The following is a 46449-nucleotide window of genomic DNA, read 5'->3' as shown; positions in this document are numbered from 1 at the left end:
GGGGGAGCCCCGCCTCGGCCGCGCTCCGGGCGGCCGAGGCCATGCGGGCGGCGTAGTCGGCCGCGGTGAAGGGGGCGGGGCCGGCGGCGTCGGTGTCATCGGTCATACGGGGGATCCTGCCGTGAGCCGTGCGGCGAGGGCGGCGGCCGCGCCGGTCGGGGTGCCGGGCGTGAGCAGTTCCGTACGGTGCACCAGGCGCGGGGCGGACAGCGGTACGGCGGCGCCCGCGCCGGCGGCCTCGGCGACGCGGCGCGGCAGGAGTACGAGGCCGTGTCCGGCGGCGGCCAGGGCGCACAGGGCGAGCAGGTCGGTGCCCTCGTAGCGGACGGAGGCCCGGGCGGCGGTGAGCGGCAGGCCGATGCCGGGGGCGTCGATCCAGCGGGCGTCTGCGAGGTCGTCCAGGCGGACGGAGGCCCGGGCGGCGAAGGGGTGTCCCGCGGGCAGCAGCACGGCCAGCTCCTCCTCCCCCGCGCCGGTCACGGTCAGGGGTGCCACGTCGGGCAGCCGCAGCGGGTCGCTCGGTGCGGCCGGGCCGTCGACGAGCCCGAGGTCGCAGCCGCCGGTGGCCACGGCGGCGGGCACCTCGGCCGGGGGCAGCACGCGCAGGGTGAGCCCGGTGGCGGGCAGGGCGGCGAGCAGTCGGGGGCCGACGGCGAGCGGGGACGCGGCGAGGGTGACGCGGCCGGGTGGGGCGGCGGCCAGCCGCAAGACGTCGGCCCGCGCGGCGTCGAGCCGCAGCAGCAGCGGTCCGGCGTGCTCCAGGAGCCGCAGCCCGGCCGGGGTCGGTGCGACGGGCCGGCGGGTGAGGAGCTCCGCCCGCAGGTCCCCTTCCAGCGCGGCGATGTGCTGGGAGACGGCGGACTGGGTGTAGCCCAGCTCGCGGGCGGCGCCGGAGAAGGAGGCGAGGCGGGCCACGGCGACGAAGGTGCGGAGCAGGTGCGGATCCATGGGTCATCAGGATCACTGATCGCAGGTGCACGAACAATCGTTGGTGCTGAAGCAGGAGCCGGTCACAAGATGATCCGCATGACCACCGCACCCGCCACGCCCACCGGCCCCACCACGCCCACCGCACCCGTCACTCCCACCGCACCCGCCGCGCGCCCGGGGGTGGCGCGGATCGCGCTCGTCGGCGACCGCTCCCCGCACGTGAAGTCCCACACCCGGATCCCGCTCCTCCTCGACGCCCTCGCCGCCCGCGACGGGCTCGTCCTCGACGCCTACTGGATCCCCACCGCCGACGCCGCGGCCGAGGCCGCCTCCGGGACCCTGGCCCGCTTCGACGCGGTGTGGGTGCTGCCGGGCAGCCCGTACGCCAGCGAGGCCGGGGCGCTGGCCGCGATCCGGGTGGCCCGCGAGGAGGGCATCCCCTTCCTCGGGACCTGCGGCGGCTTCCAGCACACGCTGCTGGAGTACGCCCGGTCGGTGTGCGGGCTGGCGGGCGTGGCGCACGCCGAGAACGACCCCGGGGCGGCGGACCCGCTGATCGCCCCGCTGGCCTGTTCGCTCGTCGGCCACGAGGGCGTCGTACGGGCCGAGCCGGGGTCGCTCGCCGAGGCCGCGCTCGGAGCGGAGCGGTCGACGGAGCGCTACCACTGCGCCTACGGGCCCGCTCCGCGGCACCTGCCGGCCCTCACCGCGCACGGGCTGCGGCTGTCGGGGCACGACGAGGACGGGCAGGTACGCGTCGCGGAGCTGCCCGGGCACCCCTTCTTCCTGGCCACGCTCTTCCAGCCGGAGCTCCAGGGCGACGGGAGCAGGCCCCACCCGATCATCAGGGCCCTCGCCGCGGCGGCCACCCGGCACGCCGCCCGCCGCGACGGCGGGGTGACGGCCCGGCTCGCCGCCACCCCGGCCGCGAGCCGGTCGGCCGGATAACGCGTCGCAGGACCACCCCGCAGATCGGCTATGCTGTGCATGCACATCGACGGGCGGTCCTCCGCCCCTCGTGGTGGGTGTAGCTCAGTTGGTAGAGCACCTGGTTGTGGTCCAGNNACCGGACGCCGCGCCCCGGCAAACCTTTCCGGCCACAGCACTAGTCGCGGAGGAAGGCTTCCACTTCGGTGGCGAAGGCCACGGGGGTCTCGTGCGGCGGGTAGTGCCCGGCGCCGGGGAGGGTGTGGATGCGGCAGTTCGGGTACCAGACCTGCCAGGTGGCGCGCATCACGTCGGCGGTGAGCGCGAGGTCGTATTCGCCGACGAGGACGAGCACCGGGACGGTGTTGCCCTTGACGGCGGCGGACAGGTCCAGGGACTGCCAGCTCGCGAGGTAGTCGGCGAAGGCCTCCGGGCGGGAGATCTCCAGGGAGTGGGCGACCATCCGGTCGATCCAGTGGCTGCTCGCCCGGTTGCCGGTGACGAGGTCGAGGATGGCCCGCCGGTTCTCGGGGCTCTCGGCGGCGCCGAAGAAGAGCGCGTGGGCGGTGTCGTCCATCTCGTACGGCGCGGCGGGGACCGGGTTGATCCCGACGAGCTTCTCGATCCGCTCGGGTGCGCGGACGAGGACCTGCTGGGCGGCCTTGCCGCCCATCGAGTGGCCGAGCAGGGAGAAGGTGTCCCAGCCCAGCTGGTCGGCGAGTTCGAGGACGTCGTCGGCGATCTCGGGAAGGGTGTGGCGGCCTGCGACGTCCCGGCGTTCGCCGTAGCCGCGGTAGTCGAGGAAGGCGTAACTGAACCCTTCCGGATCCAGGTGGTCCAGCACGGAGCCCCAGTTGGCGGACGTGCCGAACCAGTCGTGCAGCACGATGACGCGGACGGGTCCGGTGCCGATCCGGCGGTGGGCGATGGCCATGCGTTCTCCCTCGGTGACGGGGGTGGTGACAACCGACGCCGTACGTCATGCCCACCGCGCCTACCATCACACCGTGGACCCGACATCGCGCACGGACCGGCTGGTCATGGGGGACTTCTCGCGGCCGGACGGGGCACGCCACCCCCACCACCCGCGCAGCTACGAGATCACCGCCCCCGGCGAGGCCGGCGAGGTCCGGGCCGTCAGGGAGCTCGGCCGCCGGCTCGCCGCCGCGGCCGGTGACGACCTGTTCGGCTGCTCCTGCGGGGACGACGACGGGACCCGGCACGCCACCCCCGAGTCGAACCGTCTCCTGGACCCGCTGTCCCCCGACGGCATCCCGGCCCGCCACCGCGCCCGCTGGGCGGCCGCGGCTCCGCTCGGGCTGCGCGAGTACGCCGCTGCCCTCGCCGCGGGCGCCGAGGATCCGGCGCCGCCGCGCGGCGTGCCGCTGAGCGTGGCCTTCGGCTGGCTGGGCGCCGTACGGCCGCAGCCGCGCGACGCGGCGTGGCTGCTCGCCGAGCGGGCTCCCCTGCGGCTGCTGGCCGGGGCGGCCACCGCGGAACTGGCCTGGGCGGTGCGGGAGTCGGACCGCGCCGGGCTGGAGGGCGCCGTGCGGTTCTTCGCCGGCGAGGAGTTCACCACCCGCCACCCCAAGCGGCGCCGGGTCCCGGACACCGCCCGGGACCTGCTGCTCCGGCACGCCCGCAGCCACCGCCCCGGGGACCTGGCGGTCCTGGAACGGCGGCTGCTGCGCGCACCGGAGGACCGGATCAGGCGGTCCTGATCGCCGGGTCGGACACGCCGGGGGCGCCGGTCTCCACGTGCCCCGCGAACCGCCGCAGGAAGGTGGTGTCGAGGTCGGAGACGACCTTGACGTCGTACCAGCGGCCCGTGGTGACGAGGCTCACGGTGTGGGTGACCGTGCCTCCGGCCGCGACCCGGAAGGTCTGGGCCGCACCGCCGTAGGAGTTGGTCACGGTGAGGTTGACCGCGGCCGTGCCCGAATTGGTCATCGTCAGGTCCAGGTTGCCGGTGGCACTCGCGTGGCGGGCCGTCACCTCGGGCCCGGCCTTCTTCGCGGGGCCCTTGAAGGTGCGCAGGAAGCCGTTGGGCCCCCACACCGTCAGGTTGATCTGGTTGCCGGTGGAGCTGCTGGTGGACCAGGTGTCCGACAGGGTCTTGCCCGCCTCGACCGTGTAGGGCCACGGGCCGTCCGTGCGGTTGCCCGAGGTGCTGTGGAAGTGGGCGCCCAGGGTCGGACCGGAGGCGAAGGTGAGGGTGAACCTGCCGGTGGAGACGGTGCGGGCGCCGTCCACGTACGGGGCGTAGCCGAGCGCGCGGGTCGGCTTGGACCCGGCCTCCTGCGGCGGCAGGGCGCCCGTGGCGGGCGGCGTCGGGTAGTAGGAGGGGTGGCGGTCCTTGTCCGGCGGGACGTAGCCGGCCGTGGACGGCAGCGCGGCGGGGGCGGCGTCGGCCCGGGTGAAGTCGAACGCCGAGGTGAGGTCGCCGCAGACGGCCCGCCGCCACGGGGAGATGTTCGGCTCGTGCACCCCGAAGCGCTTCTCCATGAAGCGGATCACCGAGGTGTGGTCGAAGGTCTCGGAGCAGACGTAGCCGCCCTTGCTCCACGGGGAGACCACGATCATCGGGACGCGCGGGCCGAGGCCGTACGGTCCGGCCGCATAGCCTCCGCCGCCCGCGTACAGGTCCTTCGACACGTCGGCGGTGGACAGGCCCCACGCGGAGGAGGCCGGCGGGTACGGCGGGACGACGTGGTCGAAGAAGCCGTCGTTCTCGTCGTAGGTGAGGAACAGGGCGGTCTTCGCCCACACCGCCGGGTTCGCCGTCAGCGCGTCCAGGACCTGCGCGATGTACCAGGCGCCGAAGTTCGTCGGCCAGTTGGAGTGCTCGCTGAACGCCTCGGGGGCGGCGATCCAGGACACCTGGGGCAGCGTGCCCGCCGTCACGTCGGCGCGCAGCCGGTCGAAGTAGCCCTCGCCGGCCTTGGCGTTGGTGCCGGTGCGGGCCTTCTCGTACAGGGGGCTTCCGGGCTGGGCATTGCGGTAGGTGTTGAAGTAGAGCAGGGAGTTGTCGCCGTAGTTGCCGCGGAAGGCGTCGTTGATCCAGCCCCAGGAGCCGGCGGCGTTCAGGCCGTCGCCGATGTCCTGGTAGACCTTCCAGGAGATGCCGGCCGCCTCCAGGCGCTCGGGGTAGGTCTTCCAGCCGTAGCCGAGCTCCTGGTTGCCGAGGACCGGTCCGCCGCCCACGCCGTCGTTGCCGGTGTGGCCCGTCCACATGTAGTAGCGGTTCGGGTCCGTGGCGCCGATGAAGGAGCAGTGGTAGGCGTCGCACACCGTGAAGGCGTCGGCGAGGGCGTAGTGGAACGGGATGTCGTTCCGCGTCATGTACGACATGGTCGTGGCCGTCTTGGCCGGGATCCACTTGTCGTACTTGCCGTTGTTGTAGGCCTGGTGGCCGCCGGCCCAGTCGTGGTTCAGGCCGGTCAGGAACTGCATGCCGAGGTCTTCCACCTGCGGGTGGAAGGGCAGGATGTCCTTCGTGCCGTTCGACTGGTGGAAGACCGTCTTGCCGTTGTCCTGGAGCACCGGCCGCGGGTCGCCGAAGCCCCGGACGCCCTTCATCGCGCCGAAGTAGTGGTCGAAGGACCGGTTCTCCTGCATCAGGACGACGATGTGCTCGATGTCCTGAATGGTTCCGGTGGTGCCCTGCGCCGGGATGGCGGCGGCCCGCGCGATGCTGTCGTTCAGCATCGCGAAGGCGGCCGTGCCGCCCGCTATCTGCAGGAACCTGCGGCGGTCGAGTTCTGCCATGGGTTGACGACCTCTGGGGGTGACGGGGGGAGTCGAGGGGCGCCCCAAGGACAGCGGCCCCCGGGTACCGGACGGAGATGCCTTCGTGACAGCGCGCCGTACACCTGGAGAACGGACGGCGTTGCCGTGCGCCGCGACGGCGTCTTCGTACTCATCCGGACCGGGCACCGGACCCCCGCCGCCTGAGCATCCGTACTCAGGCCCCGGGCGCACCCGACTTGCCATCGTGGGCACATGTTCATCGAGCCGTGTGATCCGCCCCGCAGCGCCGGGCCGACCGCCGTCGGCAGCTTCCTGCCCGACGAGGTGCTGTCCTCGGAAGCCCTCCAGGGGGAGGTGGCGCGCCGCAGTGGCCTGACGCTGCCGCCCCGGCTGCTGACGCAGGCCACCGGGATCCGCTCCCGCCGTGTCGCGGGCGAGGGCGTGTACGCCTCCACGCTCGCCGTGGCCGCCGCCCGCCGGGCCCTGGACGCGGCCGCCCTCTCCCCGCTCGACATCGACCTGCTGCTGTTCGCCTCCGCCTCCCGCGACATGGTCGAGCCGGCGACCGCGCACATCGTGCAGGCGGAACTGGGCTCGCGGGCCCACGCCCTGGACGTCACCAACGCCTGCAACAGCTTCGTCAACGGCATCGACCTCGCCCGGTCCATGATCCTCGCCGGGCGGGCCCGGCGGGCCCTGGTGGTCACCGGCGAAACCCCGAGCCGCGCCGTGCGCAAGGACCCGTCCGGGCCGGCGGAGCTGCGCGACGGCTTCGCCGGCTACACCTTCGGCGACGCGGGCGCCGCCGTCGTGGTGGAGGCCGTGGAGCGCGGCGGCATCCTCCACGTGGACTGCGAGACCCACTCGGAGCACTGGGAGGTCGGCGGCATACCGGGCGGTGGTTCGCGGCACCCGCGCGGGGACGCGTACACCTACTTCCGGGGCGACGGGCACGAACTGCGCGGCGTCTTCGAGAAGGTGGGCACCGCCGTCATCGACCGGACGCTGCACCGCACGGGAATGGACTGGGCCGGCTTCGCCAAAGTGCTGGTGCACCAGGTGACGGTCCCCTACCTGGAGCGGTTCGCCGAACTGACCGGGGTGCCTGCCGAGAAGCTGGTGGTGACCGTGCCGGAACTCGGCAACATGGCCAGCGCGAGCATCGGGGTGCAGTTGGACCGGGTGTTCCCGGAACTGGCCGCGGGGGAGCGGGTGCTGTTCGTCGGCCTGGGCGGCGGCATCAGCATCATGACGATGGTCTGGGAGAAGTCGTGAGCCGCATGTGGGTGGTGGTGCCCGCGCACGAGGAGGAGGCCCGGCTCGCGGACACCCTGCGGGCGCTCGCCGCGCAACGCGACCGGGACTTCACCCTGCTGGTCGTCGACAACGCCTCGGCGGACCGCACCGGGGCCGTCGCCCGGGAGTTCGCCGCGCACGCGCCCTTCCCGGTGGAGGTGATCGAAGAGCCCGAGAAGGGCGTCGGCTCCGCCGTGGACACCGGCTTCCGCCACGCGATCGCGCGCGGGGCGCGGCTGCTCGCCCGCACCGACGCCGACTGCCTGCCGCGGCCCGGCTGGACCGCGGCCGCACGGACCGCGCTGACCCGCCGCCCCGGGCTGGTGTGCGGGCGGATCACCGCCCGCCGCGACGAGCACGGCCCGCTGGGCCGGGCCGGTTTCACCGTGCTGGTGGCGCTCGCCGCGCTCTTCGGCCGGCTGCGGCCCCGGCACGCCCGCCGGCACGGCTTCCGGGCGCCGTACCGCATGCACGCCGGGAACAACATGGCGATCACCGCCGATCTGTACCTGGCCGTCGGCGGCATGCCCCGGCGCCCCTCGCCGACCGACCGGCTCTTCCTCAACGCCGTACGCCGCCACACCGATCGCATCGTCCACTGCCGGGAGATGGTCGTGGAGAACTCGACACGGCGCCTGCGGGCCTACGGGCTCGCCGGCACCGCCCGCTGGTACCTGGACCAGGGCAGCGGCACGCACGGAACGGACGACCCCCGCTGATGCTGGACCGACTCGACCACGCGCTGCGCAGCCGCCCCGAGCGGCCCGCCGTACTGACCGCCACCCGTACCGGCGCACCGCGCGTGCGGGCCACCCGCGGTGAACTCGCCGAGCTGGCGGACGCGTTCGCCGCCGCCCTGCACGCCCGCGGGCTGCGCGCCGGGGACACCGTCGGGGTCGCCGTCCGCCCCGGGCCGCGGGCCCTCGCCGTCCTGCTCGCCCTGTGGCGGCTCGGCCTGCGCGGGGCCGTCCTGGACCCGGGCGCCGGGCCCGACGTCCTGCGCGCCCGCCTTACGCTGGCGCGGCCCGCCCTGGTGCTGGCAGACGCGGCCGCGCAGGCGGTGGCGGGCTGGGCCCGGCCGCTGGCCCGCCGGGCCGGGCTCGCGCTGCCCGAGCTGGCCGGGCTGGGGCCGGTGGCGACGGTCGGGCCGCGGCTGCCGGGGTGCGCGCCCGCGCTGGACCTGGGGGCGCCTCGGCTCGGCGTCCCCGCGCACGCCTGCGCGGACGCGGACGCAGACGCGGTGATCGTGTTCACCTCCGGGACCACCTCCCGGCCCCGGGCGGTGGTGCACACCCGGGCGAGCCTGTCGGCGGGCATGGCCACGGTGTCGTCCCTCTTCGACGCCCGCGGGGACGAGCCGGTGCTCGGCGGCACCTTCTTCGTCCTCGTGCCCTCGCTGACGCGCGGCGCCCCCGTGGCCCTTCCGGCCGCGGGCAACCGGCTGCTGGCACGGCAGTTGCACCGGCTCAGGCCCTGCGACACCTATCTGACCCCGCCCCGGCTGCGGGACGCGCTGGGCGCCGGCGCCCGTTTCCACGGCCGGGTGTGGACGGGCTCCGCACCGGCCGGCGCCGGCCTGCTGCACCGGGTACGGGAGGCGGGCGCGGCCGAGGCGTGGGGCGTGTACGCGCTCACCGAGCTGTTCCCCGCCGCCGCGGTCGAGTCCCGGGAGAAGTCCGCCTTCGACGGGGCCGGAGACCTGGTCGGGGCCCCGCTGCCCGGCGTACGGGCCGAACGGGACGGGGACGGGCAGCTGCTGCTGTCCGGGCCGGCGGCCCGCCACCGCTACCTCGGGGAGGAGCCCGACCCGTGGGTGCGTACGGGCGACCGGGCGCGGCTGGACGGCTCGGGCCGGATCGTCCTGGAGGGCCGGTGCAAGGACATGGTCCTGCGCCGGGCCGAGAACATCTACCCGGGCCTGTACGAGCCCGCCCTGCACGTGCCGGGGGTGGAGCTGGCCGTGCTCGTCGGGATCCCGGCGGGCGACGGCGACGAACGTCTCGTCGCCGTCGTGCAGCCGCAGCGCGGCACGGACGAACCGGCCCTGCGCGCGGCCCTGTCGGAGCCGGTCGCCCGGATGGGCACGGCCCGCCCCGACGAGGTGCTCCTGGCGCGGATCCCGCTGTCGGGGCGCTCGCGCAAACCGGACCGTGCGGCGACGGCCGCCCTCGCGGCGCGACGCCTGGGCCCGGCCGTGACGCCCGGTCCCGGCGTGCGCCTGCCGGCGCCGTGACCCCAGCAGCCACCCCCGCCGAGCAACCGCACATCCGGCCCGGTCCCCCACCGCCGGTCCAAACCCGCACCCCGCAGCCGGGCCAGGGCCGCGACGCCGTCTCTCCCCCACCCGTCCCACGGAGGTACCGCACTGATGAGTCCCGTGTCCCACGCCCGGGCCCGGCGCCGCGACCGCCGGGTCTACCTCGGCGGACACCCGGTGCTGTTCGGGTTGCTCGCCGCGACGCGCGGCCGGCCCGTCCGCCGTATCGGCGCCACCCTGCTGGTGCACGGCACGGAGGCCTACCGGCAGGCCCTGACGCGGCTGCCGCTCGACCGGACGGCCGCCGGTACGACGGGCGGTGCGGCGCGCGCCGCACTCGCGGGCGACGGGGGTGTGCTCTTCGACCAGGAGGGCAGCGGCCACCGGTCGGACCGCCGGGAGCTGGCCGCCGGACTCGGCGCCGCCGGTGTGGAGGACCTGCGGGCCCTGTGGCAGCCCCTGCTCGTGCGCCGTCTCGCGCCCCTCGCCGGGGGCGGGGAGGTGGACCTCGTCGAGCTGGCCCGGGAGCTGTCCGGGACGGTGGTGTGCGCACTGCTGGGCTCCGGCGCCGACCCGTACGAGGTCGCGCGGGCCGCCGCCGAGGCCGCGGCCGCCTCCGTACGCAGCCACCTGCCCGGCCCGCGCCGCCCCCGCGCCGAAGCCGCCGCGGCCCGGGCCGCCGGACGGTTGGGCGGCCTGCTGGCCCCGGGGCCGGGCTCGCCGGCGGCCGGTGCGTGCGCCGGCGAGGCGGGAGCAGACGGCCGTGCGACGGACCGGCGGGGACCGGCACGGCACGGGTGCGGGCCGGACCCCGCCGCGCAGGCGGGCATGCGCGGGCACGGCCCGGACCGCGCCGAGGGCGCACTGGCCGCGATGGTGGCGGTGGCCGCCGTGAACACCACGGTCGCGGCGCTGCCGCGGTCCGTGGCCTGGTGCGCCGACGCCGGACTGTGGGACCAGGCCAACGACGGGGCGCTGCGGCCGGCTTTGGCGGCCGAGCTGCTGCGGGTGACGGCGGCCTCGCCGCTGCTGCCGCGCGTGGCCGCCGCGGACGGCACGGTCGGCGGCTGCCCGGTGCGGGCCGGCGACCGGCTGCTGCTGGTCGCCCGGCACGCGGCGGACGCGCACCGGCGCGACCCCGACGCCCGCCGGCCCGCGCAGCCGGCCCTGTCCCGGCTGGTGTTCGGGGCCGGGGCGCACGCGTGCCCCGGGGCCCGGCTGGCGTCCGTCCAACTGGCCGACGTACTGGCGGCGCTGGCCCCGTACCGGCCGGTGGTGACGCGGGCCCGGGTGGACCGGGGCGCGGCGCTGCCGGGCTGGCGGACGCTGCGCGTACGGGCGGCATCGTGATCGCGGTCACGGGCGCGAGCGGCTTCTGCGGCGGGCACGTGGCGCGCGCCGCCGCGGCGGCCGGCGCGCGGGTGGTGGGCCTGGGGCGCAGCCCGGGCCCGGTGGGCGGGCACCGCTTCTGGGACGCGACCGCCGGCGACCCGGACCTCACCGGCGTGGACGCGGTGGTGCACTGCGCGGCGGCGGTCGGCGACCCCTCCCCCGGTTCCGCGGCGGAGGCGCTGATGCACGAGGTCAACGTCGTCGGCACCGAGCGGCTGATGCGGGCCGCGGCGGGCCGGCCGGTGGTGTGGGTGAGCAGCGCCAGCGTCTACGATCCGCGGCTGGACCGCTCCCTGGTCGGCGAGGACCATCCGCGCGCCGGCCAGTTGAACGCCTACGGCCGTACGAAGGCAGCCGGCGAGGCCCTGGCGCTGGCGGCCGGGGCGGTGGTGCTGCGCCCGCGTGCCGTGTACGGCCCGGGCGACACCACGCTGCTGCCGCGGCTGCTGTCACGGGTCCGCGCCGGGATCCTGCTGCTGCCGGGCCCGGACGTGCGGCTGAGCCTGACGGCGGTGGAGAACCTGGCGGAGGCCTGCCTCGCGGCCGCGGCCTGGCCGCCGGGGGCGTACAACGTGGCCGACGGGCAGCCGTACGGGCGGGACGCCGCGGTCCGCGCGGTCCTGGACGCGCACGGCGTCCGGGCCCGGATCCGGCACCTGCCGCTGGGGCTGGCCCGTACGGCGGCCCGGGTCGCGGAGGCCCTGCCGACCGCCGAGCCGGCCCTCAGCCGCTACGCGGTGGACCAGTTGGCCCACCCGGTGGTCCTGGACCTGACCCGGGCCCGCTCCCGGGGCTGGCTTCCACGCCGCACCCTGGCGGACCACCTGATCGGATCGGCGGCACTTGTACCGGACTCAGATGAACCAGCCACTATGCGGGCTTAGCGGGAACATGTGAACGAAGGACCGGCGCAGCCCCCGCCAGCTCACAGTACGTGTGCATGCCAGGCCGGTGTTACCTGCAACTTCGCCGGTCAGCCGCCTTCGAAGATCTGCGGCTGCTGCATCCCGCACCGCTCGGCCCCCTCTGCTCGGGACAGCCCGAGCCCGCCTCAGGCCGCTGGGGCGACGATGGTGACGGTGGGTTCTTCTCCGCCGGCGAGGTGCACGTCAACCGTGAGGTCCAGTGCGCGGGCCAGACGCATGATGACGGCGATGGGCGGCAGCTCGGTGGCCGTCTCGATGCCCTCGATGTCATCGACGTCGACGTGCATGCGCTCGGCGAGGTCGGCCTCGCTCAGGCCCAGTTGCTTACGCCGGTCGTAGACGGCCTTGCCCAACGTCATGGCGAGGCCGGCCTCTTCGTAGACCCGGTCGTACTCGGGGTCAGCGTCCAGGTGTTCGCCCAGCAGCTGGCGGTGGCGACGGGTCCTCCATTCGCTGTGGTTCACCGGTTCTCCTTGAGGTTGCGGCTGTAGAGGTCGTGCTCGGCGGCGGCTTCATGCTCCGCCTCGCACAATCGCTGTGCGGCGTGGGCGCGGTCCACTTCGGCCTGTTCGCGCATCTTGGTCTTGCGGAAGACGGTGAGTAGCACGACACGTCGGCCGGGCGCCAGCCAGTAGGTGATCCGCTGATGGGCATCGCCGAGGCGGAAGCGCAGCTCGCGCAGCTTGCCGCCCAAATGGCGGGAGTGCGGTTCATCGAGCATGGTGGGCTGCTCGGCAAGCAGGTCGGCGACGCGTTCGGCCTGCTTGTAGTGCTGGGCCGGAATGTCCTCCAGCCACAGCCGTACCTCCGGCTCGATCTCGATCGAGTACCGCCCGCTGTCCATAGCGCCGATGGTATAGGGCGCGGGGTGCGAGAACGCTGACGAGTAGCTGAGGTCGTGTGCCGTCGCCGCGACGGGAGCCACTCCGGCGTCGCACACCCCAATGCTCCCTCTCGCCCTGATCCGGCGGCGGCGGTGCCGCAAACCAGCGGCAACCGGCCGGGTCAGCGCAGGGCGCCCTGCCGCGCCTCCGCCCGGGATTCCCGGACGGGCGTACCGATCTCTGCTCTCAGGATGGCGGAGAAGCTCTCCGCGGTGTCGCCCCCCTTGACCAGCCCCCGCAAAACCCCAACCCAGGACGCCACAACCGACTCTCACCACCGCTGGCACCAACCCGAGAGATCGCAGCGCGGCGGTGATCTACCGGGACGGCAGCCGGACGTCAAGCTACGACTTGACGGGGCCTGTCGCGTGTCCGTCAGAGGCACCCGTACCGGCCGCCGGGGGGCGCTGTGCCTTGTCGATGAGTACGTCGAGGAGGGAGAGCAGGGACGCGCGGACGTCGGTGCGCGAGCGGGCGTCGAGCATGAGGACGGGGGTGTCCGGGTCGCGCAGGTGCAGCGCGGCCCCGATCTCCTCGGCGGTGTAGGGCTGTTCGCCGTGGAAGCAGTTCGCGCCGACCACGAAGGGCAGGCCGCGGCTCTCGAAGAAGTCGACGGCCGGGAAGCTGCGGTCGAGGCGCCGGGTGTCGACCAGGACGATCGCGCCGAGGGCGCCGGCCAGGAGGTCGTCCCACATGAACCAGAAGCGTTCCTGGCCGGGTGTGCCGAACAGGTAGAGGACGACTCCGGCGTCGGTGAGGGTGATCCGGCCGAAGTCCATCGCGACGGTGGTGAGGGTCTTGGACTCGATGCCGTCGAGGTCGTCGACGCCGACGCCCGCGGCCGTCAGCCGCTCCTCCGTGCGCAGCGGTTCGATCTCGGAGATCGTCTGCACCAGGGTGGTCTTGCCGACTCCGAATCCCCCGGCGATGAGGATCTTGACCGGGGCCGGTTCCCGGGACGAGGGCGGGGCGGGCGTGTCATATCCGGGCAAGGTTGTCCCTGATTCTCATGAGCAGGTTGACGTCGGTGGTGTCGGAGGCCGCCAGGGGCGGCCGGTGGTCGATCAGCCCGCGGTCGGCGAGTTCACCGAGGAGCAGCGTCATCGGTGTGAGGCGGATGTTCATCCGCGCCGCTATCTCCGCGACCGCGCGGCCGCCCGGCGGCGCGCACATGACGAGGATCTCCTGCCACTCGGTGGGCAGTCCCCCGTGCGCGTCGCCGGCGACCGCCGCCGTGATGGTGGTGTCCATGGTCAGGACGGTGTGCTCAGCGGCTGTACGGCCGTCGGTGAGGGCGTACAGCCGCGTACGGCGGCGGCCTGCGGGCTGCGGATCGTCCTGCGGCATCAGGAGTTCGGCGTCTGGCCGCGCTCGGGGGTGCCCAGCCATTCGCCGAGCGCCTGCGCAGTGCGTACGGCCTCGCCGCCCAGTTCACCGAGGCGGGCCTTGCGGGAGGTCACCACGATGAGCGTGCTGCCTTCACCGCAGCCGACGATGCACAGGTACCTGTCGTCCATCTCGACGAGCTGGCGGATGACGCGGCCGCCGTCGATCTCCCGGGATATCGCCTTCATCGTGGAGGCGATGCCGGAGGCGGCGGCCGCCATGCGCTCGGCCTGGGGCTGGTCCAGCAGGTAGTCGCTGAGCCGGATGCCGTCGTTGGACAGGAGCACGGCTCCCTGGATGCCGGCGATCCTGCTCAGGTTGTTGTCGAGGACGCTGTAGATCGCGTCGTTGGATGCCGCGGTGTTCGATGAGGTGGTCATGGCTGATCCCGTCGGAGCTCTTCTTCCACTGTCTGGGTCCCCTGTTCGTAGTCCGCCCAGGCGTCGGCGACCTCTTCCGGTGTCGCGGTGTCCTGGGGGACCTGTGTTTCCGGCGCGTGGGGCGCGCGCAGTTGGTCGGCTATGTGGGTCTGCGGGACGCGCTCGGGGAGGGCCGGCCGCGCGGAGGCGGCGGCCGGGGCCGGCGGGGCCGCGAGTGCGGTGGCGGGCGCGTGCCGGGGCGTCTTGGTACGGCGGCTGGGCAGTCCGGCGCTGGTGTGCGCCACAGGCTCCGGCTCCGGCTCCGCCACCGGTTCCGGCTCCGGATCGGTCCCCTGGTGGGGCTCGGGCACGAGGTGGGGCTTGGGCCCGTGCTCCTCGGCGGGGGCCGGAGCGGACTCGGCGGCCGGCGCCGCGGCAGAGGCCGGGACGGCGGCCACGGGGGCCCCTTCGCGGCGGGCGGGCCGGTGAGGGGTCTGCGCCCCGCTCGGCCGCAGCAGTTCGGCGGGCAGGACTACCACGGCGCAGGTCCCCCCGTACACCGAGCGGCGCAGGGTGACCGTGGCGCCGAGCTGGTCGGCGAGGTGGCCCACGACGAAGAGGCCGAGCCGGTGGGCGTTCTGCGCGAGGACGGAGTACGGCGGGGCCTGGTGCAGGCGCCCGTTCATCTCCTCGTACCGCTCGGGGCTGACCCGCGGACCGCGGTCCTCGATCTCGACCGACAGGCCGTCCGCGACCAGTTCGGCGCGGATGACCACCTTGGACTTCGGCGGGGAGAACCGGGTGGCGTTGTCCAGCAGCTCGGCCAGCAGGTGGCTGATCTGGCTGATGGCGCTCGGTTCCACGCTGGTCTCGTCCAGGGCCTGCCGCTCGATGCGCCGGAAGTCCTCGACCTCCGCGGCGGCTTCGCGCAGCAGGTCGGCGACGCGCATGGGCTCGGTGTGCGGGTCGGGCACCTCGCCGCCCGCCAGGATCAGGAGGTTCTCGATCTGGCGCCGCATGCCGACCGTCAGCTGGTCGGACCGCATGAGCTGGGCGAGCAGCGCCTCGTCGTTGCCGAAGGTGTCCTGGAGGTTCTCGGTGAGGCTCAGCTGGCGGCTGACGAGGTTCCCGGTGCGGGAGGCGATGCCCGAGGCGAACAGGCCGAAGCCGTGGCGCTCGGCGGCCAACTGGCGGTGTCCGTCCACCGACACGGCGACGGCCCGGGCGAACGCGTCGCTGATGCGCCCGACCTCGTCCCGGTCCCCGCTCACGGCCGGCAGGGCCGCCGGGTCCACGCTCTGGCCGCGCTGGAGGCGGGAGACGACGTCCGGGAGGGTCTCCTCGGCCACGGTCACGGTGCGTTCGTGCAGGTCGTGCAGGCGGCGCAGGACCGAGCGGGTCGTGAAGACGACCACGACGACGACGGCGAGCAGTCCGCCGCCGCTGCCGGCTATCAGCCAGGCCACCTCGGCCTGCAGCTCGGCCGCCTTGGCCTCGCCGCGGGCGAGCACCGAGCGCGCGAGGTCGATGTTGAGCGTGGTCATCTGCACGGAGAAGTTGGCGTGCGCGGACGACCAGCCGCTCACCTCGGCGGGGAGTTTGATGCCCGAGACGGAGTCCTTGTGCCCGGAGAGGACGGCGTTCTCGATGCGCGTCTTCTCCTGCCAGTCCTCGGAGCCGACGACCCGCTCGTAGAACCGCTCGTCCCGCGCCGTCAGATGCGGCACGATCAGCGCTTCGTGCAGGTAGCGCTGGGCTCCCAGGGAGCTGACGAACTGGTCGTAGCCGACGAAGCTCAGTTCCCCGGACGGCCCGGCGAGGGCCAGGACGGTGTCCTCGCGCGCCACCATCTCGGTGGCCTGGAGCATCGAGACGACGGGGCGGCTCGCCTGGGCGAGTTCGGCGTCCTGCGCGTGGCTGAACTCCTGCTGGTAGACCTGGATGACCTTGCCGATGACCTCGGAGTAGTAGGCGAGGGTGCTGTCGGCGGCGCCGCTGCGGGTGTCGGCGCGCTGGCGGTACGCGGCCAGTTTCTCGAGCTGCCGGGTCACTTCCGTGAAGGACCGCGAGGGGTCGTCGGCGAGCGCCCGGAACTCGGCGGCGGCCGAGTCCGTGGCGGCGCGCCGGATGCGCAGTTCGCCCTCGGAGCCGGCGGTACCCGCCCACAGGGAGGCGGTCGCGGTCCGCTCCGCCTGCATGTCGACCATCAGCGTGTAGAGCGGTGCGCCGATCCGCTCGGCGACCTCCACGTCGGCCCGCAGCTGGGCCGACTGCTCCAGCAACCGTTGTGCGGACACCGTGACTTGCGTGCCCATCGCCACGGTGGGGACCACTGCCAGCCAGATGAGGAGGGTGCGCAGGCGCACGTTGCGCCACCGACGCGGCGTCGACCGCCCTCTTACGCCTTCGGGTTCTATGGGAGACATCGGTCCTCGGGAGCGGGGGCGTGGGGACGTCATGGGTGGCCGAACGGCCGGACCGGGCACGGCACTGCGGAGGGGACGGCCACAACCGGTGCGGTCGTGACGGGATGTGAGGGGGCGATCATAACCAGACAGACGGAAGAAACGGAGAGGTGTCTTCACGGGCCGACCGTGCTATCCCCGCCGGATCACCCCAGGCCAGAGACCGGATCGGAATCGAACCGCGACGTCCTCGACACCATGGCCGTCCGGTTCCGGCCGATTGCCGCTCCGGTCGCACCGGGCAGGGGGCGGGGTGACCATGGAGGGACGGTGCCCGCGGCTCGCGCCCTGCGGTCCGCGGCCTGCCTTTTCCCCGCGGTAAGGAAGACCCATGAACCGGCGCACACGGCTCCTCGTACTCGGTCCCCTCGTGGCCGCCTCCTTCGCCGCCGCCCCCGCCGCCCTCGCGGTCCCGGACGCCCCGGCGGCCGCCATCCCGGCCGCGACGTGCTCGACCTCAGGGGTCCTGGAGAACGGCAGGGTGCACCTGTCCGGCGGCGGCTTCACCCCGGGGCCGGCCTACGTGTACGGGTCGGCCGGCTTCGGCGGGACGGTCGAGATCGCCCAGAACGGCGGTTTCCAGGTCATGAACGTGCCGCCCGGCCAGTACACCGTCCGCCAGGGCGGCGAACTGACCCGGTGCAGCGGCTGAGCGGGCACGCGAACGGGCCCTCCCGGCCCGTGTGGGGGCCGGGAGGGCCCGTCGACGTCCTGACCGGCCTACGCGGACCTGCGCGGGCCTGCACGGCCGAGCAGCCCTGACGGGGCGTCCTGAGGGTCAGCCCATCAATGGAGCCGCGACCCCCTGAAGGGCGGCTCCGCCGTGCCCCATGCGAAGACATACGGGTCCGCTCCGCCCGAGTACGAGCATGCGATCCCGACATCAGGCAGGTCGAACTCCTCTCGCAGCCACCCATCCATGGCGACGGCGGCGACCTCCGGCCGGTAGTCGCTCAACGGGTAGTCGAGGGAGACGACCTCGATGCACACACCTCCCGGTTTTTTTGTGCACAACTCCTCAGACCTGATGGAGACTGCGAAGCAGAGCCAAACGAGATCCTCCCAATGCACACCCGACTCAGGGAGCAGGAGGCGCACGCCCCGATGGATCTGCACGAATGGAGCCGAGGCCTTGCCAGGCGGCTCGGCCTGAGCCGACAGGTCGGCCGCCAATCCGCCGAACGGGCTCCTGAGTCGGTATTTGAAAGTTCGAATCATTTACTCAGTCCACAAACTTGAGGAGATGGAAGACACCACGGCTGCATCAGTTCTCGACCCCATACCGGTGGGCAGCGGACACAGTCGAAGTTGTGCGGCTGCGCCCCGGCCTCGCTGTAGATGCGACTGCGCTTCTCGAAGAACTCACCCATCTTGTCCGGGGCCATCTTCGTGATGTCGACCTTTCCTCAGTGCCGTCCGGCTCGGTACGGCGGGCGAGCCTGCCTTCGGGCGTGTACTGAAGCTCCAGGCGGCAGCCGGCGCCATGGATGATGCGTGTGGGGCTCCCCTCGGCGTCGTACGAAGGTGATCCGGTCCCCGTGACGATGAAAGCGGCCGAGTCCAGCCCACCCACCTCGAACTCTCGTTTCAGATGCTGCGGCCTGCAGAGTTCTCGGGAACGCCCCGCCGGACGGCTTCCCCGACCCTGTCAGTCGACAATGAAACGGTCGCCCTCGTGATCATGAGGGACGACCGTTTCCTTGTCACGACGAACGAGCACTGCGCAGACGGCGCGCGCGAGAGCCCCGGAATCCATCGATGTCCGGGGCTCAAGGCGTCTTGGGGGACGCGGCCCTCTAAAGCGACCGCACCTGTCAGCTCTCGGCAGGGGTCAGGCGCAGCGAGATGCTGTTGATGCAGTAGCGCTGGTCAGTGGGCGTCGGGTAGCCCTCGCCCTCGAAGACGTGGCCCAGGTGGGAGCCGCACTTCGCGCAGCGGACCTCGGTGCGGACCATGCCGTGCGAGGTGTCGGCGAGCAGCTCGACGGCGTCGGTGTCCTTGGGGTCGAAGAAGGACGGCCAGCCGCAGTGCGAGTCGAACTTCTCCGAGGAGCGGAACAGCTCGGCCCCGCAGCCGCGACAGGAGTAGACGCCCTCGGTCTTGGTGTCGGTGTACTCACCGCGGAAGGCCGGCTCGGTGCCTGCGAGGCGCAGCACCTGGTACTCGGACGGGGTCAGCTCCGCCTGCCACTGCTCGTCCGTCTTCTCGACCTCGTACGACATGACTCTTGCGCTCCCTCGTTCCGTCAGCTGGAAAGGCGGGCGAGGATCGCCGGACCGAGGTCCGTGACGTCTCCCGCGCCCATGGTGAGAACGAGATCGCCGGGCTTGGCCATTCCCGCGATGACGTCGGCGACGGCCGCCTTGTCGTGCTCGGCGGTGACGTCGGCGCCGGCGGAACGGGCGGCAGCGATGATGATGTCGCTGGTCACGCCGGGGATCGGGTCTTCTCGGGCGGGGTAGATGTCCAGGACGACGGAGGCGTCGGCGAGGGCCAGGGCCTGGCCCATCTCCTTGCCCAGCTCCTGGGTGCGGGAGAAGAGGTGCGGCTGGAAGACGACCAGGATGCGGGAGTCGCCTGCGGCTCCGCGGATGGCCTCCAGGTCGGCGTTCATCTCGGTGGGGTGGTGCGCGTAGGAGTCGATGACCTGTACGCCGGCGGCCTCGCCCTTGAGCTGGAGGCGCCGCTTGACGCCGGTGTACTTGCCGAGCGCGGAGGCGAGGTTGTGCGCGGGGATGCCGAGGGCCACGCCGGCGGCGAGGGCCGCGACGGCGTTGTGGGCGTAGTGGCGGCCGGGCACGGAGACGGTGAAGGTGAGCATCCGGCCGTCCAGGACCACGGTGACCTCGCTGGTCAGGCCACGCGGGGTGATCTTGGTGATCCGGATGTCGGCGCCCTCCTCCTCGCCGTAGGTGACGACGGTCAGGCCGTCCCTGCCCGCGACGCGGCGGGCGATCTCGGCGGCGCCCTCCTGGCCGTGGGCGACGACCAGGGTGCCGCCGGGCACGACCTTGCCGACGAAGGTCTCGAAGGACTCGTAGATCTCCTCGATCGACGCGTAGTTCGCGTGGTGGTCGAGCTCCGCGTTGAGGATGATCGCGACCTGCGGGGTGTACTTGTGGAACGTGCGGTCGCTCTCGTCGGCCTCGGCCACGAAGATGTCGCCCTCGCCGTGGTGGGCGTTGGAGCCGGGGGCGTCGAGGTCGCCGCCGATGGCGTACGAGGGGTCCAGGCCGAGGGCCGAGAGGGACACCGCCAGCATCGAGGTGGTGGTGGTCTTGCCGTGCGTACCGGCGACGGCGATCGGGCGCAGTCCGTCCATCAGCGCGGCGAGGGCGTCGGAGCGGTGCACGACGGGGATGCCGAGCTCGGCGGCGCGGGCCAGCTCGGGGTTGTCGGCGCGGATGGCGCTGGAGACGACCACGCAGGTGGAGTCGGCGGCGAGGTGGTCGGCCGCGTGCCCGCCGTGGACCGTGACGCCGTGGGCGCGCAGCGCCTCGGCGGTCTCGGAGTCACCGCGGGCGTCGCTGCCGGCGACCTTCCCTCCGCGCTGGGCCAGGATCTTCGCGATGCCGGACATTCCGGCGCCGCCGATGCCGATGAAGTGGGGCCGTTCCATGGCGGTCGGCAGGCCGGGCTTCATTCAGGTCGCTCCAGGATCGAGTGCGGTGCTTGTGTGCGTCGGGCTCTGGGGCCCAAGCCTATTCGTTGTGGGCGAAGAGCTTGAGCACGGGAACGCCGACCTTGTGGCGCGCCCGGGAGGCCCAGTCCCGGTGGAAGAACTCCTCCACGAAGTGCGGGGAGGTCAGGACGATCACCTCGTCGGCGCCGGTCTCGTCCACGACGGCCTGCAGCTTGTCGAGCGGGTGCTTCTCGACGATCTGCCCCACGGCCTTGGCGCCCTTCTGGCGCAGGGCGTTCAGGGAGTGCGCGAGGGCGTGCGCGGCGGGGCCGAGCGCGTCCTCACCCTCGGGTTCGTCGCCCTCGCGGATGGCCTCGGGGAGCTCACCGAGCGCTACGTCGTCGATGGCGCGCAGCAGTCGGTCCTGGTCGCCCCGGGGCTGCATGAGGACGACGAAGGAGACCGGGTCGTCTCCGTGCAGGCTGGTGACGAAGTCCACGTCCACCGTGGTCAGCGGCTGCTCGATCATCAATACGCTCGTGAACACGGACGCCCTCTCCTTCATGGGCCGAGGCCGGCCGGCCGGCCCCTGCGGAAACCATCCTGCCCCGCTCTCGCACGGGGCCTGCGCAGGTATATGTGCCCAGCGGAAGCAAAGCGGAACGGGAAATTCCGCCCCTTGTCAGATCCGACGGTAGCTCGTGAACAGGAACCCGGCCTCCTCCAGTACGCAAGCGGGCGCCAGCCGGTGCGGAACCGTGACGGAAGGACCTCCGGCGATGCGCTGGGCGCCGCCCGCCGTGAGCGTCGGGGAGATCGTCAGGCACAGCTCGTCCAGCACGTCGGCGGCCACGAACTGGCCCAGCAGCCGGGGTCCGCCCTCGGTGAGCTGGCGGCGCAGCCCGCGCGCGGCGAGCTCCCGTACGGCCCGGGCCGCGTCCACGGCCGCGCCCTCGCCCGCCACGACGACCTCGGCGCCGGCGGCCTGCGCCTCGGCCACCCGGTCGGAGGGCGCCGCGGCGCCGGTGACCACCAGGGTCGGCACCAGCGGGGAGGTGAACAGGGGCAGCGAGAAGTCCAGGTCCATGCTCGCGGTGACCACGGCGATGGCGGCGGCCGGGCCCTGTCCGGCGGCCTCGCGGCGGGCGGCGAAGGCCTCCCGGGCGCGGGCCGGCCGGTAGCCCTCCTGGCGAACCGTTTCCGCGCCGACGACGACCACATCGGCCAGCGCCCGCAGGGTGCCGAAGATCCGCATGTCGCTCTCGCCGGAGATGGGCTGCGAGCGGCCTTCGTGCTGGGCCGCGCCGTCCAGGGTGGAGACCATGTTGGCGCGCAGCCAGTGGGCGTCCGCGGCCAGGGCTGGGTACGCGTAGGCGTCCGCGAGCTCGTCGAGCGACCACTGCCGGTCCGTCCCGTCCTGGCTGCGGGCTGGTGTCTGATCGGTCACAGGGAACAGGCGTCGCATCGGTGCAGTGTGCCACGCCCCGTAGAGTTAAGGGCTGTGTCGACATCACTCTCCACCTCCGGTTACACCTCCGGCCGGCCCCCGATAGCCGACGCCGGGCCGCAGGCCCTGTGCGCGCGCGAGCCGCGGGTTCCCGCCGAGCGGCTGGTGGCCGAGATGGTGCCGCCGCCGCGGTTCGACTCCGTCCGCTTCGACACCTACAACCCCGACCCGGCCCAGCCGAGCCAGGCCGAGGCCGTCACCGTGCTGAACGGCTTCGCCGCGGGCCTGGGCGGGGCGCACGCCAGCGGCGCCGGGAAGAAGCGGTGGTTCTCCAAGAAGCCGGCGGCCCCCACCGCGCCCCGCGGGGTCTACCTCGACGGCGGCTACGGCGTCGGCAAGACCCACCTGCTCGCCTCCCTGTGGCACGCCACCCCGGCCGAGCCCGCGCTCAAGGCCTTCGGCACCTTCGTGGAGCTGACGAACCTGGTGGGCGCGCTCGGCTTCCAGCAGACCGTGCAGACCCTGGGCGGGCACAGGCTGCTGTGCATCGACGAGTTCGAGCTCGACGACCCGGGCGACACGGTGCTGGTGTCCTCGCTGCTCAGCCGCCTGGTCGAGCAGGGCGTGGCGCTGGCCGCCACCTCCAACACACTGCCCGGCAAGCTCGGCGAGGGCCGCTTCGCCGCCGCCGACTTCCTGCGGGAGATCCAGGGGCTGTCGGCGCACTTCCGGCCGCTGCGGATCGACGGCCAGGACTACCGCCACCGCGGCCTGCCGGAGGCCCCGGCTCCGTTCTCCGACGAGCAGGTCGCCAAGGCCGCGTACGCGACCGAGGGCGCGAGCCTGGACGACTTCCCCGGACTGCTGGAGCACCTGGCCCGGGTGCACCCGAGCCGGTACGGCGCGCTGACCGACGGGATCACGGCCGTCTGCCTGACCGATGTCGGCCCGGTGCCGGACCAGTCGACGGCGCTGCGGCTGGTGGTGCTCGCCGACCGGCTGTACGACCGCGAGGTCCCCGTCCTGGCCTCCGGTGTCCCCTTCGACAAACTGTTCAGTGAGGACATGCTGAACGGCGGTTATCGCAAGAAGTACTTCCGCGCCATATCGCGGCTCACCGCGCTGGCACGCGACGCGAAACCCCTGGTGTCCCAGTAGGTTTGGGAGCGCCGGGCCCCCTGTCGGGAGCCCGGCCGTTTCCCACCATCTGCGAAGGGACCACCATGGCCACCACGCGTCACGCGCACACCGTCTGGGAAGGCGACCTGCTCAAGGGCAAGGGCGTCGTCAGCCTCGACTCGTCGGGCATCGGTTCGTACGACGTCTCCTGGCCCGCGCGCTCCGAGGCGGCGAACGGCAAGACCAGCCCGGAAGAGCTGATCGCGGCCGCCCATTCCAGCTGCTACTCGATGGCGCTCTCGCACGGCCTCGCGGGTGCGGGCAACCCGCCCACCCGCCTGGAGACCAAGGCCGACGTCACCTTCCAGCCGGGTGAGGGCATCACCGGCATCCACCTGTCCGTCGAGGGCACGGTCCCGGGTCTGGACGAGGCCGCCTTCCTCGCCGCCGCCGAGGACGCCAAGAAGAACTGCCCGGTGAGCCAGGCCCTGACGGGTACGACGATCACCCTGAGCGCCAAGCTCGTCTGATCCGGGAGTCCGGCGCCCGGGGTTCGGCGTCCGGCGTCCGGCGTCCGGCGTCCGGCATCCGGCATCCGGCGTCCGGGAGTCCGGGTCACCGGCGGGGTGCGGGCCGCACGGCGCGGCCCGCACCCCCGGCGTGTCCGTCAGGCCGTCGCCAGCTGCGGGATCAGCCGCATGGCGTTGTCGTGGTAGATCCCACGCAGTTGCTCTGGGGTGAAGGCGGGGTCCGTGTCGAGGGCGGGCAGCGCCAGGTCCATCACCGTGTCGGCGGGCGCGGCGGGCCAGTCCGTGCCGAACAGGACGTGGTCGGCCGGCACGTGCTCCAGCAGGGTCGCCGCGGGTGCCATGGGGCCCGCGGTGTCGTAGTAGAAGCGGCTCAGGTGGTCGCGGACGGCGGCGGGCTCGACGCTCGGTTCGCAGAACCGCCCCAGCGCCTGCAGGCGCGTCGCGATGTAGGGCAGGAAGCCGCCGGCGTGCGGCAGGACCACCGAGACGTCCGGGAAGCGGTCCAGCGTCCTGCGGCTGATCATGTTCACCGCGGCCCGCGTGGTGTCCAGGAGGAAGTCGCACATGAAGTTCGGGATGCCGGGGACCGTCGACGCGCCCGGCGCGCACCCCGGGAGGTTGTGCGGGTGGGTGTCGACCACCGCGGAGCGTTCGTTCAGCTCGTGGAACAGCCGGTCGTAGGAGGGGTCCCCGAGGTAGACGCCGCCGTAGTTGGCGGTCACGTTGACGCCGACGGCGCCGAGCTGCCCGAGGCCGCGGCGCACCGCCCAGGACGACGCCTCCTGGTCGTCCAGGAAGAGCGGCACGTAGTACGAGAACCGTCCCGGGTGCGAGGTCGCCACTTCGATCATCGACTGCAGCGTGATGTTGATCGCCTCGCGCAGCTGGGCCGACGAGCGGTAGCGCGCCGGCAGCATCGGCTTGAGGACGGCGGTGGTGATGCCCGCGTCGTCCATGAAGCGGATCGCCGCTTCCGTGTCCAGGCCGGTCCACGGCGGCAGTTGCCCGGGCGTGATCAGATCGTGGTGCACGGCCCACTCGCGCCACTCCGGTGCGCAGAAGTGGTGGTGCATGTCGATCTTCGAGTGGACCGTGCCCGCCGTGTCCGGGCCGGGCGCGGAGGGGCCCCGGGCGATCCTGATGACCTCGCTGGTGCCCACCGCGGCGATGCGCAGTTCGTCCGCCGGCGTTCCCAGGAGCCGCACGGGGGTACTCACGGAATCCGTCATGCCAATCCACCGCCCATCGGGTCTGGGTCACTTTCCGGAGGCCACGCAGGCCAGGGTCGGCTCGCCGGGGTCGTCGTCGGGGTCGTCGTCGGGGCGCGAGGGCTCCAGGACGATCCGCAGGTGCTCCAGCCCCCGGAACGCCGCCACCGGTCCCTTGAGCCACGCGCCGCGGGTCTCCTCCAGGTCCGCCGCCGCCATGTCCGGGAACTCCCGCAGCAGGCAGGAGAGCGCGATCTCCAGTTCGAGCCGGGCCAGCGGGGCGCCCAGGCAGTAGTGGGTGCCGTGGCCGAAGCCGAGGTGTGTGCCCTGGAGTCCCTCGCGCGTCACGTCCAGCTCGTCGGGCGCGTCGAATCTGTCGGGGTCCCGGTTGGCCGAGGAGATCGCGATCTGCACCAGGGAGCCCTTGGGGATCACCGTGTCCCGGATCCGGGCTTCCTCGGCCGCGTACCGGAAGGTGGAGGTCTCCACCGACCCCTCGAAGCGCAGCATCTCCTCGACCGCCCCCGGAATGAGCCCGGGGTTTTCGCGGAGCCTGGCCGCCTGGTCCGGGTGGAGCAGCAGGTTCAGGACGGAGTTGCCGATCTGGTAGGCGGTGGTCTTGTGTCCGGCGAAGAACAGGACCCACAGCGACGCGACCAGTTCGGGGTCTTCCAGCCGTTCCTCCGCCTGGAGGAGGTCGCTGAGGAAGGTGTCCGACGGGTGGTCGCGGGTGTCCGAGATGAGCCGTTCCAGCCGGTGCTGGAGCCGTTCCTCGGCCGCTTTCAGCTCCGCCCTGCGGCTGGGGTCGAACCGGGAGCGGGTCACCACGGCGAACTGCTCCAGGATCTCCGGGCGGTCGTCCTGGGGGATGCCCATCAGTTCGCACAGGACCGCGATCGGCAGCGGGAACGCGAACGCGGCCATCAGGTCGACCGTGCCGGCCCTGCGGCACTCGCTGAGGATCGCCTGCGCGATCTCGGTGATCCTCGGACGCATCTGCTCCACCCGCCGCGGGGTGAAGGCGCTCCGCAGGATGCGGCGCAGCCGCGTGTGCCGGGGCGGGTCGGAGAAGAGCACGTTGTCGTCGAGGGCGTCGAAGAAGCTGCCGTACACCGCGTGGTAGGTGTCGATGGCGCCGCGCATGTCCTTGCTGAACCGGGGGTCCGACAGCGCGTCGCGGGCGTCGTCGTGGCGGGTGATCAGATACGTGTCGACGCCGTGGGGCGGGGTCAGCCGGCACACCGGGGCCTGCTCGCGCAGGGCCGCGTACATGGGGTGGGGGCACTGCCGGTACTCCGGCGCGCCCCTGGAGACGGCCGACACGATGTCGTGCAGTCCTCCGTCGCCGTTCGGTGCCGCATCCCGCTGCGCCATGTTCCGCACCCTCCGTCGCACTCCGCCGTGGCTGTGGCCGTGGCCGTCGCAACGGCCGTCCGCGGACTCACCGGTTCCCCGTGCCGGTGCGCCGCGAAACGGCGCCGCTCCCGTTCGGGTGAGCCGCCGGCGCCGGTGGCCGGGCCGCCGGTGTACGGAGGTCCGGCCGGCGGTTGGCCGGGGGACGGCGGGCCGGCCGCCCGCCCGGCCGCCCGGTGAGCACCCGCCCGGCCGCCCGGCGACCGCCCGGCGGCCGTCGGCCGATCGGCGGTCGTCCGTCCGTGCCGTGTCCGCGGCGGACGCGGGGCGGGTACGGCGGCCGGCGGGAAGGGCTGCTGTGCCACCAGCCAGTCCGTCACGAGGAGCCCCGCGCATGGCCCGACGTCTCACCCCCGCCCTCATCGCAGCCGCGTCCCTCGCCCTGGCGGCCGTCGCCGCACCGACGGCCTCCGCCGACCACGGTCCGGCCACCGGCCGGGCCCTGGCCGACCGGGCGACCGCGTACGGCGCTACCGCCCGGTACCAGGTGCACGCCAACGCGGTGGCGGACGGCTACGTGCCGGACAAGTACTGCGTCTTCGACAGGGTGGGCCGGACCGGCGCGCTCGGCTACCCGCACTTCAACCACGCGTACGACAACTCCGTCGACCCCACGAAGCCCGCCGCGCTGTACTACGAGGACGACGGGCGCGGCGGCAAGCGCCTCGTCGGGGTGCAGTGGCTGGTCTACGACCGCGACCAGAAGCTGACCACGGACGAGGACCGCCCCACGATGTTCGGCACCGCGTTCAAGGGCCCCAAGCCCGGCAACTTCCCCGGCCAGCCGGTCCACTACGCCCTGCACCTGTGGCTGTGGAAGAAGAACCCCCGCGGCCTGCACGAGACCTTCAACCCGGCGGTGGCCTGCCTCCCCGGCACCACCCGGCCGTAGGCCGTCCCTCGCCGGGCCCTCCGGGGCCGTGTCCGGGGCCGTTCGGCCCCCGCCGGCCCCTGTCGGTCGGCCGGAATCGGCTGCGGGCCCGGCATGATCGGCGGACAACCCCCCACGGGGCCCGACGTCCTCCGGGAGCCGCCGATGTCCGTCACCCGACGCAGCCTGCTCGCCGCCGGCGCCATCGCCTTCAGCGGAGCGCTGGGCGCACTGTTCGCCGGCGGCTCCCCCGCCTCATCCCGGGCGGCCCGGGCCGCCGGCGGGTACGGGCCGCTGCTCCCCGACCCGCGCGGGCTGCTCGATCTGCCCGCCGGGTTCACCTACCGGGTGCTCTCGCGGGCGGGCGAGCCGCTGCGCTCCGGTGAGGGTGCCGTCCCCGCCAACTGCGACGGCATGGCCGCCTTCGACGCCGGGGGCGGCCGGGTCCGGCTGGTACGCAACCACGAGAACCGGGCCACCGCCGCCCTGCGCGTCCCCGCCGTGCCGGGGCTGACGTACGACCCGGGGGCGCTCGGCGGCTGCACGGCGCTGGACCTCGCCCCGGACGGGCGGGTCACCGGCGAGCGCGTCGCCCTCGCCGGCACCGCCGTCAACTGCGCGGGCGGCCGCACCCCCTGGAACACCTGGCTGAGCTGCGAGGAGACCGAGGACCGGGCGGGCACCTCCGGCTACGACCGCGACCACGGCTACGTCTTCGAAGTGGACCCCGCCCGGCCGCGGCGCACGGGGGCCGTCCCGCTCACCGCGATGGGCCGCTTCGCGCACGAGGCCGTCGCCGTGGACCCGTACCGGGGGGTGGTCTACGAGACCGAGGACGCCTTCGTCCGGCCGTTCGGGCTGTTCTACCGGTTCCTGCCGGACCGGCCGCTCGGCGGTACCGGTTCGCTGCGGGCCGGCGGCGCCCTGGAGGCCCTGCGGGTCCCGGGCCTGGCGGACCTGGCGGCGGTGGACGAGCCCGGGGCGGAGTTCCCGGTGGAGTGGCTACCCGTACCGGATCCCTCGGCGGCCGCCACCCCGATCCGGCACCAGGACTTCGGGCCGGGCGGCATCACCCACGCGCAGAAGCTGGAGGGCTGCTACTGGGGCGGCCACGGCGTCCACTTCGTGTCCAGCTACGCCCGCAGGGGCGAGGGCGCGTCCGCCGACCACCACGGACAGGTGTGGTTCTACGATCCGCGCCGCGCCCGGCTCCGGCTCGACGTGCTCTTCGGGCCGGCCGCCGACGTACAGCTGCCCGGGGACTCCCCCGACAACATCTGCCTGGCCCCGGACGGCGGGCTGATGGTGTGCGAGGACGGCGGCGGGGCGCAGTACGTGTTCGGGGTGACGGCCGGCGGCGAGGTCTACCCGGTGGCGCGCAACGCCGACGACATCGGCGCGCCGGGCGCGCCGGAGTGGGGGGAGTTCGCCGGGGCCACCTTCTCCCCCGACGGGCGGACCCTGTACGTCAACGCCTACGCGCCGGGCACCACCTTCGCCGTGACGGGCCCCTGGCGGCGCTGACCGGGGGTCTCGCGGCACGCGGAGGAGCGCCGCGGACACCCACTTGTCACATAGTCATATATTTTGCCTGCGTGACCATTTCTGTGCGCAAGGTTGCGGCCGCGGCCGCACTCAGTGCCGCCCTCACCGCTTCCCTCGCCGGCTGCGGCGGCTCCGGCACCCCGGACGCCGGCCGCGAAGCCCGCCTGGGCACGCCCGCGGCACCCGCCCCCGCGGCGTCCGCGCCCGGCTCCGCGGCCCCCTCCCCCAGCCCCTCGTCCGGCGCCCCCGGCGCCCCGCTCGCCGGCGCGCCCGGCAAGGCGCCGACCCTGGCACCCGGCCCCGACGGCCTCACCCCCGTCTTCGAACGGGCCAGGCAGCACACGGACAAGACCGTGGCGCTGACCTTCGACGCCGACATGACCTCCGACCAGGGGCCGCGCGCCGCCGGCGGGGAGCGCTTCGACAACCCCCAGCTGATCTCGACGCTGCGCACCCTCAAGGTGCCCTCGACGATCTTCATGACGGGCCGCTGGGCCGAGGAGTACCCGGACCAGGCCAAGTCCATCGGGACCGACCCGAACTTCGAGATCGCCAACCACTCCTACAGCCACCACGCCTTCACGTCCCCCTGCTACGGCCTCCCCGCGCTGGACGGCGCCGCCGCCCGGGCCGACGTGGACCGGGCCTTCGCCGCCTTCCGCCAGGCCGGCGCCGTCAACACCGTCCCGTACTTCCGCTTCCCCGGCGGCTGCTACGACGACCCTGCGCTGCGGGCCCTGTCCACGGCCAAGGTGACAGCGGTGCAGTGGGACGTGGTCAGCGGTGACGCCTTCGCGAAGGACCCCGACGCGGTGGCCGAGCAGGTCCTCGCCGGGGTGAAGCCCGGCTCGGTGGTGGTGATGCACTGCACGCGCAGCGCCGCCCCGGTCACCGAGGAGGCCATCCGGAAGATCGTCCCGGAACTGCGCAAGCGCGGCTACCGCTTCGTGAAGGTCTCCGAACTGATCGGGACGTAGGCGTAGGAGTGCGCCCTGCCGGTCAGCCCGGCCCGACCGGCGAGGCCCCCAGCGGTCGGCCGTCGCCGGCGGGGGCCGGCCGCGGGCGTTCAGATACGGCGCGGCTCGATGGTCACCTCTGGTGCCGAGGAGCGTACGACGCTCGCGGCGGGAACGATCGCGCTTCCCATGCAGACGCTCGCAGCGACCACCGAGTGCCGGCCCACGGCGATCCCTGGGCCCAGGGTGATCATGCTGCCCGTCTGGACGTGGTCCCCGATCAGCCCGCCGAACCGGGCGGTCGTGCACCGGTAGGGCGATTCGTCGCCGGGGCCGTGAAGGACGATCTCCTTGACCGGCACGCGCATGTCGTAGTTCCACAGGCTGATCGCCGCAATGACCAGGTGCGCGGACAGGTGGGTGTCGGTGCCGACGACGGAGTGCCCGATACCCACCTGGTGGCCGAGAACGGTGCTCTCCCCGACGAAGGAGTGGGTGACCTCGCACCCGAAGCCGACGGACACGCCGGCGCCGAGGACCGAGCCCTTGCGGACGGTTGAGAACTCGTGGACTCGGACGCCGGGCCCCACGATCACGTCTTCGCCGATGATCGCGGTGGGGTGGATCTTCGCGGTGGGGTGGATCCGGTCCGGCAGCACCTGCAAGGCGTCGTCGTGCAGGCTGTCCCAGCGGGCGAGGAAGCCGGACAGCTCGAACTCTCCGAGCTTGCCGTATCCGGTGGCCTCCAGGCCGGACGCGTACGGGTTGCTGACGTAGTCGCCGATACGAATGGACTCGGGCACGTGAATGCTCCTCCAAGTCGTCTTTCGGTCGGGGGATATCAGGCCGCTTCGGCGGCTTCGCGCCGCAGGAAGTCGGGCAGCGCGGCCGGGGTGTTGTCGAGCCATGCCACGTAGCGGGCGACACCCTCGGCAACCGTGATGGTGGGCTCCCACTCCAGGGCGGCGGTCATGCGGGCGGTACCGGCCGTGCCGCCGAGCGGGTCGCCCTCGGGAAGGGGCCGGTCCTGGAACTCGGCGTCCGGGTAGTGACGGCGGATGAGCTGGGCCACGTCACGGATGGATGTGGCCCGGCCGGTGCCGATGTTGAGGGTCTGCCGGTCGGCGCCGGGGGCGAGCATCGCGCGAATCGTGGCCTCGGCGATGTCTTCGACGTGGACGAAGTCCCGGACCTGCCGTCCGCCGCCGTTCAGGTGCAGGGGAAGTCCGAGCTTCGCGCGCATCGCCATCCAGGCGACCACCCAGGAGTGGGAGCCTTCCTTGACGGTCTGAGGCTCGCCGTAGACGGAGAAGTACCGCACCGACGTGTGGGAGACGTTGGCCTTGCCCAGCACCAGCGCGGTCTGCGCCTCGCCCCACGCCTTGCTGTTCGCGTACACCGACAGCGGGGCCAGGGGCAGGTCTTCGCGCCAGGTCTGCACGTCGTGGCGCTTGGGGTCGCCACTGCCGTAGACGGCCGCCGAGGACACGAAGACGAACCGGTGGACGCGGGCGTTGCAGCGGCGGACCGCGTCCAGCAGGACTTGCGTGCCGGTGACATTGGTCCGGATCGCGGCCATGGGGTTGCGGGTGCAGGCGGCAACATCGGCGACGGCGGCGGCGTGCACCACATAGTCGGCTTTCCGGACCACGTGGTCCATCAGGGCCACGTCGGCAATGTCGCCCACGATGGTGTCCCGGTCGGTCATGTGCACGCCGAACAGGTCGGCGTAGACCGTGGCGGGGTAGGCATCCAGCTTGCCCACGGCGAGCACGCGGGCCCCGGCGGCGCGGAGGCGGGCAGTGATGCGGGAGCCGACCAGGCCCCCGCCTCCGGTAACCACCACGGTGGAACCGGCGAGGGCAGCGGACAGGTCGGCGTCGGTCAGCGGCATGGCGGTCTCCTCGGACTCGGCGAACGGAGAGGCGTTGCACGGGGCAGGGAGTCGGGGCTCCACCGGAAGAAACGGTGGAGCAGGCCCCGGGTCTCGTCTCGAACAGTGAACTCGCCGGCACGGAAAGTGAGTACGGTGTGCGGGGTGGGAACCCGTTCAACCCGTTCAAGATCGTTCGCAAGGGGGGCGTCGTTGGCAGGAGATCGGGTGCCGAACAGCGCGTTGGCGGACGTCATCGAGGAGTCCGGGGCCACGTACTTCGCGCTGGCCAGGGAGATCCGCTCTGTAGCGGCCGAGGCCGGGCAGCGGCTGGCCACCGGCCCTTCGGCCGTCGCCTACTGGGTTGCCGGCGGTACACCGTCGGGCCGGACTCCGCTCTACATCGCCGAGGCACTGACCAGACGGACGAAGCGCAAGGTGACGGTGGCCGAGATCGGTCTAGGCTCCGCTCTCACCGGCGTGGCCCTGGACGACGACCCGCTGGCCGCCATCGCCGATCTCGGGAGATCCGTCATGCAACGTCGCCGCGACTTTCTCGGCGCCACCTTCACCACCGCCGCCGTCGGCCTGCCCCTGGCCTACGACCACGAAGCGGTTGCCGCGACGCTCCGCGCCCCCGAGGGTGGCGCCACCATCGGCCTCAGGGAGGTGACGACGGTCCGGCAGCTGACCGAGACATTTCGCAGCGTGGACGAACGGATGGGCGGCGGCCATGGCCTGAGCACCATCACCGCATACCTGACCGACACCGTCGCCCCCATGCTCAGCTTCCGGTTCGCCACCGCCACCGTCCGCGCCGCGGCCTTCGGGGCTGCAGCCCAGCTTGCCTGTCTGGTCGGCTGGAAACACCACGACCTCGGCCGGGAGGGCGCCGCCCAGCGCTACTACCTGCTGGGCTACCAGCTTGCCTGCGAGGCGGACCCGACCGGCCACGCCGCGTGGATGATGCGAGCGCTCACGCACCAGGCCCTTGACCTGGGTCACCCCGCGTCGTGCCCCGAGCTGGCCGAAGCGGCCTTGGGCCGGGCGGCGGGAAAGGTGGACCGGCAGACCGAGGCCCTGTTGCTGGTGACGGCCGCCAGGGCGTACGGTGCCCGGGGCCAGGGCGCCAAGGCGGCCCGTGCCCTGCTGGCGGCCGAGGATGCGGTGACGGACACCCGCGACCCGGTGCCGGCCTACGCCGCTGCCTCCGGCCCGGTGGCGGCCACCGTCGCCTCCCACACGGGCAGGACCCTGACCGCGATGAAGGACCACCCGGCGGCCGAACGGCACTACCGCCGGGCCCTGGCCGGCCGCACCCCCGGCACCTACCAGCTCAAGCACGGGCTGACCATGGCCACCTTGGGGACATCGGTGGCCGCCCAGCACCGCCACGAGGAAGCCGTGGGCCTGTGGGCCCGCTCCCTGGACTTCATGGGCGGCGTGGTCTCGGACCGCAACAGGCAAGCCGTCAAGACGATCAAGTCGGCGGCGGCCGGCTACCGCAAGCGGGGCGTGGCCGGAGCCGCGAACCTGGACCAGCGCGCCGCCGAACTACTGAAAGGCCAAGCGTGACCAGCACGAGCAGCAGGACGCCGACGCTGGGGGCCGTGGTGCTGACCATGGGCGACCGTCCCACCGAACTGCGGGCCCTGCTCGACTCGGTGGCCGCCCAGGAAGGCGACCCCGCCACGGTCGTGGTCCTCGGCCAGGGCGTCTCGCTGCCCACGCTGCCGGACGGGGTGGCCCGTGTGGAGCTCCCCGAGAACCTGGGGATCCCCGGGGGACGGAACGCCGGGGTTCAGTGGCTGCGCGAGAACGGCGGCGTGGACATCGTCGTGGTCCTGGACGACGACGGTCTGTTGCCCCACAAGGACACCTTCCGCCTGGTCCGGGAAGCCTTCACCGACAACCCCCACCTGGGCGTGGCGGGGTTCCGGATCGCGGACGAGACCGGGGCGAGTCAGCGTCGGCACGTCCCCCGCCTGGGCGGCAAGAACCCTCTGGTGTCCGGACCCGTGACGACGTTCCTCGGCGGCGGCCACGCCATCCGTATGCGCGTGATCGACGAGGTGGGCGACTTTCCCGCCCGGTTCTTCTACGCCCACGAGGAAACCGACTTCGCTTGGCGGGCCCTGGACGCCGGCTGGGACATCGACTACCGGGCCGACATGGTCTTGCAACACCCGCGCACCGCGGCGTCCCGGCACGCGGTCTACTACCGCAACACCGGCCGGAACCGGGTCTGGCTCGCCAAGAGGCATCTGCCCGCCGTCCTCGTGCCGGCCTACCTGGCGGCCTGGGCCGCGTACACGATCGCGCAACGGCCCCCGCTGTCGGGCCTGACCGCCTGGTGGGCCGGGTTCCTCGAGGGAGTACGAACGCCCTGTCCGCCCCGGCGGCCCATGCGGTGGCGGACCGTGTGGCGGATGACCCGTCTCGGCCGACCCCCCGTGATCTGACGAGCGCCCACCACTGCTGCAGGGGCCCCGCCCACACCGGTGAGGTTCAGTGCCCCGCCGCCTGCTCGGTGAGCTCGCTCGGGCGGACGATGACGAAGCCCTCGCCGCTCAGCTTCAGCTGGACCGCCTCGCCGGATCCGCCCCGGATCATCGAGCCGACCGACTGGGATCGGTGCAGACCCGTCTCCAGCTGGGCGCTCCAGCCGACCACCGCGTCCGTGTCGACGTGGACGGGGGCCTGGGCGGTGACCGGGATGATGATCGGGTGCCCGTCGCAGACGACGGCGAGCTTGCCGGTGCCGGTGAAGACGCTGTTGAAGAGGCCGCCGCCGGTCATTCCGGCGCCCTTCACCATCTTGATCTCGTAGGACAGCGTGGGGTCGAAGCACAGGACGTTGCGCCCGTTGACGGTGAGGGCGTCTCCGTGTTCGAGGTCGATGATGAAGCAGTTGGCCGCCTGGTGGGCGAACCACGCCTCGCCCTGGCCTCGTACGGACATCAGCGCCAGGCCCTCGCCCGTGACGGCGCGCTTGAGCATGCCGCCTATGCCCTGCCCCTTGCGCTCGAACTGCAGGTCGCCGCGGAAGGCGACCATCGATCCCTGACGGGCCAGCATCTCCCCGTTGACGTTGTACTTCACGGACTTGGCGTTCTGCAGGCTCATGCCGGGGGTGGCGGCGGCCTGGGCCAGGTTCTCGGACGCGAAAAGATCACTCTTCATGGACCCGATCCTCACCCGGGCCCGCCACCCGGGACATCCTCCTCAAGGCGGAGCCTGGCATCCTTGGCGGGATGAGCAGCCAGCACACGAACGACACCTCCGGCGTACCCGCGGTCGGGGCCGACAGCGCCTTCCGGCGGGAGCACGTACTGCGCGACGAGGCCCCGCAGTTCGTCCTGCCGCTGGTCGTCCGCATCGAGAAGGCGGAGCCGCCCGCCCGCACCGACGCCCTGGAGACCGCGGCCCGCGCCGTGCTGGTGCTGCTCACCGACGAGCGGGCGCACGGCGGGGGCGAGTGGGCGCAGGCGGTCCGGGACTGGCAGGACGCGCGGATCCGCAAGGTGGTCCGGCGGGCGCGCGGGGCGGAGTGGCGCAAGGCGGAGACCCTGCCGGGCATCACGGTCCGCGGCGACGCCGCACAGGTCCGGGTGTTCCCTCCGGTGCCCCTCGACGGCTGGCCCAAGGAACTGGCCAAGCTCCAGGTCTCGGGCACCGACCTCGACGACCCGGAGCCGGTCGCCGCGGCCGACGGCCGCGCCCTGCCGGTGCTGTGGCTCAACCCCGCCCTGGAGATGTCGGCCGGCAAGGCGATGGCGCAGGCCGGGCACGCGGCCCAGCTGGCGTGGTGGGAGCTGACGCGGGCGGAGCGGGCCGCCTGGCAGGAGTCGGGCTTCCGGCTGGCCGTACGGACCGCGGCGCGCGAGCGGTGGGCGGAGCTGACCGGGAGCGGGCTCCCGGTGGTCCGCGACGCCGGGTTCACCGAGATCGCCCCGGGCAGCGCGACGGTCGTGGCCGACCATCCGGCGCTGCGGGCCCGGCTCTGACGTCTGCCCGGCGGCCGCTTCCGACCGGCCGGGAACCTCAAATGTTGCTCTGAACGTCCCCTCGTGCGGATTGGCGCGACCGCGTCGGGTGCATGACATCCGCACACAGTGCTTCGAGAGGGGGCGAGGGGACATGAAGCCCATGGCACACCTGGGGGTGGGCATCGGCTGGCGGCCGGAGATCGCGGACGCCGTCGAACGGCTGGACGGCCTGGACTGGGTCGAGGTGGTGGCCGAGAACATCTGCCCGGGCCACCTGCCCGAGGCTCTCGAGCGGCTGCGCGAGCGGGGCACGCGCATCGTGCCGCACGGGGTCTCGCTCGGCCTCGGCGGCGCCGACCGCCCGGATCCGCAGAAGCTGGCGGCACTCGGGGAGCGGGCGGTGGCGCTGGGGGCGCCGCTCGTCACCGAGCACATCGCCTTCGTACGGACGTCCTCGCCGGTGCTGGAGGCCGGGCACCTGCTGCCGGTGCCGCGCACCCGCGACGCGCTGGACGTGCTGTGCGAGAACGTCCGGATCGCGCAGGACGCGCTGCCCGTGCCGCTGGCGCTGGAGAACATCGCCGCGCTGTTCTCGTGGCCGGGCGAGGAGATGACGGAGGGGCGGTTCCTCACGGAGCTGGTCGAGCGGACCGGGGTCCGGCTGCTCATCGACGTGGCCAACCTGCACACCAACCGGGTCAACCGGGGCGAGGACCCCGCCGCCGTCCTGGACTCGATCCCGCTGGAGGCGCTGGCGTACGTGCACGTGGCGGGCGGCGTCGAACGGGGCGGCGTCTGGCACGACACCCACGCGCACCCCGTGCCGCCGGTCGTCCTCGACCTGCTGGCCGAGCTGCGCTCGCGGGTGGAGCCGGCGGGCGTGCTGCTGGAGCGGGACGACGACTTCCCGCCCGAGGCGGAGCTCGCGGGCGAACTGGCCGCGATCCGCGAGGTGCTCACGGCCGGCCGCACGGCCGCGCCGGGGTCGGCGGACGCGGTAGGGGCGCAGACCGAGGCCCGGCAGGCCGCCGCGACATGGGCGCGGACCGGGGCCGGGGACGAGGGCGGGCGGACTCGGGTGGGGCTCGCGCAGGCCGCCCTGCTGTCCGCGCTCGTGGCCGGGACGCCCGTGCCCGAGGGCTTCGACCGGGCGCGCATCCGGGTGCAGGTGCGGGCGCTGGCCGCCAAGCGGGCGGACGTGGTCGCCAAGGTGGCTCCGGAGCTGCCCGGGATCCTCGGCGGCCGCGAACCGTACCGCAAGGCCTTCCTCGCCTACGCCAAGGGCCGCCCCATGACCGCCGGATACCGCAGGGACGCCCTGGACTTCGCCGAGCACCTGCTGATCCAGGACCTGCCGGCCGACCCGGCCGCCCGGCGCCGGCTCACCGCCTGGTGGCAGGAACGGGCGGGGGCCAGGCCGCCGCGCCGCATCGTGCGCTGGGCCCGGGCGCTCGCGGGGAGGGCCGCGTGAACATCCTCGCCGCCGCGATCTGGATCGCCGTCGCCGTCTCATCCGTCCTGCTCGTGCGCGGGCTGCGCCGCGCCGGGTCCACAGCCGCGGCCCCGTCGGCCGCCCTCCACGACCTGTCCGAGGCCGCGTTCCTCGTCGGCGGCCCCGGCACCGTCGTGGACACCGCGCTCGTCTCGATGCTCGGGGACGGCCGGCTCGTCGTCGGCGGTCCCGGCATCGTCCAGGTACGGCCCGGGGCGCGGGCCGCGGATCCCGCCGAACGCGCCGTGCTCCACGCCCACGCCGGAGCCCCCTCGGGCTGGCTCTACCAGGTGCGCTACGCCGCCATGCGCGACCCGGCCGTCCAGGAGATCGGCAACGCCCTGGCCGCCCGCGGGCTCGTCGCCCCACCCGGCGGCGGCCGCCGCTGGCGCCGCTGGGGGCTGGTCCAGGCCGTCACGTGCGTGGTCTGGCTGGTGGCGTCGATCCCGCTGACCGTCGCCGGCTTCGCCCTCGATCCCGACCCCGGCGTGCCGTTCGTCGCGATGGTGGCGCCCGTACTGCTGGCCGGCATCGTCCTGGGGCTGCTGTGCATGGCCCGCGCCCGCAACCGGGTCACCCGGGCCGGACTGCGGGCACTGCGCGCCCTGCGCTCCGCGTACGTGAACGACCGCACCCCGCACGTGCAGACCGCGCTCTTCGGCCTGCGCGGCCTGCGCGACCCGTTCCTGCGCGCGCAGTTGGTGCCCGCCGCGCGCGGCACCCGGCTCGCGGCGGCCCAGGCGGGTGCGCGCACCCACCGCCCGCACACGCACCCGCACCCGTCCTCGTCCGACTCCTCGTCCGACCTGCTGCTGCCGGTGATGTGGTGCGCGACGAGCGACGGGGGCGGCGGAAGCGGCTCGGGCTGCGGCTCGTCCGGCAGCGGCTGCGGAGGCGGCGGCTCCTCCGGCTGCTCGGGCGGCGGCGGTTCGAGCTGCGGCAGCTCCTCCGGTTCCGGCTGTTCGAGTTCGAGCAGCTCCAGCTGTTCCAGCAGTTCCAGCTGTTCGAGTTCGAGCAGTTCCAGCTGTTCCAGCAGTTCCTGATACGGCAACCGGGGGTCACGGCCGCCGACACCGGCCGGTGATCCTTTACAAGTGCGGCACCCAGGCCTCTCATCGGTTCATCGGATGAGAGGCAGGGGTGTCATGCGCACGAGAACCGCACGCCACGGATCCGTCGTGGCCTCGCTCCTCCTCGCCATGGGCGCGCCCGCCGCCGTGGCCGCACCCGCCCCGCAGACCCCGGAGACCGCCGTCGCCGCGGCCGAGAGCGCCGGAGCCGCGCTCGCCGCCCGCCGGGCGGCCCTCGCAGCCGCCTCCCGTGGCGGCGGCGCCGCCGGGCTCGACTTCCGTGCCTGCCCGGCCGTCGAGGGCCTGCCGTCCCGCGTCCGGTGCGCCACCCTGCGCGTACCGCTCGACTACGCCCGCCCCGACGGCCCGCAGATCTCCCTCACCGTCAGCCGGGCGGCCGCCACCGGGGCCGGCGGCGCCGCCCGCCAGGGCGCGCTCGTCCAGAACCCGGGCGGCCCCGGGGCCTCCGGGATGTACTTCCCGCTCGTCGCCGACCTCCCCGGCTGGGAGCGGATCGCCGCCGCCTACGACCTCGTCGGCTACGCCCCCCGCGGGGTCGGGCGCTCGGCCCCGCTGTCCTGCACGGACCCGGCGGCCCGGGCCGGGGGCCCCGTCCAGGAGCCGGTCCGGCCCTCCCCCGCGTACAAGGAGGAACGGCGCGCGCAGGCCCGGGAGTACGCCAACGGCTGCGCGCGCCGGGCCGGCGCGGCCCTGCCGTACTACACCACCCTGAACAACGCCCGTGACCTGCACGTCCTGCGCGCCGCGCTCGGCGAGGAGAAGCTGACCTTCATGGGCGCCTCGTACGGCACCTACCTCGGCGCCGTCTACGCCACCCTGTACCCGGGCCACGTCCGCCGGATGGTCCTCGACTCGGCGGTCGACCCCGACCCGCGCCGCGTCTGGTACCGCAACAACCTCGACCAGGCACGCGGGTTCGAGGGCCGCTGGCACGACTTCCGCGCCTGGGTGGCCCGCCACCACGGCACGTACGGGCTCGGCACCACCCCGGCGGCCGTGCAGGCCGGCTACGAGCGGGTCCGGGACGCGGTGGCCCGTACCCCGGCGGGCGGGAGGGTCGGGACCGGCGAGCTGCGGGCCGCCTTCCTCCAGGCCGCGTACTACGACGACGTGTGGCCGGACCGGGCGGCCGCCCTGGCCGCGTTCCTGCGCGGCGATCCCTCGCTGCTGGCCGCCCAGGCCGCGCCCGACCCGGCGGCGGCGGCCGGCGCCGAGAACGCGACGGCCGTCTACACGGCGGTGCTGTGCAACGACGCCCCCTGGCCCGCCGACTGGGAGACCTGGGACCGCGACAACACCGAGCTGGCGCGTACGGCCCCGTTCGAGACGTGGGCCAACGCCTTCCTCAACCTGCCGTGCGCGTCCTGGCCGGTGCGCGGACGGCAGTCGCCGGTGGCGGTCGGGGCCCAGCCCGAGCGCCTGCCGCGGACCCTCGTGGTCGCGGCGGAACGCGACGGCGCGACCCCGTATTCGGGCGCACTGGAACTGCAGCGGCGGCTCGGCGCCGGGTCGTCACTGGTGACGGAGAGGGGGGCGGGCTCCCACGGAGTGGTCGGCGGACGCAACGGCTGCGTGGACCGGCACGTGGAGCGGTATCTGCTGACGGGCGCCACCCCGGGGTGGCGCGTGCGGTGCGCGCCGCATCCGGAGCCCGCACCGGTGTCGCTGGACGACGGGGCGGCGGGCGCCCGGAGGGCGCTGCTGCCGCCGGTCGTCTGAACTTCCGGGCGGGGTCTCCGGCTGCGTCGTTTCGGGGGCTGTGCCTCCCGATCCACCGGAGGCACTCACCTGACGGTGTGGTCGTCCTCCGGTCCTTCCCCCCAGGGGAGGTATCAGGCGAGCCCGGCCACCAGGTCGGCGACGGACTTGCGGCGCCCGGTGTAGAAGGGCACCTCTTCACGGACGTGCATGCGGGCCTCGGAGGCGCGCAGGTGACGCATGAGGTCGACGATGCGGTACAGCTCGTCGGCCTCGAAGGCCAGCAGCCACTCGTAGTCGCCGAGGGAGAAGGAGGCGACGGTGTTGGCGCGCACGTCCGGGTAGCCGCGGGCCATCTTGCCGTGGTCGGCGAGCATGCGGCGGCGGTCCTCGTCGGGCAGCAGGTACCAGTCGTAGCTGCGCACGAAGGGGTAGACGCTGACGTAGTCGCGGGCGACCTCGTCGGCCAGGAAGGCCGGGATGTGCGACTTGTTGAACTCGGCCGGGCGGTGCAGGGCCATGTTCGACCACACCGGCTCCATCGCGCGGCCCAGCTTGGTACGGCGGAACAGGTTGTACGCGGTCTGCAGCTCGTCCGCGGTCTCCGCGTGCCACCAGATCATGATGTCGGCGTCGGCGCGCAGGCCGGAGACGTCATAGGTGCCGCGGACGGTGATGTCCTTGGCGGCCAGCTGGTCGAACAGCTCCTGGACCTCGTCGGCGAAGCCGGTGCGGTCCTCGGGCAGGACGTCCTTCAGCTTGAAGACGGACCACAGGGTGTAGCGGATGACCTCGTTGAGGTCCTTCGCCTTCTTCCCCGCGTTGGGAATCTTCTCTGGTGCAGTCATGTGCCTATTGTCCCGTGCGCTGATCAGTGGTCGGAGCCAGGGGTGCCGTACGCGCGGCGAGCGAGGCGATCACCGCGTCCGCGGCCCGTCCGGCGCTCGCGACGCAGGCCGGAATGCCCACCCCGTCGTAGAGCGCGCCGCACACCGCGAGGCCGGGCAGGGCCTCGACCGCGCCGCGGATCCGGGCGACCCGGGCGAGGTGGCCGACGGGGTACTGGGGCAGCCCGCCGTCCCAGCGGGTGACGGTGGAGGCGACGGGACGGGCCGTCAGTCCCACGGCCTCGCCGAGGTCGGCGAGGGACACCTCGACGAGTTCGCCGTCCTCGCGCTCGAGGTCGCGCTCGTCGCCGTACCGGCCGACGGAGGTGCGCAGCAGGAAGAGGTCGGGGTCCCGGCCGGCCCAGGCCCACTTGCTGCTGGAGAAGGTGGACGCCTTGATGGTCCGGCCGTCGACGGGCGGCACGAGGAAGCCGCTGGCGCCGCCGCCGGAGACGGCCGCCGGCAGGTCGGTGCGCCGGAAGGCCATCGTGACCAGCGCCATCGAGGCGTATTCGACCTGGTCCAGCTCGGCCGCGGCGGCCGGCGCGAGGGTGTCCAGCAGTCGGGCGGCGGGCCCGGCCGGGACGGCCAGGACGACGCCGTCCGCTGCGAGGGTCTCCGCGGCGGAAACGACCCGCCAGCCTTCAGCCGTACGGAGGAGCTCGCGCACGGGGGCGCCGGTGACGATCCGCGCGCCGGCCTTGCGGCAGGCGTCGGCCACGGCGAGCGGGAGGCGTCCGATGCCGCCGTCGATGCCGGCGAAGACCGGGCCGGCCTGCTGGGGTCCGCCCTGCGCCCTGCGCTGCAGTTCGCGTACGCCGTCGCCCAGCAGGGCGTGCGTGCGGGCGACTTCGAAGAGCTGGGGCACCGCGGCCCGCATGGAGATGCGGTAGGCGTCGCCCGCGTAGACCCCGCCGAGCAGCGGTTCCACGAGCCGGTCGACGACCTCGCGGCCGAGGCGGGCGGCCACGTAGGCGCCGACGGCGACGTCCTCGCCGATCTCGGCGGGCGGCAGCGTCCGCTCGGCCTCGATACGGGCCAGGCCCTCGGCGGAGAGGACGCCGGAGGCGGCGAGGGGTCCGAGGTCGCCGGGGACGCCCATGACGTGGCCGCGCGGCATCGGCCGCAGCGCGCCGCGGGTCCACAGGTGGGCGGTGGCGGTGGCGGGCGGCTGCACGGCGTCGGCGAGGCCCACGGCCTCGGCGAGGGCGACGGCCTCGGGGCGGCGGGCGAGCATGGACTCGGCGCCGAGGTCCACCCGGGCACCCGCCAGCTCGCCGGAGTACAGCTTGCCGCCGAGCCTGGCTCCGGCCTCCAGCAGCGTGACGCGGGCGCCTTCGGCGAGCAGCCGGTGGGCCGCCGCGAGGCCCGCGATCCCGCCGCCGACGACGACGACGTGGCCGGGGGAGCCGGCGGGCCGGGTGGGCGTCCCCGGCCGATCCGTACGCATGTCCGCTTCGTGCATGGCCACATCGTCTCAGACCGATCACCGAGGCCGGACCGTGACCTCATCGGGACCGGCCCGGAACCGCGTGTGCGAAACCCGCGGCGGCACCCTGTACGTCGAAACGGCAACACCAGCCGATCATCGGGGGTTCACAGCGTGCGCAGCATCAGCAGACACCGTTCCGCGGCGGCCCTGGCCGCCCTCTCCCTCACCGGGGTCCTCGCGCTCACCGGCTGCGGGGCGGACGGCCAGGGCTCGGCGAGCGACAAGGCGGCGGTCGCACCGCCCGCGGCGGACGGGAAGGCCGGCGAGGGGGCGGCGGGCGCCGCGGCGGCCCCGGCCCCGGCGGGGTCCGCGGGGTCGGCCGCCAAGAACGACGGGGCGCCGGTCGCGGTCCGCCCGAACGTCATCCGCACGGCGACGCTCGGCATCGAGACGGCCGACGTCCAGAAGACCCTCGCGGCCGCCCGCACCGCGGCCGACGGCGCGGGCGGCTACGTCGGCAACGAGTCGACCCAGCGCGGCAAGGACGGCCGGATGACCTCGACGGTGACCCTGCGGGTGCCCGGGGAGCGCTACGACGCCGTGCTCGGCGCCATGGAGGGCAGCGGGAAGCTGCTGCACCGCAAGGTCGACGCGCAGGACGTCACGGAGAAGGTCGCCGACGTCGACAGCCGTGTCTCCTCGCAGCAGGCGAGCGTGGCGCGGGTGCGGGAGATGATGGGCAAGGCCTCGGCGCTGAGCGAGGTGGTGATGCTGGAGAGCGAGCTGAGCCGGCGCCAGTCGGACCTGGAGTCGCTGCTGGCGCAGCGGACGGCGCTGAAGGACCAGACCTCGATGGGCACGATCACGCTGACGGTCTCCGAACCCGCCCCCGCGGCGGTGGAGGAGAAGGAGAAGGAGCCCACCTTCCTCGGTGCGCTGGGCGGCGGCTGGGAGGTCTTCACGAAGGTCCTGCGCTACCTGCTGGCGGCGTTGGGGGCGCTCCTGCCGTTCCTGCTGACGGCCGCGCTGGTGGCGGCCCTGGTACGGCTGTACCGGCGGTGGCGGCCGGCGCGTCCGAAGACGGGCCTGACCGCGAAGCGGGTGCCGCTGCCGGCGGCGCGGAAGGCACCGCCGGCCGAGGCCCCGGCCAAGGACACCGGGGCCGACGTGCAGGACTGAACGCGCGTTCGCACGTAGCGTGTTCACCATTCGACGGTGGTGAAGGGGCGGTACGGCGATGGCGACGGAACGACTGGTGGTGGTCGGGGGCGACGCGGCGGGGATGTCCGCCGCGTCGCAGGCCCGCAGGCTCAAGGGCGCCGGGGAGCTGGAGATCGTCGCCTTCGAGCGCGGCCGTTTCACCTCCTATTCGGCGTGCGGCATCCCGTACTGGGTCGGCGGTCTGGTCGCCGAGCGCGACGACCTGATCGCCCGAACCCCCGAGGAGCACCGGGCCCGCGACATCGACCTGCGGACCCGCACGGAGGTGGTGGAGCTCGATCTGGCCGGGTGCCGGGTCCGCGCCCGCGATCTGGACGGCGGATCCGAGTCGTGGACGCCCTACGACAAGCTCGTCCTGGCCACCGGCGCCCGGCCGGTGCGCCCCCGCCTGCCCGGCATCGGGGCGCACGGGGTGCACGGCATCCAGACCCTGGACGACGGCCAGCGCCTCATGGACGCGCTGGAGCGCACGCCGGGCCGGCGGGCGGTGGTGGTCGGCGCGGGGTACATCGGCGTGGAGATGGCCGAGGCCCTGGTGCTGCGCGGCTACGAGGTGACCGTCCTGCACCGGGGCGAGCAGCCGATGGCCACGCTGGACCCGGACATGGGCGGGCTGGTGCACACCGCGATGAACCGCATGGGGATCGTCACGGTGGCGCGCGCGGAGGTCACCGAGGTCCTCACGGACGAGGAGGGCCGGGCCCGCGCGGTGGTCACGGCGGCCGGCGAGGAGTATCCGGCGGACGTGGTCGTGCTCGGCATCGGCGTGGAGCCGCGCACGGCGCTGGCCCGCGCCGCCGGCCTCCCGCTCGGCCCCTCGGGCGGCATCCTCACGGACCTGTCGATGCGCGTGCGGGGCCACGGGAACATCTGGGCGGGCGGCGACTGCGTGGAGGTCCTCGACCTGGTCGCGGGCCGCACCCGGCACATCCCGCTCGGCACCCACGCCAACAAGCACGGCCAGGTCATCGGCTCGGGCGTGGGCGGCGGCTACGCGACCTTCCCCGGCGTGGTCGGCACGGCGGTCAGCAAGGTCTGCGACCTGGAGATCGCCCGTACGGGGCTGCGCGAGCGGGACGCGCTGGAGGCGGGCCTGCGCTTCGTGACGGCCACCATCACCTCCACCAACACGGCGGGCTACTACCCGCGGGCGGCGGAGATGACGGTGAAGATGCTGGCGGAACGCCGGACGGGCCGGCTCCTGGGCGTGCAGATCGTCGGCGGCGCCGGTTCCGCGAAGCGGGTGGACGTCGCGGCGGTGGCCCTCACGGCAGGTATGACGGTGGACCGGATGGTCTCGCTCGACCTCGGCTACGCCCCGCCGTTCTCCCCGGTCTGGGACCCGGTGCTGGTGGCGGCCCGCAAGGCGGTCTCCGCGGTCCGCGCGGCGGGGGTGTAGCCGTCCGGGGCCGGGGGGCAGGTGCCGCGGGCGCCTGCTCCCCGGGGCCCGGTCACAGCACTAGCGCTGCGTCTTGGTGTGGACGTAGTCCACCAGGCGGGTCAGGGCCTCGGGGTCGGTCGTCGGGAGGACGCCGTGGCCGAGGTTGAAGACGTGGCCCTCCAGGCCGGCGGCCGCCGCGAGGACCTCGTCCGTCTTGGCCTCGACCGCCTCCGTGGTGGAGAAGAGCACGGCCGGGTCCAGGTTGCCCTGGAGGGCCTTGCCCGGGCCGACCCGGCGGGCCGCCTCGTCGAGCGCGACGCGGTAGTCGACGCCCACGACGTCCGCGCCGGCCTCGCCCATCAGGCCGAGGAGCTCGCCCGTGCCCACGCCGAAGTGGATCCGCGGGACCCCGTAGGAGGCGACGGACTGCAGGACCTTCGCCGAGGCGGGCATGACGGAGCGGCGGTAGTCCGCCGGGGCGAGCGCGCCGACCCAGGAGTCGAAGAGCTGGACGGCGGAGGCGCCGGCCTCGATCTGGACCTTCAGGAAGGCGGAGGTGATCTCCGCGAGGCGGTCGAGCAGGTCCGCCCAGAGCTGCGGGTCCCCGTACATGAGGGCCTTGGTGTGCTCGTGGTTCTTCGACGGGCCGCCTTCGACCAGGTAGCTCGCGAGGGTGAAGGGCGCGCCCGCGAAACCGATCAACGGCGTGGAGCCCAGTTCACTCGTGAGCATGCCGATCGCCTCGGTGACGTACGAGACGTCCTCAGGGGTGAGGTCGCGCAGCTGTGCGAGGTCCTCGCGGCGGCGGATCGGCTGGGCGACGACGGGGCCGACGCCCGGCTTGATGTCCAGGTCGACACCGATGGCCTTGAGCGGGACCACGATGTCGGAGAAGAAGATCGCCGCGTCGACGTTGTGGCGCCGCACCGGCTGCATGGTGATCTCGGTGACCAGGTCGGGCCGCATGCAGGACTCGAGCATCGCGGTGCCCTCGCGGACCTTGCGGTATTCGGGGAGGGAGCGCCCGGCCTGCCGCATGAACCACACCGGCGTGTGCGGCACCGGTTCCCGCCGGCACGCCTTGAGGAAGGCGGAATCGTACGTCTGGCTCGGCTGGCCCTTGGGGCTGTCGTTGGCGCTCACGACCCAAATCTTCGCACGTATGAAGAAGTGCCCGCCCCGGCGCGGGTGTCCCTGCGCCGTACGGCCGCACATACCGCCTAGTCTTCCCCGCATGGCTGCGGCTCAGGGACGATTTTCAGATGGCGCCGACGGTACGGACAGTGCGAAGGAGAACTCCGTCCCACTCCCGTTCCGCCGGGCGGTCGAAGGGTTGAAGAAGGCCCGGCTGCGCCCGGGGGTCGAGATCGATCCGACGAAGCCGCCCCAGCGGCTGGCCCCGTACGCCTACGCGCTGGAGGCCGCGGTGGTGGACGGGGAGGACGACCTCGCCGACGGCCGGCTCATCCTGCTCCACGATCCGGCCGGCCACGACGCCTGGCACGGCACCTTCCGGCTGGTGACGCTCGTGCGGGCGGAGCTGGAGCCCGAGATGGCCGCGGACCCGCTGCTGCCGGAGGTGTGCTGGTCCTGGCTGACGGGGGCGCTTCAGGCGCGCGGGCTGGCCTACGGGGAGGCGAGCGGGACGGTGACCATGGCGAGCTCGCACTACTTCGGCGGGCTCGCGGAGCGGCGGCCGGCGACGCAGATCGAGATCAGGGCCTCCTGGACGCCGCGCGAAGGGGTGGGCGGGGTGCCGGACACCTCGGCGCACCTGTCGGCGTGGTGCGAACTGATCTGCCAGATCGCGGGGCTGCCGCCGGTGGGTCCGACGGACACGGCGACGGGTGTGGTCTCCCTGCCACAGCGCCGCGGTCCGCACCACCCGTAGGCACGGGGCCGTCCGGCCGCCACGGGCGGGGAACGCCCGGCCGAAGCCCGCGAGCGAGTGTCACAACCCGGCCTCCGTTGTGGGCTTCTGATCACCCGATGATCGATCGTGCGTCCGAATTGCCCGAATTGTTACTCACCAAATCGTGATCATTCTCTAAAGCCGGGCGGGTGACGTGCCGAAGGAGTCAGTGACCATCCGCACGGTTCGC

The 46449-nt window shown here is 73.6% G+C and carries 44 protein-coding genes; 22 read left to right on the top strand and 22 right to left on the bottom strand.

What is annotated here, in order from left to right:
- Window positions 1–102 precede the first annotated feature (102 nt).
- Window positions 103–948, bottom strand: coding sequence for a LysR family transcriptional regulator (locus AVW11_RS08345; RefSeq protein WP_076043649.1), 846 nt, complete (start codon window positions 946–948; stop codon window positions 103–105).
- A gap of 78 nt (window positions 949–1026) precedes the next feature.
- Between AVW11_RS08345 and AVW11_RS08340 the strand changes: the two genes are divergently transcribed.
- Window positions 1027–1878 (top strand): CTP synthase C-terminal region-related (seleno)protein, encoded by an 852-nt coding sequence (locus tag AVW11_RS08340; RefSeq protein ID WP_079250560.1) that lies wholly within the window; start codon window positions 1027–1029, stop codon window positions 1876–1878.
- 157 nt (window positions 1879–2035) lie between these two features.
- Here the strand turns inward: AVW11_RS08340 and AVW11_RS08330 are convergent, their stop codons facing one another.
- Window positions 2036–2791, bottom strand: a complete 756-nt coding sequence (locus AVW11_RS08330; protein WP_060179816.1) for an alpha/beta fold hydrolase — start codon at window positions 2789–2791, stop codon at window positions 2036–2038.
- A gap of 73 nt (window positions 2792–2864) precedes the next feature.
- On the opposite strand from AVW11_RS08330, the gene AVW11_RS08325 reads away from it, so the two are divergent.
- A complete protein-coding gene (locus tag AVW11_RS08325; RefSeq protein WP_143568822.1) occupies window positions 2865–3578 on the top strand; it encodes a hypothetical protein in 714 nt (237 codons plus the stop codon).
- Here the strand turns inward: AVW11_RS08325 and AVW11_RS08320 are convergent.
- Window positions 3565–5625 carry a phosphocholine-specific phospholipase C gene (locus tag AVW11_RS08320; RefSeq protein ID WP_060179818.1) on the bottom strand — a complete coding sequence of 687 codons (2061 nt, stop codon included), beginning with the start codon at window positions 5623–5625 and terminating at the stop codon, window positions 3565–3567. The genes AVW11_RS08325 and AVW11_RS08320 overlap by 14 nt on opposite strands.
- 234 nt (window positions 5626–5859) lie before the next feature.
- On the opposite strand from AVW11_RS08320, the gene AVW11_RS08315 reads away from it, so the two are divergent.
- The 5 genes from AVW11_RS08315 (at window position 5860) to AVW11_RS08295 (ending at window position 11436) form a co-directional block, all read left to right on the top strand.
- The gene (locus tag AVW11_RS08315) at window positions 5860–6882 is read left to right on the top strand and encodes a 3-oxoacyl-ACP synthase III family protein (RefSeq protein WP_076043647.1); all 1023 of its coding nucleotides are present in this window, start codon (window positions 5860–5862) and stop codon (window positions 6880–6882) included.
- Window positions 6883–6887: 5 nt separating this feature from the next.
- On the top strand, window positions 6888–7622 hold the full coding sequence (locus AVW11_RS08310; protein ID WP_076043646.1) for a glycosyltransferase: 735 nt from the start codon (window positions 6888–6890) through the stop codon (window positions 7620–7622).
- Window positions 7622–9136 carry an AMP-binding protein gene (locus tag AVW11_RS08305; RefSeq protein WP_076043645.1) on the top strand — a complete coding sequence of 505 codons (1515 nt, stop codon included), beginning with the start codon at window positions 7622–7624 and terminating at the stop codon, window positions 9134–9136. The genes AVW11_RS08310 and AVW11_RS08305 overlap by 1 nt, the downstream gene beginning before the upstream one ends.
- Before the next feature lie 135 nt (window positions 9137–9271).
- Window positions 9272–10510: a cytochrome P450 family protein gene (locus AVW11_RS08300; protein WP_076043644.1), complete on the top strand. Its 1239-nt coding sequence runs from the start codon at window positions 9272–9274 to the stop codon at window positions 10508–10510.
- Complete coding sequence (locus AVW11_RS08295) at window positions 10507–11436, top strand: NAD-dependent epimerase/dehydratase family protein (protein WP_240528148.1); 930 nt, start codon at window positions 10507–10509, stop codon at window positions 11434–11436. Before AVW11_RS08300 ends, AVW11_RS08295 begins: the two co-directional genes overlap by 4 nt.
- Window positions 11437–11603: 167 nt before the next feature.
- On the opposite strand, the gene AVW11_RS08290 is transcribed toward AVW11_RS08295, so the two are convergent.
- The 6 genes from AVW11_RS08290 to AVW11_RS08265 all read right to left on the bottom strand — a co-directional run bounded on the left by AVW11_RS08290 (window position 11604) and on the right by AVW11_RS08265 (window position 16473).
- Window positions 11604–11942 carry a helix-turn-helix domain-containing protein gene (locus AVW11_RS08290; protein WP_063898570.1) on the bottom strand — a complete coding sequence of 113 codons (339 nt, stop codon included), beginning with the start codon at window positions 11940–11942 and terminating at the stop codon, window positions 11604–11606.
- The gene (locus AVW11_RS08285) at window positions 11939–12322 is read right to left on the bottom strand and encodes a type II toxin-antitoxin system RelE/ParE family toxin (RefSeq protein WP_060179823.1); all 384 of its coding nucleotides are present in this window, start codon (window positions 12320–12322) and stop codon (window positions 11939–11941) included. The genes AVW11_RS08290 and AVW11_RS08285 overlap by 4 nt, the downstream gene beginning before the upstream one ends.
- 384 nt (window positions 12323–12706) lie before the next feature.
- The gene (locus AVW11_RS08280) at window positions 12707–13354 is read right to left on the bottom strand and encodes a GTP-binding protein (RefSeq protein ID WP_076043643.1); all 648 of its coding nucleotides are present in this window, start codon (window positions 13352–13354) and stop codon (window positions 12707–12709) included.
- Window positions 13341–13709, bottom strand: a complete 369-nt coding sequence (locus AVW11_RS08275) for a DUF742 domain-containing protein (protein ID WP_030847759.1) — start codon at window positions 13707–13709, stop codon at window positions 13341–13343. Before AVW11_RS08275 ends, AVW11_RS08280 begins: the two co-directional genes overlap by 14 nt.
- The gene (locus AVW11_RS08270) at window positions 13709–14128 is read right to left on the bottom strand and encodes a roadblock/LC7 domain-containing protein (protein WP_030847754.1); all 420 of its coding nucleotides are present in this window, start codon (window positions 14126–14128) and stop codon (window positions 13709–13711) included. Before AVW11_RS08270 ends, AVW11_RS08275 begins: the two co-directional genes overlap by 1 nt.
- A complete protein-coding gene (locus AVW11_RS08265; RefSeq protein ID WP_240528147.1) occupies window positions 14125–16473 on the bottom strand; it encodes a sensor histidine kinase in 2349 nt (782 codons plus the stop codon). Before AVW11_RS08265 ends, AVW11_RS08270 begins: the two co-directional genes overlap by 4 nt.
- 430 nt (window positions 16474–16903) lie before the next feature.
- On the opposite strand from AVW11_RS08265, the gene AVW11_RS08260 reads away from it, so the two are divergent.
- Window positions 16904–17224: a hypothetical protein gene (locus AVW11_RS08260; RefSeq protein ID WP_076043641.1), complete on the top strand. Its 321-nt coding sequence runs from the start codon at window positions 16904–16906 to the stop codon at window positions 17222–17224.
- Window positions 17225–17358: 134 nt separating this feature from the next.
- Here the strand turns inward: AVW11_RS08260 and AVW11_RS37090 are convergent, their stop codons facing one another.
- The 5 genes from AVW11_RS37090 to AVW11_RS08235 all read right to left on the bottom strand — a co-directional run bounded on the left by AVW11_RS37090 (window position 17359) and on the right by AVW11_RS08235 (window position 21659).
- Window positions 17359–17562 (bottom strand): hypothetical protein, encoded by a 204-nt coding sequence (locus AVW11_RS37090; RefSeq protein ID WP_143568821.1) that lies wholly within the window; start codon window positions 17560–17562, stop codon window positions 17359–17361.
- Between the two features lie 824 nt (window positions 17563–18386).
- The gene (gene msrB / locus AVW11_RS08250) at window positions 18387–18794 is read right to left on the bottom strand and encodes a peptide-methionine (R)-S-oxide reductase MsrB (protein ID WP_076043639.1); all 408 of its coding nucleotides are present in this window, start codon (window positions 18792–18794) and stop codon (window positions 18387–18389) included.
- 23 nt (window positions 18795–18817) lie between these two features.
- The gene (murC, locus tag AVW11_RS08245) at window positions 18818–20215 is read right to left on the bottom strand and encodes a UDP-N-acetylmuramate--L-alanine ligase (RefSeq protein WP_060179826.1); all 1398 of its coding nucleotides are present in this window, start codon (window positions 20213–20215) and stop codon (window positions 18818–18820) included.
- A 58-nt stretch (window positions 20216–20273) separates the two neighbouring features.
- A complete protein-coding gene (locus AVW11_RS08240) occupies window positions 20274–20741 on the bottom strand; it encodes a hypothetical protein (RefSeq protein ID WP_037915327.1) in 468 nt (155 codons plus the stop codon).
- A 135-nt stretch (window positions 20742–20876) separates the two neighbouring features.
- Window positions 20877–21659 (bottom strand): pyrimidine reductase family protein, encoded by a 783-nt coding sequence (locus AVW11_RS08235; protein WP_030847737.1) that lies wholly within the window; start codon window positions 21657–21659, stop codon window positions 20877–20879.
- Between the two features lie 84 nt (window positions 21660–21743).
- Here AVW11_RS08235 and zapE point away from each other — a divergent pair, with 84 nt between their 5' ends.
- On the top strand, window positions 21744–22799 hold the full coding sequence (zapE, locus tag AVW11_RS08230) for a cell division protein ZapE (RefSeq protein ID WP_420713484.1): 1056 nt from the start codon (window positions 21744–21746) through the stop codon (window positions 22797–22799).
- A gap of 65 nt (window positions 22800–22864) precedes the next feature.
- On the top strand, window positions 22865–23290 hold the full coding sequence (locus AVW11_RS08225) for an OsmC family peroxiredoxin (protein ID WP_030847731.1): 426 nt from the start codon (window positions 22865–22867) through the stop codon (window positions 23288–23290).
- A gap of 137 nt (window positions 23291–23427) precedes the next feature.
- On the opposite strand, the gene AVW11_RS08220 is transcribed toward AVW11_RS08225, so the two are convergent.
- Complete coding sequence (locus AVW11_RS08220) at window positions 23428–24507, bottom strand: amidohydrolase family protein (protein WP_225884957.1); 1080 nt, start codon at window positions 24505–24507, stop codon at window positions 23428–23430.
- Between the two features lie 39 nt (window positions 24508–24546).
- Window positions 24547–25872: a cytochrome P450 family protein gene (locus AVW11_RS08215; protein ID WP_076043638.1), complete on the bottom strand. Its 1326-nt coding sequence runs from the start codon at window positions 25870–25872 to the stop codon at window positions 24547–24549.
- Window positions 25873–26245: 373 nt separating this feature from the next.
- Here AVW11_RS08215 and AVW11_RS08210 point away from each other — a divergent pair, with 373 nt between their 5' ends.
- The 3 genes from AVW11_RS08210 (at window position 26246) to AVW11_RS08200 (ending at window position 29304) form a co-directional block, all read left to right on the top strand.
- Complete coding sequence (locus AVW11_RS08210; RefSeq protein ID WP_060179829.1) at window positions 26246–26803, top strand: hypothetical protein; 558 nt, start codon at window positions 26246–26248, stop codon at window positions 26801–26803.
- A gap of 144 nt (window positions 26804–26947) precedes the next feature.
- Window positions 26948–28306 (top strand): alkaline phosphatase PhoX, encoded by a 1359-nt coding sequence (locus tag AVW11_RS08205; protein ID WP_076043637.1) that lies wholly within the window; start codon window positions 26948–26950, stop codon window positions 28304–28306.
- 71 nt (window positions 28307–28377) lie between these two features.
- Window positions 28378–29304: a polysaccharide deacetylase family protein gene (locus AVW11_RS08200; RefSeq protein WP_420856369.1), complete on the top strand. Its 927-nt coding sequence runs from the start codon at window positions 28378–28380 to the stop codon at window positions 29302–29304.
- A gap of 89 nt (window positions 29305–29393) precedes the next feature.
- Here AVW11_RS08200 and AVW11_RS08195 read toward each other — a convergent pair whose 3' ends face one another.
- Window positions 29394–30086 carry an LbetaH domain-containing protein gene (locus tag AVW11_RS08195; RefSeq protein ID WP_076043636.1) on the bottom strand — a complete coding sequence of 231 codons (693 nt, stop codon included), beginning with the start codon at window positions 30084–30086 and terminating at the stop codon, window positions 29394–29396.
- A 38-nt stretch (window positions 30087–30124) separates the two neighbouring features.
- On the bottom strand, window positions 30125–31177 hold the full coding sequence (locus AVW11_RS08190; protein ID WP_076043635.1) for an NAD-dependent epimerase/dehydratase family protein: 1053 nt from the start codon (window positions 31175–31177) through the stop codon (window positions 30125–30127).
- Window positions 31178–31369: 192 nt separating this feature from the next.
- Between AVW11_RS08190 and AVW11_RS08185 the strand changes: the two genes are divergently transcribed.
- Window positions 31370–32731, top strand: coding sequence for a tetratricopeptide repeat protein (locus AVW11_RS08185; RefSeq protein ID WP_076043634.1), 1362 nt, complete (start codon window positions 31370–31372; stop codon window positions 32729–32731).
- 47 nt (window positions 32732–32778) lie between these two features.
- On the top strand, window positions 32779–33618 hold the full coding sequence (locus tag AVW11_RS08180; RefSeq protein WP_079250559.1) for a glycosyltransferase family 2 protein: 840 nt from the start codon (window positions 32779–32781) through the stop codon (window positions 33616–33618).
- A gap of 46 nt (window positions 33619–33664) precedes the next feature.
- On the opposite strand, the gene AVW11_RS08175 is transcribed toward AVW11_RS08180, so the two are convergent.
- The gene (locus AVW11_RS08175; protein WP_030847702.1) at window positions 33665–34339 is read right to left on the bottom strand and encodes an AIM24 family protein; all 675 of its coding nucleotides are present in this window, start codon (window positions 34337–34339) and stop codon (window positions 33665–33667) included.
- Between the two features lie 71 nt (window positions 34340–34410).
- Between AVW11_RS08175 and AVW11_RS08170 the strand changes: the two genes are divergently transcribed.
- From AVW11_RS08170 to AVW11_RS08155, 4 genes are all read left to right on the top strand, one after another.
- Window positions 34411–35163: an aminoacyl-tRNA hydrolase gene (locus AVW11_RS08170; protein WP_030847699.1), complete on the top strand. Its 753-nt coding sequence runs from the start codon at window positions 34411–34413 to the stop codon at window positions 35161–35163.
- A gap of 133 nt (window positions 35164–35296) precedes the next feature.
- On the top strand, window positions 35297–36616 hold the full coding sequence (locus AVW11_RS08165; RefSeq protein ID WP_076043632.1) for an MbnB/TglH/ChrH family RiPP precursor modification enzyme: 1320 nt from the start codon (window positions 35297–35299) through the stop codon (window positions 36614–36616).
- A complete protein-coding gene (locus tag AVW11_RS08160; RefSeq protein WP_076043631.1) occupies window positions 36613–37680 on the top strand; it encodes a TIGR04222 domain-containing membrane protein in 1068 nt (355 codons plus the stop codon). The genes AVW11_RS08165 and AVW11_RS08160 overlap by 4 nt, the downstream gene beginning before the upstream one ends.
- 102 nt (window positions 37681–37782) lie before the next feature.
- On the top strand, window positions 37783–39447 hold the full coding sequence (locus tag AVW11_RS08155; RefSeq protein WP_076043630.1) for an alpha/beta hydrolase: 1665 nt from the start codon (window positions 37783–37785) through the stop codon (window positions 39445–39447).
- Window positions 39448–39560: 113 nt separating this feature from the next.
- Here the strand turns inward: AVW11_RS08155 and hemQ are convergent, their stop codons facing one another.
- Window positions 39561–40274 carry a hydrogen peroxide-dependent heme synthase gene (gene hemQ / locus AVW11_RS08150; RefSeq protein ID WP_030847678.1) on the bottom strand — a complete coding sequence of 238 codons (714 nt, stop codon included), beginning with the start codon at window positions 40272–40274 and terminating at the stop codon, window positions 39561–39563.
- A gap of 4 nt (window positions 40275–40278) precedes the next feature.
- A complete protein-coding gene (hemG, locus tag AVW11_RS08145; protein WP_076043654.1) occupies window positions 40279–41763 on the bottom strand; it encodes a protoporphyrinogen oxidase in 1485 nt (494 codons plus the stop codon).
- Window positions 41764–41916: 153 nt separating this feature from the next.
- Here hemG and AVW11_RS08140 point away from each other — a divergent pair, with 153 nt between their 5' ends.
- Together AVW11_RS08140 and AVW11_RS08135 are read left to right on the top strand one after the other, a co-directional pair.
- Window positions 41917–42924 carry a DUF4349 domain-containing protein gene (locus tag AVW11_RS08140; protein WP_063898571.1) on the top strand — a complete coding sequence of 336 codons (1008 nt, stop codon included), beginning with the start codon at window positions 41917–41919 and terminating at the stop codon, window positions 42922–42924.
- Window positions 42925–42982: 58 nt separating this feature from the next.
- On the top strand, window positions 42983–44365 hold the full coding sequence (locus AVW11_RS08135) for an FAD-dependent oxidoreductase (RefSeq protein ID WP_060179836.1): 1383 nt from the start codon (window positions 42983–42985) through the stop codon (window positions 44363–44365).
- Window positions 44366–44425: 60 nt separating this feature from the next.
- Here the strand turns inward: AVW11_RS08135 and hemE are convergent, their stop codons facing one another.
- Window positions 44426–45490, bottom strand: coding sequence for a uroporphyrinogen decarboxylase (gene hemE / locus AVW11_RS08130; protein WP_030847666.1), 1065 nt, complete (start codon window positions 45488–45490; stop codon window positions 44426–44428).
- 91 nt (window positions 45491–45581) lie between these two features.
- Between hemE and AVW11_RS08125 the strand changes: the two genes are divergently transcribed.
- Window positions 45582–46238 carry a DUF3000 domain-containing protein gene (locus tag AVW11_RS08125; RefSeq protein WP_076043629.1) on the top strand — a complete coding sequence of 219 codons (657 nt, stop codon included), beginning with the start codon at window positions 45582–45584 and terminating at the stop codon, window positions 46236–46238.
- Window positions 46239–46449: the final 211 nt, after the last annotated feature.

Origin of the sequence: Streptomyces amritsarensis (assembly GCF_001953875.1) — a bacterium.
In the GTDB taxonomy this organism is placed as follows: Bacteria; Actinomycetota; Actinomycetes; order Streptomycetales; family Streptomycetaceae; genus Streptomyces; species Streptomyces amritsarensis.
The sequence above is the reverse complement of the archived record's forward strand: the minus strand, read 5'-3'. Positions and strand labels throughout refer to the sequence as shown.

What these genes read in the sequence shown, in the direction of transcription:
- AVW11_RS08345 (WP_076043649.1), bottom strand. Translation starts at nt 948, where the DNA reads ATGGATCCGCACCTGCTCCGCACCTTCGTCGCCGTGGCCCGCCTCGCC.
- AVW11_RS08340 (WP_079250560.1), top strand. Translation starts at nt 1,027, where the DNA reads ATGACCACCGCACCCGCCACGCCCACCGGCCCCACCACGCCCACCGCA.
- AVW11_RS08330 (WP_060179816.1), bottom strand. Translation starts at nt 2,791, where the DNA reads ATGGCCATCGCCCACCGCCGGATCGGCACCGGACCCGTCCGCGTCATC.
- AVW11_RS08320 (WP_060179818.1), bottom strand. Translation starts at nt 5,625, where the DNA reads ATGGCAGAACTCGACCGCCGCAGGTTCCTGCAGATAGCGGGCGGCACG.
- AVW11_RS08315 (WP_076043647.1), top strand. Translation starts at nt 5,860, where the DNA reads ATGTTCATCGAGCCGTGTGATCCGCCCCGCAGCGCCGGGCCGACCGCC.
- AVW11_RS08310 (WP_076043646.1), top strand. Translation starts at nt 6,888, where the DNA reads ATGTGGGTGGTGGTGCCCGCGCACGAGGAGGAGGCCCGGCTCGCGGAC.
- AVW11_RS08305 (WP_076043645.1), top strand. Translation starts at nt 7,622, where the DNA reads ATGCTGGACCGACTCGACCACGCGCTGCGCAGCCGCCCCGAGCGGCCC.
- AVW11_RS08300 (WP_076043644.1), top strand. Translation starts at nt 9,272, where the DNA reads ATGAGTCCCGTGTCCCACGCCCGGGCCCGGCGCCGCGACCGCCGGGTC.
- AVW11_RS08285 (WP_060179823.1), bottom strand. Translation starts at nt 12,322, where the DNA reads ATGGACAGCGGGCGGTACTCGATCGAGATCGAGCCGGAGGTACGGCTG.
- AVW11_RS08275 (WP_030847759.1), bottom strand. Translation starts at nt 13,709, where the DNA reads ATGCCGCAGGACGATCCGCAGCCCGCAGGCCGCCGCCGTACGCGGCTG.
- AVW11_RS08270 (WP_030847754.1), bottom strand. Translation starts at nt 14,128, where the DNA reads ATGACCACCTCATCGAACACCGCGGCATCCAACGACGCGATCTACAGC.
- AVW11_RS08260 (WP_076043641.1), top strand. Translation starts at nt 16,904, where the DNA reads ATGAACCGGCGCACACGGCTCCTCGTACTCGGTCCCCTCGTGGCCGCC.
- msrB (WP_076043639.1), bottom strand. Translation starts at nt 18,794, where the DNA reads ATGTCGTACGAGGTCGAGAAGACGGACGAGCAGTGGCAGGCGGAGCTG.
- murC (WP_060179826.1), bottom strand. Translation starts at nt 20,215, where the DNA reads ATGAAGCCCGGCCTGCCGACCGCCATGGAACGGCCCCACTTCATCGGC.
- AVW11_RS08235 (WP_030847737.1), bottom strand. Translation starts at nt 21,659, where the DNA reads ATGCGACGCCTGTTCCCTGTGACCGATCAGACACCAGCCCGCAGCCAG.
- AVW11_RS08225 (WP_030847731.1), top strand. Translation starts at nt 22,865, where the DNA reads ATGGCCACCACGCGTCACGCGCACACCGTCTGGGAAGGCGACCTGCTC.
- AVW11_RS08215 (WP_076043638.1), bottom strand. Translation starts at nt 25,872, where the DNA reads ATGGCGCAGCGGGATGCGGCACCGAACGGCGACGGAGGACTGCACGAC.
- AVW11_RS08210 (WP_060179829.1), top strand. Translation starts at nt 26,246, where the DNA reads ATGGCCCGACGTCTCACCCCCGCCCTCATCGCAGCCGCGTCCCTCGCC.
- AVW11_RS08205 (WP_076043637.1), top strand. Translation starts at nt 26,948, where the DNA reads ATGTCCGTCACCCGACGCAGCCTGCTCGCCGCCGGCGCCATCGCCTTC.
- AVW11_RS08190 (WP_076043635.1), bottom strand. Translation starts at nt 31,177, where the DNA reads ATGCCGCTGACCGACGCCGACCTGTCCGCTGCCCTCGCCGGTTCCACC.
- AVW11_RS08180 (WP_079250559.1), top strand. Translation starts at nt 32,779, where the DNA reads ATGGGCGACCGTCCCACCGAACTGCGGGCCCTGCTCGACTCGGTGGCC.
- AVW11_RS08175 (WP_030847702.1), bottom strand. Translation starts at nt 34,339, where the DNA reads ATGAAGAGTGATCTTTTCGCGTCCGAGAACCTGGCCCAGGCCGCCGCC.
- AVW11_RS08170 (WP_030847699.1), top strand. Translation starts at nt 34,411, where the DNA reads ATGAGCAGCCAGCACACGAACGACACCTCCGGCGTACCCGCGGTCGGG.
- AVW11_RS08165 (WP_076043632.1), top strand. Translation starts at nt 35,297, where the DNA reads ATGAAGCCCATGGCACACCTGGGGGTGGGCATCGGCTGGCGGCCGGAG.
- AVW11_RS08155 (WP_076043630.1), top strand. Translation starts at nt 37,783, where the DNA reads ATGCGCACGAGAACCGCACGCCACGGATCCGTCGTGGCCTCGCTCCTC.
- hemQ (WP_030847678.1), bottom strand. Translation starts at nt 40,274, where the DNA reads ATGACTGCACCAGAGAAGATTCCCAACGCGGGGAAGAAGGCGAAGGAC.
- hemG (WP_076043654.1), bottom strand. Translation starts at nt 41,763, where the DNA reads ATGCGTACGGATCGGCCGGGGACGCCCACCCGGCCCGCCGGCTCCCCC.
- AVW11_RS08135 (WP_060179836.1), top strand. Translation starts at nt 42,983, where the DNA reads ATGGCGACGGAACGACTGGTGGTGGTCGGGGGCGACGCGGCGGGGATG.
- AVW11_RS08125 (WP_076043629.1), top strand. Translation starts at nt 45,582, where the DNA reads ATGGCTGCGGCTCAGGGACGATTTTCAGATGGCGCCGACGGTACGGAC.